This window comes from Paraburkholderia phymatum (assembly GCF_040965635.1).
GTDB lineage: Bacteria > Pseudomonadota > Gammaproteobacteria > Burkholderiales > Burkholderiaceae > Paraburkholderia > Paraburkholderia phymatum_B.
The window spans coordinates 1-57,671 of the sequence record NZ_JBFRCH010000041.1; the positions used below are offsets into that span (position 1 = coordinate 1).

The 57,671-nt window shown below is 60.8% G+C and carries 50 protein-coding genes and 2 pseudogenes (1 of these 52 running past the window's edge); 16 read left to right on the top strand and 36 right to left on the bottom strand.

From position 1 onward, the window contains the following. On the bottom strand, positions 1–196 hold a 196-nt coding region (locus tag AB4Y32_RS35275; protein ID WP_439899880.1), incomplete at its 3' end, for a hypothetical protein. Between the two features lie 1,439 nt (positions 197–1,635). Between AB4Y32_RS35275 and AB4Y32_RS35280 the strand changes: the two genes are divergently transcribed. From AB4Y32_RS35280 to AB4Y32_RS35290, 3 genes are all read left to right on the top strand, one after another. Continuing rightward, a complete protein-coding gene (locus AB4Y32_RS35280; protein WP_368725728.1) occupies positions 1,636–4,734 on the top strand; it encodes an acetoacetate--CoA ligase in 3,099 nt (1,032 codons plus the stop codon). A gap of 772 nt (positions 4,735–5,506) precedes the next feature. Then, positions 5,507–6,703, top strand: a complete 1,197-nt coding sequence (locus tag AB4Y32_RS35285; RefSeq protein ID WP_368725729.1) for a glycosyltransferase family 4 protein — start codon at positions 5,507–5,509, stop codon at positions 6,701–6,703. Between the two features lie 484 nt (positions 6,704–7,187). After that, the gene (locus AB4Y32_RS35290) at positions 7,188–7,454 is read left to right on the top strand and encodes a hypothetical protein (RefSeq protein WP_368725730.1); all 267 of its coding nucleotides are present in this window, start codon (positions 7,188–7,190) and stop codon (positions 7,452–7,454) included. A 616-nt stretch (positions 7,455–8,070) separates the two neighbouring features. Here AB4Y32_RS35290 and AB4Y32_RS35295 read toward each other — a convergent pair. Beyond that, the gene (locus AB4Y32_RS35295) at positions 8,071–8,964 is read right to left on the bottom strand and encodes a hypothetical protein (protein ID WP_368725731.1); all 894 of its coding nucleotides are present in this window, start codon (positions 8,962–8,964) and stop codon (positions 8,071–8,073) included. A gap of 471 nt (positions 8,965–9,435) precedes the next feature. Between AB4Y32_RS35295 and AB4Y32_RS35300 the strand changes: the two genes are divergently transcribed. Together AB4Y32_RS35300 and AB4Y32_RS35305 are read left to right on the top strand one after the other, a co-directional pair. After that, positions 9,436–9,627 carry a hypothetical protein gene (locus tag AB4Y32_RS35300; protein WP_368725732.1) on the top strand — a complete coding sequence of 64 codons (192 nt, stop codon included), beginning with the start codon at positions 9,436–9,438 and terminating at the stop codon, positions 9,625–9,627. A gap of 479 nt (positions 9,628–10,106) precedes the next feature. Then, positions 10,107–10,367 (top strand): DUF1330 domain-containing protein, encoded by a 261-nt coding sequence (locus AB4Y32_RS35305; protein ID WP_368725733.1) that lies wholly within the window; start codon positions 10,107–10,109, stop codon positions 10,365–10,367. A 90-nt stretch (positions 10,368–10,457) separates the two neighbouring features. On the opposite strand, the gene AB4Y32_RS35310 is transcribed toward AB4Y32_RS35305, so the two are convergent. Together AB4Y32_RS35310 and AB4Y32_RS35315 are read right to left on the bottom strand one after the other, a co-directional pair. Then, complete coding sequence (locus AB4Y32_RS35310) at positions 10,458–10,637, bottom strand: hypothetical protein (protein WP_368725734.1); 180 nt, start codon at positions 10,635–10,637, stop codon at positions 10,458–10,460. Between the two features lie 78 nt (positions 10,638–10,715). Next, positions 10,716–11,063, bottom strand: coding sequence for a hypothetical protein (locus AB4Y32_RS35315; protein WP_368725735.1), 348 nt, complete (start codon positions 11,061–11,063; stop codon positions 10,716–10,718). Between the two features lie 146 nt (positions 11,064–11,209). On the opposite strand from AB4Y32_RS35315, the gene AB4Y32_RS35320 reads away from it, so the two are divergent. Together AB4Y32_RS35320 and AB4Y32_RS35325 are read left to right on the top strand one after the other, a co-directional pair. Continuing rightward, the gene (locus AB4Y32_RS35320) at positions 11,210–11,680 is read left to right on the top strand and encodes a MaoC family dehydratase (RefSeq protein WP_368725736.1); all 471 of its coding nucleotides are present in this window, start codon (positions 11,210–11,212) and stop codon (positions 11,678–11,680) included. 13 nt (positions 11,681–11,693) lie between these two features. Next, positions 11,694–13,430 carry a PHA/PHB synthase family protein gene (locus AB4Y32_RS35325; protein WP_368725737.1) on the top strand — a complete coding sequence of 579 codons (1,737 nt, stop codon included), beginning with the start codon at positions 11,694–11,696 and terminating at the stop codon, positions 13,428–13,430. Positions 13,431–13,762: 332 nt separating this feature from the next. Here the strand turns inward: AB4Y32_RS35325 and AB4Y32_RS35330 are convergent, their stop codons facing one another. Beyond that, entirely contained in the window at positions 13,763–14,224 is a 462-nt protein-coding gene (locus AB4Y32_RS35330; protein ID WP_368725738.1) for a hypothetical protein, read from the bottom strand. Positions 14,225–14,577: 353 nt separating this feature from the next. On the opposite strand from AB4Y32_RS35330, the gene AB4Y32_RS35335 reads away from it, so the two are divergent. From AB4Y32_RS35335 to AB4Y32_RS35350, 3 genes and pseudogenes are all read left to right on the top strand, one after another. Beyond that, positions 14,578–14,991, top strand: coding sequence for a hypothetical protein (locus AB4Y32_RS35335; protein WP_368725771.1), 414 nt, complete (start codon positions 14,578–14,580; stop codon positions 14,989–14,991). Positions 14,992–15,005: 14 nt separating this feature from the next. Next, a pseudogene (locus tag AB4Y32_RS35340) lies at positions 15,006–15,083 on the top strand (TerC family protein); the annotation flags it as partial. Positions 15,084–15,249: 166 nt separating this feature from the next. Next, complete coding sequence (locus AB4Y32_RS35350; protein ID WP_368725739.1) at positions 15,250–15,717, top strand: nuclear transport factor 2 family protein; 468 nt, start codon at positions 15,250–15,252, stop codon at positions 15,715–15,717. A 236-nt stretch (positions 15,718–15,953) separates the two neighbouring features. On the opposite strand, the gene AB4Y32_RS35355 is transcribed toward AB4Y32_RS35350, so the two are convergent. The 9 genes from AB4Y32_RS35355 to AB4Y32_RS35395 form a co-directional block, all read right to left on the bottom strand. Further along, positions 15,954–16,343 (bottom strand): BON domain-containing protein, encoded by a 390-nt coding sequence (locus AB4Y32_RS35355; protein WP_087736190.1) that lies wholly within the window; start codon positions 16,341–16,343, stop codon positions 15,954–15,956. Positions 16,344–16,376: 33 nt separating this feature from the next. Continuing rightward, complete coding sequence (locus AB4Y32_RS35360) at positions 16,377–17,522, bottom strand: porin (RefSeq protein WP_368725740.1); 1,146 nt, start codon at positions 17,520–17,522, stop codon at positions 16,377–16,379. 84 nt (positions 17,523–17,606) lie between these two features. Further along, complete coding sequence (locus AB4Y32_RS35365) at positions 17,607–19,235, bottom strand: 3-(methylthio)propionyl-CoA ligase (protein WP_368725741.1); 1,629 nt, start codon at positions 19,233–19,235, stop codon at positions 17,607–17,609. Further along, a complete protein-coding gene (locus AB4Y32_RS35370) occupies positions 19,223–19,576 on the bottom strand; it encodes a Rieske (2Fe-2S) protein (RefSeq protein ID WP_368725742.1) in 354 nt (117 codons plus the stop codon). The genes AB4Y32_RS35365 and AB4Y32_RS35370 overlap by 13 nt, the downstream gene beginning before the upstream one ends. 36 nt (positions 19,577–19,612) lie before the next feature. Beyond that, positions 19,613–20,173 (bottom strand): RBBP9/YdeN family alpha/beta hydrolase, encoded by a 561-nt coding sequence (locus tag AB4Y32_RS35375; RefSeq protein ID WP_368725743.1) that lies wholly within the window; start codon positions 20,171–20,173, stop codon positions 19,613–19,615. Between the two features lie 19 nt (positions 20,174–20,192). Next, the gene (locus AB4Y32_RS35380) at positions 20,193–21,041 is read right to left on the bottom strand and encodes a TauD/TfdA dioxygenase family protein (RefSeq protein ID WP_368725744.1); all 849 of its coding nucleotides are present in this window, start codon (positions 21,039–21,041) and stop codon (positions 20,193–20,195) included. 10 nt (positions 21,042–21,051) lie between these two features. Beyond that, positions 21,052–22,032 (bottom strand): quinone oxidoreductase, encoded by a 981-nt coding sequence (locus tag AB4Y32_RS35385; protein ID WP_368725745.1) that lies wholly within the window; start codon positions 22,030–22,032, stop codon positions 21,052–21,054. Between the two features lie 121 nt (positions 22,033–22,153). Beyond that, positions 22,154–23,476 carry an MFS transporter gene (locus AB4Y32_RS35390; protein ID WP_368725746.1) on the bottom strand — a complete coding sequence of 441 codons (1,323 nt, stop codon included), beginning with the start codon at positions 23,474–23,476 and terminating at the stop codon, positions 22,154–22,156. Positions 23,477–23,643: 167 nt separating this feature from the next. Next, a complete protein-coding gene (locus AB4Y32_RS35395; RefSeq protein WP_368725747.1) occupies positions 23,644–24,699 on the bottom strand; it encodes a 3-keto-5-aminohexanoate cleavage protein in 1,056 nt (351 codons plus the stop codon). Positions 24,700–24,934: 235 nt separating this feature from the next. Between AB4Y32_RS35395 and AB4Y32_RS35400 the strand changes: the two genes are divergently transcribed. Beyond that, positions 24,935–25,936, top strand: a complete 1,002-nt coding sequence (locus tag AB4Y32_RS35400) for an AraC family transcriptional regulator (protein ID WP_368725748.1) — start codon at positions 24,935–24,937, stop codon at positions 25,934–25,936. Positions 25,937–25,985: 49 nt separating this feature from the next. Here AB4Y32_RS35400 and arcC read toward each other — a convergent pair whose 3' ends face one another. The 3 genes from arcC to arcA form a co-directional block, all read right to left on the bottom strand. Next, positions 25,986–26,924, bottom strand: a complete 939-nt coding sequence (arcC, locus tag AB4Y32_RS35405; protein WP_368725749.1) for a carbamate kinase — start codon at positions 26,922–26,924, stop codon at positions 25,986–25,988. A gap of 81 nt (positions 26,925–27,005) precedes the next feature. Beyond that, complete coding sequence (locus AB4Y32_RS35410) at positions 27,006–28,016, bottom strand: ornithine carbamoyltransferase (RefSeq protein ID WP_368725750.1); 1,011 nt, start codon at positions 28,014–28,016, stop codon at positions 27,006–27,008. 54 nt (positions 28,017–28,070) lie between these two features. After that, positions 28,071–29,324, bottom strand: coding sequence for an arginine deiminase (gene arcA / locus AB4Y32_RS35415; RefSeq protein ID WP_368725751.1), 1,254 nt, complete (start codon positions 29,322–29,324; stop codon positions 28,071–28,073). Between the two features lie 893 nt (positions 29,325–30,217). Between arcA and speC the strand changes: the two genes are divergently transcribed. From speC to AB4Y32_RS35430, 3 genes are all read left to right on the top strand, one after another. After that, positions 30,218–32,581, top strand: coding sequence for an ornithine decarboxylase (gene speC / locus AB4Y32_RS35420; protein WP_439899881.1), 2,364 nt, complete (start codon positions 30,218–30,220; stop codon positions 32,579–32,581). Positions 32,582–32,613: 32 nt separating this feature from the next. After that, on the top strand, positions 32,614–34,863 hold the full coding sequence (potE, locus tag AB4Y32_RS35425; RefSeq protein ID WP_368725753.1) for a putrescine-ornithine antiporter: 2,250 nt from the start codon (positions 32,614–32,616) through the stop codon (positions 34,861–34,863). A gap of 80 nt (positions 34,864–34,943) precedes the next feature. Further along, positions 34,944–37,259, top strand: coding sequence for an Orn/Lys/Arg decarboxylase N-terminal domain-containing protein (locus tag AB4Y32_RS35430; RefSeq protein ID WP_368725754.1), 2,316 nt, complete (start codon positions 34,944–34,946; stop codon positions 37,257–37,259). Positions 37,260–37,316: 57 nt separating this feature from the next. On the opposite strand, the pseudogene AB4Y32_RS35435 reads toward AB4Y32_RS35430, so the two are convergent. The 5 genes and pseudogenes from AB4Y32_RS35435 to AB4Y32_RS35455 all read right to left on the bottom strand — a co-directional run bounded on the left by AB4Y32_RS35435 (position 37,317) and on the right by AB4Y32_RS35455 (position 42,129). After that, positions 37,317–37,564: pseudogene (locus AB4Y32_RS35435) on the bottom strand (hypothetical protein). 141 nt (positions 37,565–37,705) lie between these two features. Beyond that, a complete protein-coding gene (locus tag AB4Y32_RS35440) occupies positions 37,706–38,584 on the bottom strand; it encodes a hypothetical protein (protein ID WP_368725755.1) in 879 nt (292 codons plus the stop codon). Positions 38,585–38,651: 67 nt separating this feature from the next. Beyond that, a complete protein-coding gene (locus AB4Y32_RS35445; protein ID WP_368725756.1) occupies positions 38,652–39,569 on the bottom strand; it encodes a DUF2950 domain-containing protein in 918 nt (305 codons plus the stop codon). A 12-nt stretch (positions 39,570–39,581) separates the two neighbouring features. Continuing rightward, positions 39,582–40,985: a DUF3300 domain-containing protein gene (locus tag AB4Y32_RS35450; RefSeq protein WP_368725757.1), complete on the bottom strand. Its 1,404-nt coding sequence runs from the start codon at positions 40,983–40,985 to the stop codon at positions 39,582–39,584. A gap of 229 nt (positions 40,986–41,214) precedes the next feature. Further along, complete coding sequence (locus AB4Y32_RS35455; protein WP_368725772.1) at positions 41,215–42,129, bottom strand: hypothetical protein; 915 nt, start codon at positions 42,127–42,129, stop codon at positions 41,215–41,217. A gap of 626 nt (positions 42,130–42,755) precedes the next feature. Here AB4Y32_RS35455 and AB4Y32_RS35460 point away from each other — a divergent pair. Further along, positions 42,756–45,200: a mechanosensitive ion channel family protein gene (locus tag AB4Y32_RS35460; protein WP_368725773.1), complete on the top strand. Its 2,445-nt coding sequence runs from the start codon at positions 42,756–42,758 to the stop codon at positions 45,198–45,200. Positions 45,201–45,332: 132 nt separating this feature from the next. On the opposite strand, the gene AB4Y32_RS35465 is transcribed toward AB4Y32_RS35460, so the two are convergent. The 6 genes from AB4Y32_RS35465 to AB4Y32_RS35490 all read right to left on the bottom strand — a co-directional run bounded on the left by AB4Y32_RS35465 (position 45,333) and on the right by AB4Y32_RS35490 (position 51,262). Then, a complete protein-coding gene (locus AB4Y32_RS35465) occupies positions 45,333–46,703 on the bottom strand; it encodes an MFS transporter (protein ID WP_368725758.1) in 1,371 nt (456 codons plus the stop codon). 211 nt (positions 46,704–46,914) lie between these two features. Continuing rightward, positions 46,915–48,153 (bottom strand): Zn-dependent hydrolase, encoded by a 1,239-nt coding sequence (locus AB4Y32_RS35470; protein ID WP_368725759.1) that lies wholly within the window; start codon positions 48,151–48,153, stop codon positions 46,915–46,917. Between the two features lie 71 nt (positions 48,154–48,224). After that, positions 48,225–48,974: an amino acid ABC transporter ATP-binding protein gene (locus AB4Y32_RS35475; protein WP_368725760.1), complete on the bottom strand. Its 750-nt coding sequence runs from the start codon at positions 48,972–48,974 to the stop codon at positions 48,225–48,227. 2 nt (positions 48,975–48,976) lie between these two features. Then, positions 48,977–49,669 (bottom strand): amino acid ABC transporter permease, encoded by a 693-nt coding sequence (locus tag AB4Y32_RS35480; RefSeq protein WP_087736169.1) that lies wholly within the window; start codon positions 49,667–49,669, stop codon positions 48,977–48,979. A 2-nt stretch (positions 49,670–49,671) separates the two neighbouring features. Further along, on the bottom strand, positions 49,672–50,367 hold the full coding sequence (locus tag AB4Y32_RS35485; RefSeq protein ID WP_368725761.1) for an amino acid ABC transporter permease: 696 nt from the start codon (positions 50,365–50,367) through the stop codon (positions 49,672–49,674). A 49-nt stretch (positions 50,368–50,416) separates the two neighbouring features. Further along, the gene (locus tag AB4Y32_RS35490; RefSeq protein ID WP_368725762.1) at positions 50,417–51,262 is read right to left on the bottom strand and encodes an ABC transporter substrate-binding protein; all 846 of its coding nucleotides are present in this window, start codon (positions 51,260–51,262) and stop codon (positions 50,417–50,419) included. 767 nt (positions 51,263–52,029) lie between these two features. Between AB4Y32_RS35490 and proP the strand changes: the two genes are divergently transcribed. Continuing rightward, a complete protein-coding gene (gene proP / locus AB4Y32_RS35495) occupies positions 52,030–53,499 on the top strand; it encodes a glycine betaine/L-proline transporter ProP (protein WP_368725763.1) in 1,470 nt (489 codons plus the stop codon). A gap of 41 nt (positions 53,500–53,540) precedes the next feature. Here proP and AB4Y32_RS35500 read toward each other — a convergent pair whose 3' ends face one another. From AB4Y32_RS35500 to AB4Y32_RS35535, 8 genes are all read right to left on the bottom strand, one after another. Continuing rightward, a complete protein-coding gene (locus AB4Y32_RS35500) occupies positions 53,541–54,593 on the bottom strand; it encodes an alpha/beta fold hydrolase (protein ID WP_368725764.1) in 1,053 nt (350 codons plus the stop codon). Between the two features lie 295 nt (positions 54,594–54,888). Then, on the bottom strand, positions 54,889–55,116 hold the full coding sequence (locus AB4Y32_RS35505; RefSeq protein ID WP_087737605.1) for a hypothetical protein: 228 nt from the start codon (positions 55,114–55,116) through the stop codon (positions 54,889–54,891). Between the two features lie 57 nt (positions 55,117–55,173). Beyond that, positions 55,174–55,398, bottom strand: a complete 225-nt coding sequence (locus AB4Y32_RS35510; RefSeq protein WP_368725765.1) for a hypothetical protein — start codon at positions 55,396–55,398, stop codon at positions 55,174–55,176. Between the two features lie 57 nt (positions 55,399–55,455). Beyond that, positions 55,456–55,680, bottom strand: coding sequence for a hypothetical protein (locus AB4Y32_RS35515; protein ID WP_368725766.1), 225 nt, complete (start codon positions 55,678–55,680; stop codon positions 55,456–55,458). Positions 55,681–55,737: 57 nt separating this feature from the next. Beyond that, positions 55,738–55,965, bottom strand: coding sequence for a hypothetical protein (locus AB4Y32_RS35520; protein WP_368725767.1), 228 nt, complete (start codon positions 55,963–55,965; stop codon positions 55,738–55,740). Positions 55,966–56,738: 773 nt separating this feature from the next. Further along, positions 56,739–56,969: a hypothetical protein gene (locus tag AB4Y32_RS35525; protein WP_152768293.1), complete on the bottom strand. Its 231-nt coding sequence runs from the start codon at positions 56,967–56,969 to the stop codon at positions 56,739–56,741. Positions 56,970–57,077: 108 nt separating this feature from the next. Beyond that, a complete protein-coding gene (locus tag AB4Y32_RS35530; protein ID WP_368725768.1) occupies positions 57,078–57,305 on the bottom strand; it encodes a hypothetical protein in 228 nt (75 codons plus the stop codon). 309 nt (positions 57,306–57,614) lie between these two features. Continuing rightward, on the bottom strand, positions 57,615–57,671 hold the 3' portion of the coding sequence (locus AB4Y32_RS35535) for a substrate-binding domain-containing protein (protein ID WP_368725769.1). 741 nt of this gene lie beyond the right edge of the window; the window shows 57 of its 798 coding nt (coding positions 742–798); its start codon lies beyond the right edge, outside the window — the gene reads right to left on this strand; it ends in the stop codon at positions 57,615–57,617.

A 57,671-nucleotide genomic window follows, 5' to 3' on the forward strand; every position in this document is an offset into this window, starting at 1 on the left:
CGTTCGGCGCGTTCGTCGTGATCGCGAGCTTGAACGGCGTGTTGTTCTGGAATACGCGCAGGCCGTCGCTGGTCGGCGTGTCGGCCGTGATCAGGCCGTTCGGCGTGCCGCCCGCCTGTTGCGTTGCATTGCTGCACGAGAGTGTCGAGCTGCCGGCGGCTTGAGCCTGCGCGTGTTCCGCGCCAAGCGATGCCAACACAGTTGCTGATGCAACCCCCACTAGTTTCCAATATCTCATCATTGTCCGTATGTCTCGTTGAAGTAGTTTCGCCGAAGGTCTAGCAAGATCGATTGGATTCGTCTCCCGCCTTGGCGTTATCAAATTGAAGAAGTGAACCGGAGGACGCACCAGCCTGTGTCCATCGCCCGAGCCGCTTCGCTCGGCTGCATCTACCCGCGTTCGCACGAGGGCGCAAAACGCCCAGACCGGCAAACCTCCACCCGTCGTCGCCTCCGCCGACTATTACGCATTCCTTACTGTTAGCCTGAATCAGATGCTTTCGAAGCATCATTCCTCGCAGCGAACAGCACTCGCTTACGCACCGCCTGCGCGAACTACAGCCGACTGTCGGCGCGTGCCATCGATCCGCCCTACGCGCGATGAAACACGCACCGATGAGGTGATGGCAGCTACGACGACCTGGTGTATGACGCGAGTCTGATGACAGTCACGACGGACACCGTCTACTGCGCGCATCGCAGTCGGCAAACGCATAGGGATGACAGACAGATCAGTAACGTCTTTCGCCTTTCCATCGGCAACACGACGCCGTCAGCGAACCGCAACGGTTCGAAGACGCTGCAACGCAATCCTGCAACTGAACAGCCAGGATCCGTGCGTCCGGATTCTGAGGTTAAGAAACCCGGCGCAGGAATTGACAACCAGAAATCTCGAGACCCCGCTCATTCCCGCTTTTGTCGAGGCGAAAAGACTTCTGGCTACACGCAATGCCTCTTCGGTACCTATTACGCTAGGACGACAGCTTTACCGCACATCCGGCATTAGTTACGGAAGATTTCTAAGGCAGAGGAATTATAAGCGCTTCATGCGGGTAGCGTTAACCCGCTCCACTGCAGAAAAGGACTGATCTCGATGATGAGCGGTGAAATCGTTCTTCCATTTTCTACATTCCCTGCCTGTGGGGGCGATCTGCCTCAAGGCCCCTTGGAAAAGACACGTCTCTCATCGGTCTGGATATTTTTTCATGGAATAGCACTCCCTTTTCTATTATTAATATAAATGCAGTTTGATCCCTTTATATCCGTAATAGCCGAATACATCATAAGGACGTCCAATTAGTTAATTCTCCTGGACATGCGAAATAAAATCGAAGATCGCTTCGCGCCTTGACGCGATATAAACGCCGATCCTGTCGCGCAATAACAGACGACTTCATGTGCGACGCGTGTCGCCATGCGATTGATTTGATGTGGCGTTCTAAAGACAACAAGCCATCGCGCGGGCACAACAAATGCGGTGTTCGTAGCACCGGTACACACCGCGCGAAAAAACGGGCAATGCAGCAGGCAATGCAGTCACGACGGCTTCCTCTGCGTGGAATAACGAAACCGGTGCATGTGCGCCCGTTCGACGAAGTCTGTTTGATAAGAAAAAATACATTGATGGAGCTATCAATGGACCGTTTCCATCTGTCCGACGCGCTGCAGTGCTCACGCGTCACCACGGGACGAATTCCAGTTTATAACGACACGTCCGGGCAACTGACAACATCGCAACTGAGCGCATTTACCGCAATCCTACAGACGCACACTGGCAAAGTACTCAATAACTACCAGTCGTTACACAATCTCTCCGTGCGAGACTTTCGCACTTTCTGGCGATGCTTCGTCGAGTGGTCGCAAGGGCTCGAGGTGTCCGGCAGCATCGAGCCGGTTTGCGTCGGCGACGCGTGCGAGCATGCGTGCTTCTTTCCCGGGATCCAGCTCAACTACGCCGCCAATCTGCTTAACCTGTCGGTGGCGCCGGCCACGGCACCCGCGATCACCGCATGTCACGCGGATGGAAAGCGTGTGCGCCTGACTCGCGGCGAACTGCGCGAGCGCGTGGCGCGTCTTGCACACGCGCTTTCGAAACTGGGGCTGCGCGATGGCGACCGCGTGGCCGCCGTCATGCGCAACGATGCTGACGCAGCGGTTGCCGCGCTGGCCGTTGCCGCGCTCGGCGCAACGTTTTCGTCCGCAGCGCCCGAAATGGGCGTCGAGGCCATCCTCGATCGCTTCACGCCGCTCTCGCCCCGGCTACTGTTCGCGCACACCGCGGCGCGCGATTTCGACACGGGCATGCCAGTGGCGGAAAAAGTCGGCATGTTGACGGATGCGCTACCGTCGCTGCAGGGCCTCGTCTGTCTCGATGACGGAAACGACTTGCCGGGCGCCATCAGGCAGCGTGTCTATTCGCTGGGCGAGCTGATCGACGGTGGCGACGCGGCGCGCTTCGAGTGGCCGCGCTTCCCGTTTAATCATCCGCTTTTCATCATGTTCTCATCGGGCACGACGGGCAGGCCGAAGTGCATCGTGCACGGCGCCGGCGGCAGTCTGCTCGAGCATCTGAAGGAGCATCGGCTGCACTGCGATCTGCGGCCTGGCGACCGGATGTACTTCCACACCACGTGCGCATGGATGATGTGGAACTGGCAGTTGTCGGCGCTTGCATCCGGCGTCGAAATCGTGACCTATGACGGCCCGATCTCCACGATCGATGTGTTGTGGCGTCTCGTCGCCGATGAGCGTGTCACCGTGTTCGGCACGAGCCCCGCTTATCTGAGGATGTGCGAGGACGCGGGCCTGGAGCCAGGCCATCAGTTCGATCTCGGGGCACTTCGCGTGATGATGTCGACGGGCGCGGTGCTGTACGACACGCAGTTCGACTGGGTACGCGATCGCGTGAAGCCGTTGCCGCTCCAGTCGATCTCGGGCGGCACCGATATCCTCGGCTGCTTCGTGCTTGGACATCCTGACTTGCCCGTCTATGCAGGGGAAGCGCAGTGCAAGAGTCTGGCGCTCGACGTTCAGGCGTGGGATCAGGGAGCACCCACGACCGGAATCGGCGAACTCGTTTGCACCAACCCGTTTCCGTCACGTCCGCTCGGGTTTTATGGCGACATCGACGGCGCGGCCTTTCATGCGGCCTATTTTTCCCGTAACCCGGGTGTGTGGACGCACGGCGATCTGATCGAATTTTCGCCGGAAGGCACGGCCCGCCTGCATGGACGTTCCGACGGAATCCTGAATGTGCGCGGGATCAAGATCGCGCCAGCCGAGATCTATCGCGTGCTGAACGATATCCGCGAAATTCGCGAAGCGATGGTCGTCGAACAACGGCAAAGCGGCGGCCCCGCGGATCACGCATGCGATCAAACGCCTGACCCGCGCATCGTACTGCTGCTGGTTCTGCAGGATGGCGCTGCGCTGACGGGCACGCTGGTCGCCCGGATACGTCGCGATCTCGCGCAGCGCGCGTCGCCCGCGCACGTTCCAGATCGGATCATCGCAGTCGATTCATTGCCCGTCACACACAACGGCAAGCTATCCGAACGATCCGCGCGTGATGCGATCAACGGCTTGCCGACCACCAATGTCACGGCGCTGCGCAATCCCGAATGCCTCGACGCGATCCGGGAACATCCGGCGCTCAAGCTCGCGACTCAACAGCTTCCGCCAGCCGGCGAAACGCGCGAACAACTCGAACGACATTTGCAGGCACTGTGGGAGAAGCTGTTCGACTTTGCGCCGATCGGTCGCGATGACAATTTCTTCGAACTGGGTGGCAATTCGCTTCTCGGGGCAAGGCTGCTCGCCGAAGTACGTCAGTCGACGGGCTACACGATGCCACTCGCGACGCTGGTGATCGCGCCGACGATCTCGCGCCTTGCCGGGATCATCGAGGATCGCACATCGTTGCCGTCGTCGCCGATTCTGGTGCCCATGCGCGCCGGGACGGGAACGCCGCTGTTCCTCGTGCACGGCCTGAGCGGCTCGGCGATGGAATGCTGGGCGCTGGTCCACGCACTGCGCAGCCCGCGCCCGGTCTTTGCATTGCAGGCACGCGGCCTGGATGGAGAGCAGCCGACACAGCGGCACGTCGAGGAAATGGCTGCCTGCTACATCGACGAGATGCGCGCCGTGCAGCCGAACGGGCCGTATTCGGTGACGGGCTATTCGCTCGGCGGGCTGATCGCGTTCGAGATCGCGCAACAGCTGGAGCGCGCTGGCGAACAGGTCGGCCTGCTGTGCCTGCTCGATCCCTACGTGTACGAGCGCTGGCTGCCGTGGAACGCACGGATGCACCATTGGTATGGCCGGATACATGGCCAGTGGCGCAAGCTGCGTACGGTGCCGGCATCGCGCATGGCCGGTTACGTGGCCGATCGGCTCATCGTTGGCGCCGATCACGTGCAAATGCGCCTCGGCCACATGAGGCTGCGGGCAGACGCGACGACCGCGGCGTTTCCGCCCGCGCTCCGACAGGTGCGCGAAACGCTGGTACTGGCGATGACCCGCTACCGGCCGCCGCCTTACAACGCCGGACCGATTTTGTATGTGCGCGCAACGACCCGGCTGGACGAGCATGGCGATCCGATGTGCTTGTGGCAGCGTGTCGCGCGCGGCGGCCTGACGATTGCAGAGGTATCCGGCAGCCATGACGACATGCTGGTCGAGCCGAACCTGCAGGCCGTCGCGGCGGTGCTGGACCGGGCCCTGGCGAACGCATGACGCGGCGGGGGTTTTCGCATGCAGCACGATGTCGTTACAGCGCGAATCGCAGGAAATGCGGGGGCCTTTTCGCTGCGTGATCCGGGCCCACTCTTTTTGCAGGACAAAGCCGTGCATGTATGGGTACTGGACGAGCCTGTCATCGGACAGGCATGTTCGTCTCTCGGCCACACGCTTTCGCAGGACGAGCGACAGCACGCACGAGCGTACAGGCATGAACGCGACCGCATTAACTTTGTCGCCCGACGGGGCATGCTCCGTTGGCTGATCGGTTTCTCGACGTTGTGAACGTGGGACGCGGATCTTTTCTCCAGTCGGGGAAAGGGTGCTTGCGTTGGGCACGACCCGATTCGGTCGCGGCGTTCCCTTCTTTTCGTGTCCAGGTGCCAAGGACTTCGAGGCCTCGTGCCGGCCACACGTTGCGCAATATACTCGCGAAAAATCATGAAGCTCTCTCGATGTATCAGACAGCAATGCCATCTATGGGCTCGGCGCTGACCAACGCCCGACGTGGCCCCCTTCACCAGCTCGCGCTCGCTCTCCGCATCGGGTTCCGCGCGCATGTCGGCGCCTGAACGCCGCTGGCGTGTCGTTCGCCCATTTCCGATCTTCGATTCCGCCAGCGCACCCGTTCAGAATGCGCGATCAGCCGCGCGCTCGCGCGCATTCGCTACCCTGCCGGCGGCACGCGCCCAGGCAGGATTCCTGCTGCACCGTGTACGTTGCGTCACTTTCGACGCCCCTATCGTTCAATTGAGCTTGACTCGTTCCAATGCGTTTGCTTTTCGTCATCGGCAATCTGAGCGACTACCACGTCCCGCGGTATGAAGCGCTCGCAAAACTTGCTGCCACTCGCGGAGACAAGGTCGCGCTTGTCGAGGTATTCGGAAGATCTGGCGTTTATGGCTTTCCGCAGGAGGGTCGCATCGCATTCTTCCAGGGCTCGCCGTCAGACGTTACAACGTTGGTCGAAGATGCCGGCGAGGCAGATCTTCATTGGTGGCGTATCGGTCGCGGATTGCTCAAGGCGCTGCGTCGATGCAGGCCCGATGTCGTCGTGACGCTTGGCTATAACACTTACTATTCCCTATTCCTGCGGTTACTGAAATTCCTTGGAAAACGCTTTACGCTGATCTATATGTCGGACTCGAAAGCCGATGACGGCACGCGATACACGCTCAAGGAGCGCCTGAAGCGAGTGTTGGTCTCCGGCTTCGATGGAGCGCTGGTCGCCGGTGAAAAACACCGCGCTTACGCCCGATCGCTGGGCATTCCGATGAGTAGATCCAGAATCGGCTTCGACGTAATCGACGTCGAGTATTTTTCGGCGGCTTCACGCGTAGCCCTTACGAGCGCGTCCACGATTCGTTGCAACTTCGGCCTTCGCACGCGCTACGTCATCTGCGTCAGCCGGTTCATCAAGCGCAAGAACGTCGATGTGTTGATCGATGCATTCTGCCGGTCCCAGGTATATGCGGCGGGAGTGTCCCTGCTGCTGGTGGGACAGGGGCCATGCGCCCAGGAAGTGCGCAAAACAATCGATCGACTGGGCATGAGCAGGCACATACAGATTCTCGGTTCCGTCCCGTATTGCGAGATGCCGGCCCTTTATTCACTTGCCGAATTCGCCGTGCTGCCGAGTGCTTACGACCAATGGGGCCTTTGCGTCAGCGAGGCGTTCGCCGCAGCCAAGCCTGCCATCGTCACCAGGACTTGCGGCGTCGCAAACGAGTTGGTGCTTGACGGTATCAACGGCTTCGTCGTCGAGCCGGGGGATGCTGCAGCGCTGGCAGACCGGCTTGTACGACTGGCTACGGACGACGCGTTGCGGGAGCGATTCTCACAGAACGCCGTTTCCACGGTCCGTCGCTGGACGCCCACGCTCTTCGCGACGAATGTTATCGAACTTGCCGATTCGCTCACGGGAACAGCGACATCTCTCGCCCAGAGTCGAGGCGTCGCGGCGTAGCACGCCGTTACGATCACACGCAGTGCACGAAAGCCGGTCACGCCTTGGCCACGAACGTCCGTCTGAGGCTTCCTCTGCTCTCATCTTGCGTTGCACGAGATGCGACTTGGTGAGTCTCTGCACGACATTCACGCGCTTGATTGCATCCTTCGCGATCCGGTGCATCACCGCTCGCACGCGCCATTGCCTCGACCGGACGTCTGCGCCGGAAAACCGATGCAGATGATGAGCGGCGCCGTCGCCGGCCTTCATCGTCGTTAGCGCACGATGCTTGCGCGAGAGCTTCGACGGGACCCCGCGTACCAGGAACGAGCAATGCTCGTTGGAATGAGCCACTTGTGTGCGAGAAAAGCCGTGCGTTCGCGACACGCGATGAGCGACGCCCACTCGTTGAGCACGACGCGCTCGATGGAATCGCGAATGTCGTTCGAATGTCGTTCTCGAGCAGGCTGGTGAGGCGTTCAGGTTTTTACGGAGAGGACGAGTGACCGAGGCGAAGCTCTATGACCGTAGCTTCAGCGAGGGCTACGAAGCAGGCTTTGCTGGCCGGGCACGCGAGTGCCCATACATCGCCAGTGAACGGAAGTCGGACGAGGAACAGTGGCATGCGGGTTATCTGTACGGCCAGCATGTCGCCATCATGCAGCATCTGCGCCCGCATCATAATCACAGTAGTGTGCAGTCATTCGGCCTTCTGACCGTCTGCAAGAACATCATTATTCCGGTTGCAAAAATCGTCGGCATGGCGTAGTCGAGGCTCCCGCGATCGGCGACTGCATTCGCGCGCGTCGTTTTCTGACGGTGGAGGCTTCGCATGCGTTCAACCCGCGGATCATGTGGGACGCTTTGGTGGGGACACGTCTGCATCGCCCGCCCTCCGAGGTAACGACCCGGAAACGGCCGGGCGATCGTGATCCCGTATTCGGACCTTCGACGCGTTCTTCGTGCCGCTTCAGTCGGTAGACGACATCTCTCGCGTAATATCGCGCCATGCACCCGGTAGTTTTTGCTCTTTGCACTCTGCAAACATTCACGGCTTTTTTTACACGACGCGTTGTAAATAAGGATCACCGCAGCGCTTCACATAGATGTTCTGTCCGCCGCAACAACGAGCGGCGAATCCACTTCCCTCAATTTCTGGAATCCGAACGAAAAAAGTCAAACCATATCGTTGTGCGGGTCGACCACCGCCGGGCAGCGTCATCCCGCTGCCCGCCCTTGGATAACCCATGCTTCAGTGCTTTACTGTCACCCGTGCCAACCTTTTCTTTTTGAAGCGGCACCAGGAGGGCGCGGCGTCGACGAACCTTTCCATCTCTCCGAGCCGGCGATAAAGGGTTAACGCCTGCGAAGAACGTATCGGATAGCTAAGGCCCCACTGTAATCAGGAGTGTCATGTCGACGACATAATCCGGCGGCGGCTCTCCTGGCCCGAAGTCGCCCGTTAGATAGTGGAACCTGCCGCCATAGTGAATCGTGTGTGAGCCTGTTGGCAGCGGCTTCAGAAGCAGGTAGTAGCCGTCAGCTGCGGCCGTGCCGGTTCCGTATATATGTCCCGGTGATCCAAAAACCCAGCGAAGCGGTGTCGAAAATGTGAACTGGTCGGTAGCGACGCGATACGCCGTAACGTCGGTGACGGGTACATTGTCGATCGTGACGAACAAGTCCTGAATTCGATCGGCGAAGCGGTTGGCAATGACCCGTTCTCCCGCCGCGGTGGTTGGAGTGTAGGTGCCAGGGGGCAGCAACGTCGACGAAAAAGTATCTAGCGTTGCCAGCAAGAGGGACGTGCCCGCAGGAATAACGTTCGCGGACTGGTCACAAGTCTGCGGCGTATTGGGGACGCTGAGCGCATGAAAGTAGGAACTGGGCGTCGCCCAGTACCAGACCTTACCGCTTTGCCCCGACGAGATAGGGCGGGTACAGTTGATTAGCGGGTTTGGAAAAAAAGGGCCGTTGTCTATCGAGTTCACCCACTGCCAAAAGGAGACCACCCACTGACTGTAGGTTTTCCCGTCAAAGCGTATATGGCGCGGAACGACTTCACGATTAGCCGCCCCAGCCTGCGCGGTGGAGTGTTTGACAGCCGCATCGGCGGAGCTGATAACGGCGTTGTTGGCGACTGCCGGGCTGGCTGCACCATCACTGCCGGCGCCTCCGCATCCAGTGAGTACAACTGCAATCGTTGCGACGATCGTCGATGATCGCAATGTCCTCGTAACTCGTGGAATAAGGACGGAATCCTGATCTGCATCTCTCATCACGCTCTCCCACCGGGTTCACCTGCTTTGCAGCCAGCCGATCGCGTTGTATGACCGTTATAGTCCGCGGTTAAGAACAGCGCCAGACAAAAAGGTGGCGGCATCTGCCAGATCTTCGAGTTGAGATGACCGGCAAGGAAGCGGTATTCGCTGCCGAGCTTTGCACCGGTGGTCCGTCGGCTTCAGGTCAGTTTTTCGCCGGCATGGCGCGGCCTGAAGATACCGCAGCCACGCGAAGAGAACAAGAAGCTGCCCTTCAGGTAACGGTTACCAGATAGACGCCAACGGGCGTGTATTGCTTTCTTGATGATCAACCAGATAGCAATGGCGTGGCGTGTCGGCCACCGATACATTTCGCTGTCCCGTTGCGGGCGAAGAGCGCAACGCAAGCCTCCGACAAGGGACACGCTGATCCCGTCCGGCCGTGAAGACTAAAATTCTTACTATGCAATCGCTGCGCGGAGGGCGATCATGATCAGGCTTTTCGGCATACTGGTTTTAGCGGCCGGCGTCGCTGGATGTGTTGCGGCCCAGCCGTACAACGGCTACCCGGCTTACGGATACGGTCCGGGCTATTACGCGCCAGGTCCCAGCATTGGCGTCGGCGTCGGAGGTGGCAGCTTCGGTGGTGGCGTGGGCGTAGGCGTGGGCGTCGGCTTCTAGATAGGCGTTGGGTCCATATACGCGTAATAGTCCACACCCGCCGCCTTGCTTTAATTCAATAACCTTCGCCTGATAACGCACACTGCCAATGTACAAATTGACCTCGCAGTCCACCCGCTATCGAAAATTCGATCGTGCGTGACATGCACGGTTGTATTCGTGCATTAGTCAAATAGCACTGTTTTATTTGCGCTACTAAATATGCACGGCATAGCTGCTTGCAGGTCCGAGATGTTATTCATTTGCAACATGCGTGAAGCCAACCTATCTTGACCACTGACCGGGTCCTATTGCCGATCGCTTGTCGTATCCGACGAAGCGCCGCTCGCGCGACACGACGGCAACTTCGAACGGGCGCCCATCGACGAGCGCAGGGCGTCCACAACTTGCTATGTGGACGACGCGACAACACCGCAAAAGGGATCGCACCATGATTGCATACCTGATCGGCGATGTCGATGTGACAGACCCCTCACGTTTTGAAGAATACAAACGGAGATGTACCCGCTACTGAGGCCCGCTACGGCGGGAAATACCTCGGCCGTGGAGGAACAACCAAAGTTCTCGAAGGCGATTGGCAGCCGCATCGTCTTGTCATCGTCGAGTTCCCGGATATGGTTTCGTTAATGGCCTGGTATGAATCGCCCGAGTACGCCCGTCTCAAGGCGATCCGTGAACGCTGTGCGACGACGAGGATTATTGCGCTTGAAGGCATTGCGACCGCACGAGAATCCGGTTGACGCGGAACAGGTGTCCGTCGCGGCCGCCCGTCGAAATTTCTTCCTTACTCGGTAAACGGTGTTTCGCGAATCAATCGCGAGGGACGGTTCTCAGTCGAGGGTGGCGAATGGACCGTACGAATCCATCCAGTCATAGTGTTCCGTTGCACCCGTCCACGCCCAGTTCGCACGCGAATGCGTCGGCGCACCATGTCCGCCCTCTTCATCGTCATGCTGTTGTTTGCTGCGCTCCAGATCCGCGTTCTCCGTACTTCCCAGTTCGAGGCTCATCGTTAACTCCCGATAGTGATTTGATGTCCGTTGCTGTCAATTGATGCCAACGGTCATCTGAGCAAGTACCAGGCCACTTCAATGGAAATCCCGTTCGATCTCTGATTTAAAAAGACTTTCGCTGACGCCGCGGATTTCCAGTCGTTTCAGAACTGCACCAGTGGATTTCAGTTTTGACCACGCTGAGTTGCTTTTTAGAAGCTTCATATCCGTGCGCCAAATCATCTGGTTCAGGCGCATTGCACGCGTCCCGAACGCGCTGATCCGTGCGACGCATACCCCCATAACGCACGTGAAATGGCCCTCAACGCCAAGGCGATCCAATGAAGGATGCGCGTATCGCTGAGTGGTCTTGCAACCAACGGCGGCTCGCGGTGCCCGCATATCCTCTGCTGCCGCAAAGACCAGGATGGCATGCTTTGTCACTACATCGGCAGCTTTGGACAGTGTACGAAAGCGTCCTGACAGTACGATTCAGCCTGACGTATAGGCCGAACCTGCGGCCAATACATGTCCATGGCGTAGCACGACTATTGACGCGGCTTTGCGCCAACCCAGCAAACGGAAGAACCATGAACGAGCTTAACGGATACGACTTCGAAGACCTGCAACCGGGCATGAGCGCGAGCTTCGCCAAGACCATCACGGAAGCGGACATTCTGATGTTCGCTGGCGCATCTGGCGACATCAACGCAATGCACATCAACGAGCAGTTCGCGCAAACGACGCCCTTCAAAGGGCGCATTGCGCACGGCATGCTGACGGCGAGCATCATCTCCGCGACGATCGCGGGCCGCCTGCCCGGCCCAGGCACGATCTACCTGGGGCAAAACCTGCGCTTCAAGGCGCCCGTTCGTCCTGGCGATACGGTCCAGGCCGAGGTGACCATCAAGGAACTGCTGCACGAAAAGCGCCGCGTCGTGCTGTCCACGGTTTGCACGGTTGGCCGCAAGGTCGTGATCGAAGGCGACGCGCTCGTCATGCCGACTTCTCGCAGCGATCGCGCCAAAGATAGCGCGGTATCCGCTGCAATCAACGCATGACAGCGGGTCTGATATGAGAATGCCATTCAGCATGCCGGACGAGTTCGCGATGGGCTGGCTCAAGGCCGGATTCAATTTCTGGCAGTCGTTGCCCGTCACGAACGCACATGACATGACCGTGCTCGACGCCAACGGCAAGGACATCTATCCCGTTTCATCGGGTGCGCGCAACATCGTGATGCAGGCGAGCGCCAACTACTGGCAACGGCAGACGGAGTTGTGGAGCGGCGCATTTGCAAGCGTGATCGGCGCGCGGCCGAAGCCAGTGGCCGAGCCCGAGCGCGGCGACCGGCGCTTTCATGCGGAAGACTGGACCAGCAACGTCTGGTATAGCCTCCTGAAACAGAGCTATCTGCTCAATGCGAGGATGCTCGAAGAACTGGTCGAGGCGAGCACGCTCGATGAAAAAGAAAAGCACAAGCTGCGTTTTTTCGCGCGTCAGTTCATCGACCTAGCCAGCCCCGCGAACTTCGCCGCAATGAACCCCGAGGTCGTCCGGCAAGCGGTCGAATCGAAGGGATCGAGTCTGCTTTCAGGCTTCACGCATCTTCTCGAAGATCTGAAGCAAGGCACGATTTCGATCACCGATCAGAGCGCGTTCGAAGTAGGCCGCAGCGTTGCAGTATCGGAAGGGTCGGTGGTCTATGAAAACGATCTGTTCCAGTTGATCCAATACGCGCCGCTCACGCCGACGGTCGCGCGACGTCCGCTCCTGATCGTGCCGCCGTGCATCAACAAGTTCTACATCCTCGATCTTCAGCCGGAGAACTCCTTCGTGCGCTTTGCGTGCGAACAGGGGCTCACGGTTTTTCTCGTGTCCTGGCGCAATCCGCAACAGGACATGGCGCAGACGGAGTGGGACGCGTATCTCGAACAGGGCGTGATGAAGGCGATCGAAGTCTCGCGCACGATCAGCCGCGCCGACAAGGTCAATGCATTGGGATGGTGTGTCGGCGGCACGATGCTGTCGTCAGCACTCGCCGTGATGCGCGCGAACGGCGACGAGTCGGTGGCGAGCGTAACGCTGTTGACGGCGTTGCTCGACTTCAGCGAGCCGGGCGATCTGGGCGTGTTCATCGACGAGATGGGCGTGTCGATGCGCGAGCAGACGATTGGACGCGGCGGCCTCTACCCCGGCCGTGAACTCGGCTTCGTCTTCCAGACGCTGCGCGCCAACGATCTGATCTGGCCGTACGTCGTGAACAACTACCTGAAGGGCAAAACGCCGGCTGCATTCGATCTGCTCTACTGGAACGCGGACACGACCAATCTGCCTGGGCCGATGTATAGCTGGTATCTGCGCAACATGTATCTGGAGAACAATCTGCGCGTGCCTGGCAAGCTCACGATGTGCGGCACGCCTGTCGACCTTGGGCGCATCGACATGCCGAGCTATCTGCTCGCGACGGAAGAAGATCACATCGTTCCGTGGAAATCCGCGTACCGCTCGACGCAATTGCTCGGCGGTGAAACGGAGTTCGTGCTTGGCGCAAGCGGACATATCGCGGGCGTGATCAATCCGGCATCGAAGAACAAGCGAAGCTATTGGACGAACGATGCGGCTGGCAGCAACGCCGACGAGTGGCTCGCATCGGCGGAAAAACAGCCGGGCAGCTGGTGGAATCACTGGATCGAGTGGGTCAAGCGGCATGCCGGTGAGCAAGTGAAAGCGCGTACGACACTCGGCAACGCGAAGCACAAGCCGATCGAGGCCGCACCGGGCAGGTATGTGAAAGTGCGTGCTGATTAGGGCGCTGATGAACTGTTGATTAACGGCACCAAAAAAAGAAGAACGGCAAAGCGGCTGACGGGATTGAGAGACAATGGTCAAACCCACGGGTGCCTGGACCACAGGTGTGAAGGTGCGCGCCACTCGCCAGCGTATGGTCGGAAGATCGCCCGACACAGTGACGCGGACATAGCAGCCGGAGTAACGCCCGGTCGCCCGTGGCATCCATTCACTACACGCATTACGAACACCAGATGGTCGAAGGGCGCACCCGTTTATGGTGTGGCCCGGATATTCATCGCGCGGACTCCGATGCCCTTGATGCTATTGCTATTGATCTTCCATTGCGCCGATCAGTGCGGTGCGCCGAGACACGCGTCGGCGACGTCGACGATGGGCTCGGTGTCCGCATGGGCTTCGGGAAAGCGATCGACACATTTGATCTGTAACAGCGTCCACCAGATGCCGGGCGGATTGTGACCGAGCCACATTACGGTCGCAGCCGCTTTGGTTCGGAGGCTCCATTGTCGCCAGTCGGCGCCCGTTGGAGAAAAATTGCCGTGATTGTCGGTGTATCGGGTCGGGTCCAGGTCGTAGCGTTTCAGGTAGGCCGGATTGAGGCGCTCGTCGAGCGTAAGCTGCCCATGGGCGATGCGCACCTGTTCATGCCTTTCGTCCTGACTGAAATCGCTCACCGCGCGGCTGACGACTGACAACTCGTACAGCAGCGCCGCGCCCACTGCCAGAAATGTCGCGGCAATGCAGAGCACGAGCACCAAAACGATTCGTCGTCCCGCTATTCGTGCGCGGGCCATTTCCGTTCTCCCGGTTCGCCATGTAATGTAAGCGCATGCGATTCTGCGTCGATTTCCAGCCGACGTATCCGGATCGATTCAACGACGTTGGTTCGAGGTGGTGTCCGGAAGGACGGGGCCACTCCAGCCTGCCACAATCTGCGCGATCGCGGTGTAGCATTCGATGGTGTGCGCATTACTTCCTGGAATCCACGAACCGGCAGGCATTGGTCGGATAACCAGATCTTTCGCCTTGGTGCCGAGGACGCGGTAGTCGGGGTGCGGATACTGGACAGACCAAAGGAAAGGCCACGAAACAGCCTTGAGGAACGCGCTGTCGCGTCGGCCTCGGCAAGAGCATGATGGGAAACATGATGTCAATCGAGTGGAAGCGCCGCGTCCGGTTGTTCATCCAGCGTCTGTGGCAGCCGACCAGCGCGTGCATGACCTGCATGCCGGGTAGCTGGGGCAATATCTTAAGTCTTGCCCACTGGACGATTGCATTGCAAACAGGTCTGCTCACGGGAATCCTCGCCGTACTTTTAACTTTCACGCCGTTGGCGAGGCTCTATTCGCTGCGATACGGCAATGCACTGATAGTCGGCTTCCTGACTATGTTAGGCGACGCGTATTCGCACCCGAATCACTATGGTTTTCCTTTTGCCGAGGCGGTCGTAACGGGTGTGATGTCGGGGCTGCTGACGCTGGCTGCTTCATATATTTTCGAAGACCGCGCCCGACGCCTTCGCGCGGCATGTGCTCGGATTTCCCGATTGCTGGCTCACTGACGGTGCACGAGTTATCGCTCTTCGGCCATGCCTTTGCCTGGCGCGATCTGATTCTGATCGGCGGGGGACTGTTTCTCGTCTGGAAGGCGACGGGGGGAATGCGGTCTATGAGCGTGATCCCGGACCGGATGGTGCAGCTAAAGCAGAGGCCACGAAGTCGTTCGATCCAGGGTCGGGCCGGAGCAAGGTGCCCGATCGCGATAGCCAATAACAGGTTCGCGTATGGCGCGAACCTGTTCGATTCCAGCGAGGTGAATCATGAAAATCTGCCTATCGAGGCCGTGCGTACTTGCTGCGGTGCTGGTGGTCGTCGTCCATGGCAGCGCGTTTGCGAAGACTGAAACCTGCCATTCCACATCGAAGAAACAGATCGCTGCACTTTTCGATCGCTGGAACGATTCGCTGAAGACGGGCAATCCGGATAAGGTCGTAGCGAACTACGCGCCACACTCCATCCTGCTGCCGACTGTCTCCAACAAGCCACGTTTGACCGTTGAGGAAAAGGTCGACTATTTCAGGCATTTTCTCGAGAACAAACCCGTCGGCACGATCGATTTCCGCGAGATCATGATCGAATGCAACACGGCGGTCGATGCGGGTCTCTACTCGTTCAAGTTAGGGGACGGCTCAATTGTGAAGGCTCGCTATACGTTCACCTATGAGTGGAATGGGACCAAATGGCTGATCACCAGCCATCATTCGTCCAAGATGCCCGAAGGCGAGTAGGCGACACCGCGCGCGGTTAGCGCTCGCGCTCGCAGCGCGGGTCGCGGATGGCGCGGCGCGTGCCGATGACGAGACCGCCAGGTCAAGGCCCGTTGCGAGCCGCGCGGCATTCGGGCTTCCGAAAACAGAAGATCGCGGGTATAGCCATGAGGCCCGCGCGGATCAGTGCATCCAGCGATCCGCGCGCAAGCGACACGAACACCCGCGACCGTTGCCCACGTTTACATAGAAGCCGCTTACATGCCGCCGAACGGTTTCTTCACCGTCAGCTTGTTGGTTACGGAAGTCACGCCCTGCACGCCCTTCGCGATCTCCGCAACCTTGTCGATCTGCGAAGCGTCCTCGACCGTGCCGTTCAGCGTCACCGCGCCGCCTTTCGCGATCACACTGATGTTTCCTGCGTCGATCTCCTTGTGCGCCCCCATAGCGGCATAAATCTTCCGACGCAGCGCGCGATCCGCTTTCCTTCCGGTTGCGGGCGCCGCGGCACCGGACGCCGTCATTGCAGATGCGCCCGGCGCAGTGGCCGGCGCGCTGGCCGTCTGGCCGGGCTGGGACCATGCACCGATGGACATCGCGACGAGCAATACGGCGACCGCCATTTCGAGTACCTGAATGCTTTTCATCGAACTACTCCGTTTTATATATGTGTGGCGCGATCAGAAGACATGGCGAATGCCGACCATTGCCGCAGTGGTGGACTCGCCCGGCGCAACAGGAGCCCCATAGATGATCGTCTGGTTCATGGTTCCCTTGTTGCTGACATAGCCGACTTGCGCGTAAGCCTTCGTCCTCACCGACAGGTTGTATTCCGCGCCCACGGCGAACTCGCTCGAATGGTTCGATGAATTGTTCTTGTCCTTCAGGTAGTAGTAGCCTGACGTGACCTTGAACCGCGGATTGAACTGGTAGCCGAGGCCACCCGACACCATTTCGAAGTCTGCGGTATTGCTATGGGCCGGGTTCTTGCCGACGCCGTACGAGGCCGAAAACGAAAACCCGCTGATCGTGTACATCGCTCCGAAATAGTAGAAGCGATTGTTGGCGAGTCCCGTCGCGGGCACTGCAGGAGCTGCAGGGTAGGTCAGCGGGAACGGATTGGTATCGTGCCCGTTGTAGTAGACGGCGGACAGATTCAGACCGTAGTTCGAATACTTGAGCACGGCCGACTCGCGCGTGCCGCCCTGGAACTGGCCAGCGACGCCGCCCGGCGCGTACTCCAGCGCAAGCGAGGCGCCATAAAACTTCGGCGAGTTGTAGACCAGCGCATTGCTGTCATACAGCGCGCCGATCGGCGCATTCGTGCTCGTGCCGGGCCAGCCGGCCGCCTGATTGATGCCCAGCCACGCAGTCAGAATACTGCCGAAATACTGTGCGCCGCGCACATCCGTTTCAGCCATCGCGTAGATCATCGGGATGATCTGCCGGCCGGCGTCGAAAGTGCCGAACGGACCGGACACGCCGATCGTCGCGAACTGGTTGAAGATCGCGGTCGTGCCCGGCGTATCGGACAGGCCGAACTTGCCGTTCGTGGAGTTGAATACGCCCTGCAGCTTGAAGTTGACCTTGTAGCCGCCGCCGATGTCTTCGCTTCCCTTCATGCCCCAGAAGCTGGCATAGATGCCGCCGTCCTTGAGCTGATAGACGTGACCCAGGTTCGGCGCATGCGGCTGAAACGTTGCCGCCGAGGTGCTCTGATACAGGAACCCGGTGTCGATCACGCCATAGAGCGTAACGGACGATTGCGCATGAGCGGCCGTAGCGAAAATCGCCAGTGCAGCAGCGCTGCTTAACTTCGTTTTCATTCAGTCTCCTCCAATCCTGGGAGTGCCGGGCGAACCCGGCTGTTTTTTCATCGAATAGAACTGCGTTATCGAAAGTCCGACGGGTCAGGCCGTCAAGTAATAGTCTCCGAACTGGTCACGCAACAGGTTTTTGAGTACCTTGCCGGTTGCACCGAGGGGAACGGTGTCGACGAACACCACCGCATCGGGCTTCCACCATTTCGCGACCCGGCCATCGAAGAAGCCCAGCAGTTCTTCGGCGGCGAGCGCGCTGCCCGGCTTCTTCACGATCAGCAGCAGCGGCCGCTCGTCCCACTTCGGATGCCGCGCGGCGATGCACACAGCCGTCGTGACTTCCGGATGCAGGCATGCGACGTTTTCGATGTCGGTCGAACTGATCCATTCGCCGCCCGACTTGATGACGTCCTTGCTGCGATCCGTGATCTGCATGAAGCCGTCGGCGTCGATCTTCGCGACGTCGCCCGTCGGAAACCAGCCGTCGCGCAGATGCGACGCGTCGCTACTTCCGAAGTACTGCTGCACGACCCACGGTCCGCGCACGAGCAGATCGCCGGCCGCCTGGCCGTCCCACGGCAGTTCTTCGCCGTCCGCGCCGACGATCTTCATGTCGATGCCGAACACCGCGCGCCCCTGCTTCGCCTGAACGGCATAGCGCTCGTCGGTGGGCAGAGACAGGTGGTGAGCCTTGAAGGCGCACACCGTGCCGACGGGGCTCAATTCCGTCATGCCCCATGCGTGCAGCACGTCGACTCGATAGCGCTCCTGGAACGCCGCCGTCATCGCGGTCGGACACGGCGCGCCGCCGATAATCGTGCGCCTCATCGACGAGAACGCACCCTCGATCGCGTCGACATGCGCAAGCAGTCCTTGCCACACAGTCGGCACACCCGCCGACAGTGTGACCTGTTCGGTTTCGATCAATTCGTAGAGCGACTTGCCGTCGAGCGCCGGCCCCGGAAACACCAGCTTCGCGCCGACCATGCAGGAGATGTACGGCAGTCCCCACGCGTTCACATGGAACATCGGCACGACGGGCAGAATCACATCGCGCGCCGAACAGTTCAGCGAATCCGGCAGCGCCGCTGCGTAGGTGTGCAGCACCGTCGAGCGGTGGCTGTACAGCACGCCCTTCGGATTGCCCGTGGTGCCCGACGTGTAGCACAGCGACGACGCGCTGTTCTCGTCGACGAGCGGCCAGTCGAACACATCGTCGTGAAGATCGATGAGATCCTCGTAGCACAGCAGCATCATGGACAGGCCATACTCTCGCGGCATGTGCGCGCGGTCGGTCATCGCCACGAACACCTTCGGGCTCTTGACGCGCGGCGCGACGCTCTCTATCAGCGGCAGAAACGTGAGGTCGAAGAACACGACGCGATCTTCCGCGTGCTCGATGATGTACGCGAGCTGATCGGCGTGCAGACGCGGGTTGAGCGTATGCAGCACGGACCCGGACCCCGACACGGCGAAATACAGCTCCATGTGCCGATAGCCGTTCCATGCCAGCGTCCCTACCCGGTCGCCCGGCCTGACGCCGAGGCTCGTCAGCGCATTTGCCATGCGGCGCGCGCGCTGCGCGAGATCGCGATACGAATAGCGGTGAATGTCCCCTTCGACCCGGCGCGACACGATTTCCTGTTTGCCGTGATGGCGTTCGGCGTGCATGAGCAGCGAAGCGACCAGCAGCGGCTGCTGCATCATCAAACCTTGCATCCTTCCTTCTCCTGATTGGTGGTGGCGTCCGGCTCATCGAGGCTGACGACCAGTTGCCCATCGACTGTCCGCACCGGGAAAGTCGTCAGGCTCAAACCGCCGGTGCCCGGCATGCAGCCCGTGCGCAGATCGAAGCGCAGTCCGTGCGCGGGGCAACGCAGCACGCACCCTTCCAGCTGTCCGCTCGCGAGCGAGGCGCCGTTGTGCGGACACGAGTTGTCGATTGCGTGAATCGCGCCGCCGATGTTGAAGAGGACGATGCTGCGTCCATCGACGAATGCGAGCTTCCGCTGGCCAGGCGCGAGTTCATCGGCAGGGCTCACGGCGATCTGACGTGACATCTCAACTTCCTTTCCTGATCCGCTGCGCACCGCGGATCAAAGCAATTCGCGAATCAGCGTCTGCGCCATCGGCCATTCGCCAAAGCCCGCAGCGGGATTCAGATGGCCGACTTCGCCGAGATCGACGAGGCGGCTGCCCCAGTCTTCCGCCATTGCACGCACACGCTCGAACTGCGCGAGCGGATCGTTGCGGCTCGCGCCGACGATGCTCGGGAACGGCAACGGCTTGCGCGGGATCGGATGCCAGCCGTTCTGCGCGATCGCATCGATGGACGGATAGCCTGCGGGCAGCGGCGTTTCGAGGTCCGCAGGCGCCGCGAGCAGCGCGCCGTGAATCTTGCGGCTGCGCTGCTGCGCCCAGTGCACGGTGATCATCACGCCCGCGCTGTGCGCGACCAGGATCACCGGGCCGTCGATTTTCGCGAGCGCCGCATCGAGCGCCGCGACGCGTGCCGCGCAACTGAGCTTGTCGTGTTCGAGCGGCGGCACCGAGGCGGCCTTCGGCAGCTTTTGCTCCAGCAGGGTCTGCCAGTGTTCCGCGACGTGGTCGCGCAAGCCGGGCACGATCAGGATCGTCGGCGTCGTATCGAGAGTCATGAAGCGTTGTCCTGCGCGATCAGTACGGCTTGTCGCCGATAATGCCGGCGCGTTCCATCTTGCGATGGCACGGCGCGTAATCCATCACCGCATAGTGCTGCGTGCTGCGGTTGTCCCAGATCGCGATGCTGTTGGGCTTCCAGCGCCAGCGCACCTGGTACTCGGGGATGTAGGCCTGGCTGATCAGATAGCGCAGCAGATCGCCTGCGCCCGGATTCGCGTCCTGCCCGAAGCGCACGCGCTCCGGCGTGTGGTAGTTCGTGATATGGGTGGTGAAGGCGCTCACGAACAGCACCTTCTCGCCCGTCTCGGGATGCGTGCGCACGACGGGATGCTCCGCGTCCGGAAACTGCTCTCTCAGCGCGAGGCGCTTTTCGATCGGCATCGCGGCGCCGAAGCTCGCCTCGATGCTGTGGCGGGCGCGAAGTTCAGCGATCTGGCTCTTGACGTGATCCGGCAGCTTCTCGTAGGCGAGGACCATGTTCGCCCACATCGTGTCGCCGCCGACGGGCGGACACTCCACGCAGCGAAGAACCGCGCCGAACTGCGGCGCTTCGCGCCAGGTGGCGTCCGCGTGCCACGCGTTTTCGTAGCGGTCATTCGGCTGATCCGGGTTCTTGTAGATGCGCACGAGACCCGGATGCTCCGGATCGCTGCCTGCGACGGGATGATCTTCCAGTTCGCCGAAGCGGCGCGCAAACGCCACGTGCTCGGCGCGCGTGATGTCCTGGTCGCGCAGGAACAGCACCCGATGTTTCAGCAGCGCTGCGCGGATTTCGGCGAACAGCGCATCGTCGTGGATCGCATCGGCGAGATTCAAGCCGACCAGTTCCGCGCCGATCGCGCACGTCAGTTGTTCGATTCGCATGACTGTTTCCTTAGATGACGAAGACCGACGAGCCCGTCGTCTTGCGCGTCTCCAGGTCCCGATGGGCTTGCGCGGCATCTTCGAGCGCGTAACGCTGGTTCAACTCGATCCTGATGCGGCCCGCGGCGATGTGCCCGAAGATTTCGCCGGCCAGATCGTTCTTCTCGGCCGGGTCGGCGATAAAGTCGGCGAGCGCCGGGCGCGTCAGATAGAGCGAGCCCTTCATCGCCAGCATCTGCGGATTGAACGGCGGGATCGGCCCGGACGCCGTGCCGACGCAGACCATCAGGCCGCGACGCTTGAGCGAATCGAGCGAGGCCTCGAAGGTGTCCTTGCCGACGCTGTCGAACACCACGTTCACGCCGACGCCACCCGTCAGTTCGCGCACGCGCTTCGCGACGTCTTCGCGGCTGTAATAGACGATGTGGTCGCAGCCATGCGCGCGGGCCACTTCGCCCTTGGCTTCCGTCGACACCGTGCCGATCACCGTGAGGCCGAGCAGCTTCGCCCATTGCGACACGATCAGGCCGACACCGCCGGCAGCCGCGTGCAACAGGATGGTGTCGCCCGCCTTGAAGTCGTAAATGCGGCGCATAAGATACGCGGAGGTCAGCCCGCGCATCGTCATGCCGGCGGCCGTTTCGCACGAAATCGCATCGGGCAGCTTGATGAGGGGAGCCGCCGGAATCAGGCGTTCGGTGCTGTAGGCGCCGAGCGTGTTGATAAAGCCGGTATAGGTCACGCGATCGCCCACCGCGACGTTCGTGACATCGGGGCCGATGGCTTCGACCACGCCCGCCGCCTCGACGCCCATCCCCGCAGGCAGCGGGACCGGGTAAAGACCGCTGCGGAAGTAGGTATCGGCGAAATTGAGGCCCACTGCCTCATGGCGCAGGCGGACCTGTCCGGGGCCGGGATCGCCCACTTCGACGTCCTCGTAGCGTAAGACTTCGGGACCACCCGTTTCGTGGAAGCGCACTGCTTTTGCCATGTTGAATCTCCTATCCATTACTCGAACCTCGAACTGCAAGGTCCATTTCGTTTCGTCTGTCGCGCAACTTCAGGCTGCTGCGTTGAGCGCGCGCCGCCGTTGCGCGTATCGAGCGCTATCGTCAGCGCATCGCCTGCTCGCGCAGAGCGTTCAGGCGGTCCAGGTCGCCAGCGTAATTCCGTTTGCCGATAAAGAATGCGATGGCCGCGACAAGAGGCGCGAACGGAACGAGTTGCAACGCACCCAGCAGCCCGATCCGGTCCGCGACCATTCCCGTCAGCACGGCAGCGGGCGCGAGACCCAGCAGGTTGTTCGCGAGCGTGAGGGTCGCAAACGCCGATGCGTGAATCGACGGCGGAGTGAGGTTCGCCACCATCGCGCCCGACGGACCGCTCGCACCCGCGCAGAAGAACATGCCGATGCCGATCACGACGAGTTGCAATGGACCCGCAGGCATGTGGAAGCCGATCGCGAGCAGCGTGAAGCACGCGAGGCAGAACGCGATCGCGGCGAGCCATTTTCTTTCGCGCACATTCTTGCTGAGCCGGTCAGCGAGGTTGCCGCACACCACCATGCCCAAGCCCGTCACGAGCACGAACACTGCCGCGCTCATGGCCGCCTTGCCCGTGGCCATGCCGTAGTAGCGGTTCAGGAAGCTCGGCATCCACGCCCAGATAGCGGCGGGCACGAGCAGATGAATGCCGCTGCCGACATAAGCGCACACGACGGACTTCGTCGAGAACAGCCCCTTCATCAGCGCGCGCAAGCTCAAGCGCACGCCGGGCCCTTCCGACTGCCGGTTCGCGCCTGCGGGCTGCAGCGGCGCAAGACGCTTTTCGGTGACGATGAACCGGTAGCACACGACCAGCACGATCCCCATGACCGCCATCGCGCCGAATGCCGCGCGCCAGCCGAGATGAGCCGCGACCGCGCCGCCAGCGGCCATGCCCAGCACCGAGCCGAATGCGCCGCCCGCCATGAACGTGCCCGTGAGCGTGGAGCGCAACCGCGCCGGAAAGATGCTCAGCACGACGGCGATTCCGACACTGCCGTACGCCGCTTCGCCGATGCCGACGAAGGCGCGCGCAAGCAGCATCTCGCCGTAGTTCGTCGAGATCGCGCAGCCCAGCGTCGCGAGACTCCACATCGCCGCCATCAGGACGATGCTTTTCACGCGGCCCCAGCGGTCGGCGAGCACCGACAGCGGAAACGTGAGCACGCCGACCATCAGCGCGACCACGCTGCTCAGCGAACCCAGCCGCGCGTCAGAAAGACTCCACGTGGCCTTGAGCAGCGGAAACACGGCGTTCAACACCTGCCGCGACATGTAGTCGGAGAGCAGCAACCCGACCGTCAACGCAAATACCACCCACGCATACGCGCGCACATCCGTTTGTGTTGCCGTAACGTCGCCCGTCGTGGGCTCGGCATGCTGCATCAGCATGATTTGTCTCCTTCCCGTCCGCCTCTTTGTCGGCCGTCCGTGCGTCCTTGCCAGCTGGGCAAAGCGGCGGCCGATTATGGATATGTCCTCATGCTCCCCGGCACGCGCCGGAAAGTCCTGCCTTCGAAGCCCGGCGCCCGTCGATGCGCCCGCCGGGCTTCAATCTGTCACGCTGCGCGCAGCGGCAGGTTCCTCACGCCCGACTGGCGATTCGGCGCCATGCCGTTGGCGGCGAGCGTCTCGTCGACAGTCTCGTACTGCACGCCGATGCGGTAAATCTCGCGCGCTTCCTTGCCGCTGGCAATCTCGCGCCCGAGTTCACGCGCGACGCGCACGCACTGCTCGATCTGCTGCACCGACGTAAAGCGCTTGCCGTGCTGGTCGATGATCGTGTCTTCGATGCCGCAACGCGGATGCAGGCCCATCGACATCGCCATCATGTTGAACGGCAGCACGTTCTTGAGCAGCGACTCGGCCGTGAGCGTGCAGCCATCGGGCGCGCGATGCACGAAGTTGAAGAAGTTGAACGGGTTCGGGCCGTCGAAGCCGCCGCCGATGCCGATCCACGTCAGGTTCAGCGGTCCCTTGTAGACGCCCTTGCGCACGAGACGCTCGAGCGTTTCGAGCGCGTGAATGCCCGTGAGCTGGAAGTGCGGCTGGATGCCCGCAGCCTGCAGACGGCGCAGATGCTCCTCGACCCATGCCGGGCCCGCCGGCACCGTCATTTCGCTGTACGCGGCCATGAACGCGGGATTCGACAACGAGGTGCCCTCCAGGTACTCCGGATAGAGCAGCTCCATGATGTTCATCTGCGTGGTGTTGATCGCGACCGTCACCTGGTCCGGCGCCGGGTCGAGATCGGCGAGCATGTGACGCGTGTCGTCGGACAGCCACTTCGCGGCCTGCCCTTCGTCTTCCGGTGCGAACGAAATCGAGCCGCCCACCTGGATGATCATGTCGGGCACGGCTGCACGCACACCCGCGATCAGCTCGTTGAACTTCGACAGGCGCTTCGAACCCTTGCCGTCCAGTTCGCGCACGTGCAGATGAAGCACCGTGGCGCCGGCGTTATAGCAGTCGACGGCCTTCTGGATCTGCTCGTCCATCGTCACGGGGATGTCTTCCGGAAAGTCTTCGGGCATCCACTCCGGGCCGTACGGAGCGGTGGTGATGACTACCTTGTCCTGATTCTCAGGGTGCAGCGAATCGTCGAGAAACTGCATGTCTTTCTCCAGATATGAATGAGGTTCCGATGCCGCGAGGGTCGCGTGAAAACGGAACATGTCGAACCGTCGTGCTCGCACAATACGGCATCCACGCGCTAGACTTTTATGATCAGGCGCCATCCTTTTAGCGATCCGTGCCACTGCGCGTTAACACCAGTATTGGCCCGCAGCGCGCATCGCATCGCCGAAAGGCAAGGCGCAGCATGTATGAAGAGACTGCGGAGAAAGAACAATGGAAACGATGCTCGGGTCGATCGCCATGAACGGCTATTTCGATGTGACGCGGCGGCTCGGACTGAACCCCGTGGAACTCGCGCAGCAGGCCGGAATCGATCCCGCGGCGCTTGCCAATGCGAACGATCGCGTGCCCGCCGCCGCCTGCTGCCGCCTGCTGGAACTCACGGCTGCCAAGGCGTCGTGCCCGACGTTCGCGTTGCAGATGGCCGAAACCCGGCAGAAGTTCGGCACTGGCGTCGTCAACGTTCTGCTCGCGCACAAGCGCACGTTGCGCGAGGTGTTGCTGGCGGCAGCCGAATACCGGCATTTGCTCAACGAAGCCTTGGCCGTCTATGTCGAAACGACAGGCGAAACGGTCACGATTCGCGAGGAACTCGTCGTCGCGCCGGGCACGCCGACGGCGCAGGCGATCGAGTTGGCGCTCGGCGTCCTCGCGCGCCATTCGAGCGCGCTGCTCGGCCAGTTCTGGAAACCTCGCGCTGTCCATTTCACTCACGCCGCACACGCGGACCTCACGTTTCATCGGCGGTTCTTCGGCTGTCCGCTGGAGTTCGGCAGCGACTTCAACGGCTTCGTGTGCGCCGCCGCCGATCTCGACTATCCCAATCCGGCAGCGGACCCTGAACTCGTGCGATACGCCGAGAGCCTGGCCGCTCCCCTCAACGCGACGGGGCCGGATTCCACCGCGCTGGAAGTGCGCAAGGCGATCTATCTGCTGCTGCCCCTCGAACAGGCCACCGTCGAACTGGTCGCCCGTCATTTGGGCGTGAGCGTGCGCACGCTGCAACGTCAGTTGAAATCATCCGGTACGAGCTTCTCGGATCAGGTCGAAGAAGTGCGGCGCGAGCTTGCCGTGCGCTACATGAGCAACCCGCGCTATCCGATCGGACGCGTCGCGTCGCTTCTCGGTTACGCGCAGCAGGGCTCGTTCACGAACTGGTTCGTCGCGAACTTCCAGATGACGCCGCGCGACTGGCGCGCCAGCCAGGCGAAGTGACGGGTCGCCGCGCGGGTCGTACGGGCGCAAGCGAACACCGCCCGCCGCGTTACGCGAGCGGATAGAACTCGATGCCAGGCTTGCGCACGCTGATCCGCGTACCCGCCATGCCTTGCGTGATCGCGACGATATCGCGAAGCGCGCCGATCACGGCATCCTTGCCCGTCTTGCGCGCGAATTCGATGGCGGCCTGGACTTTGGGTCCCATCGACCCCGACGCAAAGCCCAGCTTTTCGAGTTCGTCCGGATGGGCCTGTGCAATGCCCTTTTGCGTCGGCTTGCCCCAGTCGACGTAGGCTGCGTTGACATCGGTCGCGATGATGAGCACGTCCGCCTCGAGTTCCTGTGCGAGCAACGCGGAGCACAGATCCTTGTCGATCACGGCTTCCACGCCGCGCAGCTTGCGGTTTTCGTCATAGCACGTCGGGATGCCGCCGCCGCCCGCGCAGATGACGATGGTGCCCTTCTCCAGCAGCCATTTCACCGGACGGATTTCGAAGATGCGCTGCGGCCGCGGACTCGCGACCACGCGGCGATACTTGTCGCCATCCTCCGCAATGCTCCAGCCTTTTTCTTCCGCCAGCGTCTGCGCCTCTTCCTTCGAATACACGGGACCGATGGGCTTGGTCGGATGATTGAACGCCGGGTCCTCGAGATCCACTTCGACTTGCGTCAGGATCGTCGCAAACGGGACTTCGAACGGCAGAAGATTGCCCAGTTCCTGTTCGATCAGATAGCCGATCATCCCTTCCGTCTGCGCACCGAGCACATCGAGCGGATACGGCGATACGTCCTTGTAGGCCGCGCCTTGCAGCGCAAGCAAGCCGACCTGCGGACCATTGCCATGCGCGATGACGAGTTCATTGCCCGTTGCCACGCTGGCGATCTGCGTGGCGGCAATCTTGACGTTCTCGCGCTGCTGGCTCTCCGTCATGGGCTGGCCGCGCTGCAACAGCGCATTGCCGCCCAGTGCGATGACAAGGCGCATGATGCGATCCTCCTGCGGAATGCGTGGCCGAGCGGCACGAGTGGGCCACACGGCGACGAACGTGGGACGAAACCGATACGGTCAGATATCGGCCAGAGTCGAGACGAGGATGGCCTTGATCGTATGCATCCGGTTCTCTGCCTGCTCGAATGCGATGTTGTAATCCGACTCGAAGACGTCATCCGTCACTTCGATTCCGTTCGCAAGATCTGGGTAGCGCTCCGCGATCTGCTGGCCGACCTTGGTCTCGCAGTTGTGAAAGGCGGGCAGACAGTGCATGAAGCGGGTTCTCGGGTTGCCTGTCGACTCGATCAGCGCGCGGTTCACCTGATACGGCAGCAACGCCTTGATCCTTTCGTCCCAGGCTTCGACCGGCTCGCCCATCGACACCCACACGTCGGTGTGAATGAAATCGACCATTTTCACCGCTTCTTTCGGATCTTCGGTGAGCGTCATGCGCGCACCGCTTTGCTTTGCGAATTGCTGGCATGCAGCAATGTGTTCCTCATGCGGCCATAGAGACTTCGGCGCTGCAACGCGCACGTCCATGCCGAGCTTTGCGCCGATCAGCAATAGCGAGTTGCCCATGTTGTTGCGCGCATCGCCGAGGTACGCATAGCTGATCTCGTGCAGCGGCTTGTCGGAGTACTCGCGCATCGTCAGCACGTCGGCGAGCATCTGCGTCGGATGGTATTCGTCCGTCAGTCCGTTGAACACGGGCACGGATGCGTAGCGCGCCAGTTCCTCGACGATTTCCTGGCTGAATCCACGGTACTCGATCGCGTCGAACATGCGGCCGAGCACGCGCGCCGTATCCTTCATGCTCTCCTTGTGTCCGATTTGTGACGATGTCGGATCGATATAGGTGACGTGTGCGCCCTGATCGTGCGCGGCGACTTCGAATGCACAGCGCGTTCGAGTAGAGGTCTTTTCGAAGATCAATGCAATGTTCTTGCGCTGCAAATGCTGTTGCTCGGTGCCCGCGTATTTGGCGCGCTTGAGATCGCGCGACAGGTCGAGCAGATAGCGCAGCTCGCGGCCGCTGTGATGCATGAGGCTGAGAAGACTGCGGTTTCGCAGATTGAAAGCCATGAGTTGTCTCCATCGATCGGGTGGCTGAGCGTCGGCTCGACGCGGGCAAACGCCTCAGTAATCAACGGGATCGCGCGCAATCGGGCACGTCATGCAATGCCCGCCACCGCGGCCTCGCCCAAGCTCGCTGGCCGCGATCGTGATCACTTCGATGCCCGCCTTGCGCAGCAGCGTGTTCGTGAACGTATTGCGGTCATAGCCGACGACGACGCCGGGCTCGATGCACACCATGTTGTTGCCGTCGTCCCATTGCTCGCGTTCCGCCGCAAACTGATTGCCTCCCGTTTCGACGACGCGCAGTTCCTTCAGCCCCAACGCATCGCCCACGGTCTTGACGAAGGGCTTGTCTTCGCGCTGGATGCTCATGCCATAGGAACTCTTGTCGTCGGGCCTGATTGTGAACGTGATGATCTTCCCGACTACTTCCGGGAATATCGTCACGAGATCGCGGTCGCAGAAACTGAACACCGTGTCGAGGTGCATGGCTGCGCGTGACTTCGGCATGCCCGCGACCAGCACCTGTTCAGCCGCGCCTTTCTCGAACAGCGCCCGCGCGACCTGGCCGATTGCCTGCCGCGATGTGCGTTCGCCCATGCCGATCAACACGGTCCCTTTGCCGACGGGCATCACATCGCCGCCTTCCAGCGTCGATGCGCCGTGGTCCTTGTCGGGATCGCCGTACCAGGTCTCGAAGTTTGCGTTGGCGAACGTCGGGTGAAACCGGTAGATCGCGGCTTCGAGCAGCGTCTCTTGCCGCCTCGCAGGCCAATACATCGGATTGAGCGTCACGCCGCCATAGATCCAGCAAGTCGTGTCGCGCGTAAAGACCATGTTCGGCAACGGCGCAAGCAGGAAACTGGAGTAATCCAGATACTCACGAAAGAGCTTGACGACGGGCGCATCGCTGCCGGGAATGTCGTCGAGCGAGACGCCGCCGATCAGAAATTCGGCAAGCTTGCGCGACTCCAGTTCGTTCATCCACGCGCGCACTTCGTTGCTTAGCCCTACGCCGACGCTGTCTTCGGAGATCCTTCGGTCGAGTATCCATTTACGCGCTTCGGGATTTTCCAGCGTCTGCGTCAGGAGGTTGTGCACGTCGAGAACTTCTACCCCGCGCTCGCGCATCTTCGTGACAAAGTCGAAGTGATCTCGCTTGGCCTGGCTCACCCAGATGACATCGTCGAACAACAGCTCGTCGCAATTGCTTGGCGTCAAGCGTTGATGAGCCAGTCCGGGCGCAGAGACCATCACCATGCGCAGCTTGCCAACCTCGGAGTACGCTCCGAGCCTGGTGACCTCTGTGTTCATCGCTGTCTCCTATATGCGCATCAGGTGTGGCGGCTTGCCGATTGTCGATTTTGCAACGGAAGCCCGCTTATCGACTTACTGCCTTCAGGCGAAAGACTGTTTTCGCGTGTTCATTGACAGAAAGTCATCGCACGCGCGAGAGCGCCATGCGGCTTGATCTGCCGCCCCGCAACACGCGTGAAGTGACGTGCGGCCAGGATTTTATTTATGCGGCTGCACCTCGACACACGCGGACTCTTATCAGGCAATGAACGAAAGCGAAAGCGCGTCCTGGAAATACTCCGTCTGGTTGTTCTTACTGTTCTTTGAAAAAACCGGCACGTCATCTGCAGATCATTCTGGTTGATAAAACTGCATTGTTCAAGATTCCACGCGAACCACATACCAGATATTGCAAGCGTCGAATAGCGCGACAGCAATTGAAAATATACGCGAGATATTTTCTAAAAAATGAATGACCAGACATCGGCACTTGATAAGCAGCGATATTCAACAAACGCGAATACGAACGGGATCTGCTTGATTCGCTATGCCAGGTTCTCGTGTAGACAAAAAAATTTGCAATAAGCGATAAGCTCGCCAACTATATACGTAGCACCTACGACGACTATATCGGCGCACCTCTGGCAGCCCGCTCTCGGGCTCCAGCAACAACCGGGAGAGACCTGCAGCAAGGTATCACCAGGCCGCCTTCTGCCAGATGACCACTGACATCCGGAAACCACGGTAGTCCCCGGTTGTGCGTTCTGCCTTCCTGTTACTTGTCGATCTGAATGAATAGTCGCAATGCCGAAAGTTGACGGTACAAATTCCTGCGCCGGACGTCCGCTGAGGCCTCGCTCATCGGCGACAAATCACGTTGATTCGCGAAGCCGGTTGAAGAAGGAGTGACCATGCTCTCTCGCCCTTTGAAGGCGCCCACCATCCCAATTCCCTTCCACAATTTTCTGAAGGTAGTCGCGATCGTGGACCGAAATGACGCGCAGACGAGCGAGCTATTGGAGCAGATCACGGCAGAGCACTTTCGCGTCGAAGTGACGGATAGCTTCACACGCGACGTCAATGAAGACGCCGACGTCGGCGCCTATATCGTCCTGATCGACGGCGCCTGCCTGGAAGCGGCGCGGAAACTCGCCGCTTCCGTGCGCTCGCTAGGCTTCCGGACGCCGCTCTGGGCACTCGCAAACTCGCACCATCTGTCGGATCTCGCGGTGACAGCGGGACTCGGCGAAGTCGACGGCTATATCTATCTCGGACTGCAAACACCCGCCTTCTACGCGAAGCAGGTCATGGCGAGCCTCGTCAAATACGGCTTGAGCCTGCTGCCGCCGTTCTTCGGCGGACTGGTTGCGTACGATGCGCAAGCCAATATCGCATTCGACTGTCCGGGGCATCAGGGCGGGCAGTTCTATCGGAAGTCGCCGGCTGGGCAGTTGTTCTTTAAGCATTTCGGCGAAAGCATCTTTCGCAATGATCTGTGCAATGCCGATGTCGATCTCGGCGATCTGCTGATACACGAAGGGGCGGCTGCGGAAGCGCAGCGTCACGCCGCCGAAGTGTTCGGCGCAGATCAGACGTACTTCGTCCTCAATGGCACCAGCACATCCAACAAGATCGTGACGGGCGCCGTTCTCAAACGCGGCGATCTCGTTCTGTTCGACCGCAACAATCACAAGTCGCTGCATCAGGGCGCGCTCGTTCAGGCCGGCGCGATTCCCATCTTCCTGCCGACTTCGCGCAACGCATACGGGATGATCGGCGCGGTCGACTGGCAAGCCTGGAACGAAGACTATCTGCGCGAGCAGATCCGTAACAGCCCACTGGTCAAGGACCCGGAACGCAGCCACTCGGAACGCCCGTTCCGGCTCGCATGCATTCAGCTCGCGACTTACGACGGGACGATCTACAACGTCCGCAAAGTACTCGAGAAGATCGGCCATTTATGCGATTACGTGCTGTGGGATGAGGCGTGGATCGGCTACAACGCATTCCATCCGCTGTTCGACGATCACAGCCCGATGCGCCTGAAAGATCTGACACCGGAAATGCCCGGCCTCTTTTCGACCCAGTCCGTCCATAAGCAGGGAGCCGGCTTTTCGCAGGCGTCGCAGATTCACAAGCGAGACGAGCACATCCGGGGACAACAGCGCTACATCGAGCACAAGCGCTTCAACGAGTCGTTCCTTATTCACGCAAGCACGTCGCCTTTCTATCCGCTGTTCGCGTCGCTCGACGTCAACGCAAAAGTGCACGAAGGGAAAGCGGGCGAAGTGCTGTGGGACAGCTGTATCGAGCTTGGCATCGAGGCGCGAAAGAAATTCCGCCAGTTCGCCCGCCACTATCAGGAGACAGGCAAGAGCGCAGAGGAGCAGTGGTTCTTCGATCCTTTCGTTCCCGACGTCGTCGATATCCGCCATTCGAATTTCATCGCGGACACATCGAATGTCGCATGGGAAGACATTTCGACCGACGTCATCAAGCGCGAGCAGCAGTGCTGGGAATTCCGCCCGGAAGCGACCTGGCACGGCTATACCGGCTACGCCGACGGCTACGTGATGGCCGATCCGAACAAGCTGAATCTGCTGACGCCCGGAATCGACGCGAGCACAGGCGAGTATCTGAGTTTCGGCGTGCCCGCGACGGTCGTGGCGAACTACCTGCGTGAAGAAGGAATCGTCCCCGAAAAGTGCGACCTGAACAGCATCCTCTTTCTGATGACGCCGGCAGAAGACGAAAGCAAGCTCAATACGCTGATAGCACGGCTCGTCAAATTCAAGAACCTGTGGGATCGCGATGCCTCGCTGGCTGAAGTACTGCCCACGCTCTGCGCCGCGCACAGCGAACGCTACGAAGGCTACACGCTGCGGCGCGTGTGCAACGAGATGCACGGCTTCTATCGCGAGGCGAACGTCAAGAATCTGCAGCGGCTGTGCTTCCGCGCGTCGAGCTTCCCGGAACTCGCGATGTCGCCGGAAGAAGCGTATGAGGCGCTCGTCGCGAACCGGGTCGAGTATGTGCCGCTCGATCGTGTCAAAGACCGCGTCTCCGCAACTCTGGCGCTCATCTATCCGCCAGGAATCGGTGTCGTGCTCCCCGGCGAGCGTTGGGATGACCGTGCCCAACCGATGCTGGATTATTTCATGGCGTTCCAGGAGTCCTTCAATCGTTTTCCCGGCTTCAATTACGAAGTTCAGGGCGTGTTCCAGGAACGCGAAGACGGTCGCATCCGTTTTTATACCTACGTGGTCAATGAATAACCGACAAGGAAAGCCACTAAGGAGTGTGCGCCATGGCTGCTGAACCGAAGAAGATGAGCGTCGTGCAACTGACGTTCATCGTTACCGTAAACATGATGGGCTCGGGCATCATCATGCTGCCCACGAATATGGCGAAGGTCGGCGCCATTTCGCTGCTGTCGTGGGTAGTGACGGCATTGGGCTCGATGGCGATCGCCTATGGCTTCGCGCAGGCGGGCATTCTCAACCAGCGCGCGGGCGGCATGGCGGCATACGCTGAAGACGCTTACGGAAAGCCCGGCTACTTTCAGGTGTTCTTCCTTTACTTCCTGTCGCTCGCGATTGCGAATGTCGCCGTCGCGAGTTCGGCGCTCGGCTATCTGGCCGCCTTTTTCCCCGTGCTGACATCGTCGCCCGCCGCGACGTGCGTCGGCGTGATCGCGCTGTTGTGGCTCACCACGGTCGCGAACTTCGGCGGTCCGAAGCTGACGGGGCGTATCGGCTCCGTCACGGTGTGGGGCGTGATTCTGCCCGTCGGATTCATGTCGATTGCCGGATGGTTCTGGTTTCACACCAGCACCTTTTCAGCCGCCTGGAACCCGCAAGGAATGCGGCTCATAGAAGGCATGGGCTCCAGCATCTCGCTGACGCTATGGGCATTTCTGGGCATGGAATCGGCGGTGCAGAACTCGTCGGCCGTCGAGAACCCGAAGCGCGATGTGCCGCTCGCCTGCATGTTCGGCACACTGGGCGCCGCAGTCATCTACGTTCTTTCGACGACGGCGATCCAGGGCATCGTCCCCAATGCGGAGCTCGCGAAATCGACGGGGCCGTTCGGTCTGGCCTTCGCGCATATGTTCAGCCCGGCGATCGGCTCGATCGTGATGGCGCTCGCGGCCATGGCGTGCGTCGGCTCGCTGCTCGGCTGGCAGTTCACGCTGGCCCAGACCGCGAAGGACGCCGCCGACAGCAACATGTTCCCGTCGATCTTCAGCAAGGCCAGCCACAACGGCGCGCCGATCGCGGGCATGATCATCATGGGGATCGTGCAGTCGCTGATGGCGCTTTCGACCATGTCGCCGAATCTGTCCGAACAGTTCGCGGCGCTCGTCAATCTGGCCGTCGTGACGAACGTGGTGCCGTATATCGTGTCGCTGTCCGCGCTGTTCGTCATGATGCGCGACGCGGGAACGGAACCTGCCGTCTACCGGCGCAATGCAGTGGTCGCAGTCGTCGCGATGGCGTACTCCGTCTACGCGCTCTACGCGTCGGGTAAGGACGCCGTGCTGGGCGGCATGCTGGTCATGGCGATCGGCTATGTCATCTATGGCTTCATCGCGCCACGGCTTTCGCTGCTGGGTGCGAAGGCGCGCAAGCCGGCGATCGCGGCCGCGAGCATCATCGCGTTCGCCCTGCTGTGCACCCCGGCGCCGCGTCCCGCGCACGCAGCCGGGGCGAGCGCCGTCCTATCGGGCGCGCTCGCGCGGATCAAGCAATCGGGGAAGATCAACATCGGCTATGTCGACGTGGCCAGCCCGTTCGTGTACCGGGATAGCGAAGGCCGCGCCGTGGGCTATCTCGCGGGCTTGTGTCAGGGCGTGGCGGACCAGCTCAAGAGCGGACTGGGCCTTCCCGCACTGACGGTGAACTGGACGCAGGTCTCATCCGACGACCGCTATCGCGCGCTGCAGGAACACCGGATCGACTTGCTGTGCGGCGACGCTGAAACACTGACGGGCCGCAAGTTCATCAGCTATTCGGTGCCCGTCTATCCCGGCGGTATTGGAGCGCTGATGCGCGCCGACGCATCGCCCGGACTCAAGGCCATACTCAGCGGCGACACGCAGGCCCACCGGCCGGTATGGCGCGCATCGCCGGCGGAGATCCTCAATGCGCAGACATTCTCGACCATCAAGGACTCGCCCACGCAGCGATGGCTAAATGACCGGATCAACGAGTTCAAGCTGACCGCGCACGTCGTCAACGTGTCGAGTTATGAAGAGGGTGTGCGGCAGGTGCTCGACCGCAAAACGAATGTCTTCTTCGCGGAGCGGCAGATTCTGCAGGATGCCGTCAAGCGGAGCACCGCGTCGGATAGCCTGTTGATCCTTCAGCGCCGCTTCACCGTTGTGCCCGTTTCGTTGGGCGTCGCGCGCGACGACGAGGACATGCGCCTTTTCGTCGACAGCGCGCTCAGCAAGATGTACGCATCGGGCGACTATCGCGGGCTTTTCGTGAAGTGGTTCGGCGAGCCGGACGAATACACGAAGAACTTCTATCGTCTTGCTGTCTTGCCCGAGTAAGTACCCGAGGTCGGCCTGGCGTTCGCTTGCATCGCACGCCAGGCCGCTTGCCGTCAGTACGCGACCCCAGGGGAATGCACATGTCCGCCTCGTCCGAATCCATCTATCGCCGCCTCGGCATGAAAGCGTTGCTGGTTCATCACGAAGTCGATGCACGCACCGCGAGTGGCCGCGCCGCCCAGTCGCTTGCAGCCGAACTGGAGGAACGGCACGTGCGAGTCGTGATAGCGACCTCGGCCGACGACGCCGTGTCGGTCATCCGGTCCGATCCGCTCATTCAGTGTCTGCTGCTGGACTGGGAGCTCGAAAGCGACGAAAGCCATCGACAGGCTCAGCGCGTGCTGGATGCGCAACGGGTGCGCAGCGCGACCGTGCCGATCTTCCTGCTCGCGAGCCGCACAAGCGCATCGACCGTTCCCGTCGACGCGATGCAAAAGGCCGACGACTTTATCTGGATGCTGGAAGATACCACTGCGTTCATCGCGGGAAGAATCGTCGCGTCGATCGAGCGCTATCGCGAGACCGTGCTGCCGCCGATGTTCGCCGCACTGGCGCGCTTCTCGAAGGTATTCGAATACTCGTGGCACACGCCGGGCCACACGGGCGGTACGGCCTTCATGAAGTCGACGGTCGGACAGGCATTCTTCGAGTTCTTCGGCGAACAACTATTTCGATCGGACCTGTCGATTTCGGTCGGAGAACTCGGCTCGCTGCTCGACCACAGCGGCCCCATCGGCGAAAGCGAACGTTATGCGGCGAGAGTCTTCGGCTCGCATCGCACGTATCACGTCACGAATGGCTCGTCGATGTCGAATCGCGTGATCCTGATGGCGAGCGTGACACGCAATCAGATCGCGCTATGCGATCGCAACTGTCACAAGTCGTCCGAGCACGCGATGACGATGTCGGGCGCGATACCGACTTATCTCGTGCCCTCGCGCAATCACTACGGCATCATCGGTCCGATCATGCCCGAGCGGCTCACGGCCGCGGCTATTCGCCTTCTGATCGAACAGAACCCGCTCGTCAGGAATCGCGATGGCGTCGATCCCACACCCGTTCATGCGCTCGTGACGAATTCGACGTACGACGGACTCTGCTACAACGTGACACGACTGGAAGAACTGCTGGGCGAAAGCGTCGACCGGCTGCATTTCGACGAAGCGTGGTACGGGTATGCGCGCTTCAACCCGCTCTACAAGGACCGCTTTGCGATGCACGGCGACCCCGCCGACCATGACGCTTCGAAGCCGACGGTATTCGCGACGCACTCGACGCACAAACTGCTCGCGGCGTTGTCTCAGGCTTCTTTCATCCACATTCGCGACGGGCGCAATCCGATCGAGCACGCGCGCTTCAACGAAGCGTACATGATGCACGCATCGACCTCGCCGCAATACGCGATCATTGCATCGAAAGATGTGAGCGCCGCGATGATGGACGGCCCCGGCGGCGAAGCGCTGACGGGAGACGCGATCCGCGAGGCAATCGCGTTTCGCCAGATGCTCGGCAGGCTTCATGCGCAATTCGACGAGCAAAGCGACTGGTTCTTCAATGGCTGGCAACCCGAAGTCGTCGTCAATCGCCACACCGGCCGGCGCACGCCTTTCCATGAAGCCGACGAAGAACTGCTCGCGACCGATCCGTCGTGCTGGGTCATGCATCCCAACGATGCGTGGCACGGCTTCGGGACCATCGAAGACGGCTACTGCATGCTCGATCCGATCAAGGTATCGATCCTGACGCCCGGCGTCGCGCCGCAAGGCGGGCTGTTACCCGTCGGCATTCCCGCATGTGTCGTGACGGCTTATCTGGATCGCCACGGCATCGTCGTCGAGAAAACGACTGACTTCACGATTCTGCTGCTGTTCTCGATCGGCATCACGAAGGGCAAATGGGGCACGCTCGTCAACACGCTGCTCGACTTCAAGAAAGACTATGACGCCAATCTCGCGCTCGATCAGGCATTGCCGGACCTGGTCGCACGCTATCCGGAACGCTATGGCCGCCTCGGATTGCGCGATCTCTGCGATCTCATGTTCCGCGCGATGGGCGATATGAAGACGACGGAGATGATGTCGCGCGGCTTCTCGACGCTTCCCGATCCGGAATACAGTCCGCAGGAGGCATTCGAGCTACTCGTGCACAACCAGGTGGAAACGCTGGAGCTGTCGCAAATGGCCGGCCGCACGGTCGCGAACGCGGTCGTGCCCTATCCGCCGGGAATTCCGCTGCTGATGCCCGGCGAAAATGCAGGCCCCGACGATGGCCCGTTGCTCGGCTACCTGAAGGCGCTCGAAAAGTTCGACCTGCGCTTTCCGGGCTTCACGCACGATACGCACGGCGTCGAAGTCGAGGATGGAGTCTATCGAATCGCCTGCATACGGAAACCGTAGCGATTCGCCGCGCGCGCGGCGACTGATCGGCCTTGGTCACAAGTTCTTGCGAACCAGCTAGAACATGCCGCGCCGATTCGGATCGCGCATTGGGTCAGGCGACTTCTGCGTTTGCCGCACAACATCCTGATCGTCGAAATAAAAGTTGAAGATCATGTCGTGCGCATCGGCTGGGTCGACCACATCAGTCGCTTGCCGCCATTGGGAAGACTGTAGGTGTCCTTTGGCGGTCCCAGACGCGCAATCACCGTCGACTGGTCCGCGCCTGACTGCAATTGCTGATAAGGCTGCGCGCATCCGACGATGCGTCGAAGTCAATGCGAAAAAGAGTACGAGTGCGGCCCGGTTATTCATCACCTTTCTCCCGCAGTGACAGTGCATCGCGGCCGGAGCGACTGCGAATTCCTTGTGAGCGACTCAACTCTTCGGCCTACGGTTGGCATGTGCTACGGCGCATCGGCGCTGCCTGGCTGTGACGCCGCGCGCAAAGGCGTGGCGGTGCCCGGTGCGTCCCGTTGTCCACGGGATGAAGCATCGCGCCCGCTGTTCGGCATGATGGTCCGAAGCAGAACGAGATCCCGTTCGGGGTCGGGCATCGCGATGATCGCGTGCAATGTCACTCTCGTCGCCCAGCATGCGTCCGACGGCGTCGCCATCGATGGATTCGACGTGTATGACGCGAACCGCGCGAGGTTCGTCTGATCGCCGTGAAGTTCTGCGACGAGCGTGCGCGTCAGTTGCCGCTCGGCAGCGGCGTACTGTTGCGGCGTCGGACTGGGGACAGGCGCATTCGACGCATCGCTGAGCAGAACCTTGAAGAGAAGATTGAAGTACTGGTCGACGTCGGAGTCCGTCATCTCGCGCAGTGAGATCTGGTTCATCACCGCGCGCATGTTGGAAAGACCAAAGCAGTTGACGGGCACGAGTTCGTCGAGGAACTTCGTCACGAGCTGCACGTACTTCAGGCGGTCCTGTGGTGCGAGACGGACGAGTCCTTGCGACATCAGGTCCTCGCGCGCCGCAGGATCGAGAAAGATCTGTCCGACGCTTTGCGCTCCACCCGCGATGCCCGTCGCGATGACGGGGTCATCGCGAATCTTCTCCACCCACGCGACGATGATGCGGGCCTTGTTCGAAGCCGGGTCGATGCCATGCCTGAAAAACAGGGCCTCCAGATCGGCCTGTCCCGAATCGGCGCTTGCCGCCTCTGCGGGATCGATGGGCGGCGGACGGACGTCCGGAAAGCTGCGCATCGCGGCACTGGCCAATGCCGTTGCCGCCAGTGCGAAGATCAGCGTAGCGGCGTGAGAGGCGAAACGTCTCATGTTGCCTCGCGGTACTGAAGCGCTATACGCGTCTGTTCGCCCGTGAACCCGCACCCAGCCTGGGACGTCAGGGCTGCACCTTCGTCCAGCCGGGTCCGGGATCGAACGACGACATGGCCTTCGCCCTCGCCGCGCTATCCGGGCCGAGGTCGCTTTCGTAGACCTGCCCGACGTGACTGACCATGAAGCTCTTGATCCCCGTCTCTCCGTAGCGGGCTGGCCATGCAATGACGGCAAAGCCGCCGAACAGCTTGCCATGCGCGACGTAGTCGTATGCGCCGCCCGGCGCATGCGGGCCTTGCGACGTCAACAGCTTGTAGTGGTAGCCGTGATAGCCGGCGTCCTCGGTGTTACGCGCGCTCGCCTGAACGAAGGCCGGTCCGAGCGGGCTGGGTGGCGCGTCAGGTGGCGTCGGCCAGTACAGACCATCGTGCTTGCCCGGTGAGCTCGACATCTTCGACGCATACGTCAGCAGGCCCACGCCGTCGTGATCGGTGAGCGCGTATTCGCGCTGCGCGTCATAGATTGCGAGCATTGTCTGGATGACAGCGAGCTCGTCTCGGCCGATACGGCGCAAACGCATTTCCTCCGCGCCTGCTCGCATGTCGAAGTGCCATCCGTTGTCGCTCTTCACGAGAGGAATCGGGAAAGTCCAGCCGTCGCTGCCCACTGCAATATGCGCATGGCCGTTATCGGTCTGCTCGATCTGATGCGACTTGCCCCATTCGTCGAGGAAGCGGCTGCGTATTTCGGCGCCGACAGGCGGAATCAGATCGCGAAAGTTGCGTCCAAAAATGGCTTGCAGCGTGGCCTCCTCGTTATTGCTGATGGCTTCGCCGAACGCGTTCATCGCGGCATCGGGAGTGCTGAAGTCTTTCTCCGCATGCGCGAACGGCACGACCCCAAAACACAGTGCCAGCGCAACAGCGAAAGCGCGCGGCGCCTGCTCCGGCAAGCCCAGCCGAAATCGTGACGATGCTTTCATGCTCGCGTCTCCCTAGCGTCTTCCGCCACGTCCGCCGCCGCCCGCGCGCATGCCGCCGCCACTCGGTCGATTGAAGCCCGAGCCCTGCATGCTGGAGCGTCCCCGGTCATAACTGCGCTGCGTCGCGCCGCCTGCGCCCACGCCCTGAAATGCGTTGTCGCGGCCGCCACCGCCGCCACCTACGCGATCGCTCGCACGCGAGACGTCGCCCGTGCCCGCGCGGTTCGAGCCGCCGCCGAAATCGCCGCCGGCCGATCTGTCCGCAACGCCCGCCCCGCCGCCGCCCGCGCGATCGCCGGCATTCGATCTGTCCGCCACCGATGCGCGATTGCCCGCGTTGGACCTGTCCGCGGTCGCGGCACGGTTGCCTGCGTTGGCTCTGTCCGCCGTTCCCGCGCGATTGCCTGCGCCCGCCCGGTCGGCTGTATTGACGCGCCCGCCCGCGCCCGTATCGCGGCCGCGGAAATCGTTGCGTCCCTCGGCGCCGCCGACGTTGCGCGCGTACTTGTCGCGGGTCGCATTGTCACGATAGGCCACGCCCTGGCGATGGCTTCCATCGTGCTGCCAGCGCCCGCCCTCGACCTTGGTGCGGTCGAAATTGCGGTTGATGTTCGCGGCTTTGTTGACGTTGATATTGACGTCGCCGCCGCCCCAGTTGCAGTTGCTGAAAATCGCGCCGGCGGCAGCGAGCCCGATCCCCCATGCGAACCCTGTCGCCAGCGCCGCGCCCGGATAGTACGCCGGGTACGGCGGCCAGTAGGTCGGCGGATAGGCGGGGTAACTCCACGATCCATACACGACGGTCGGGTTATAGGCCGGCACATAGATGACCTGCGGGTTCGCCGGCTCGATCTTCACGATCGTTTGCCCGCCGCCTGCGGGAGGCTGTTCGACGACCACGTTCTGCTGCTCGTTCGACTTCAGGTTGCCCGAGTCCTTCGCGCGGGCGCGCAAGCGCTGAACAGCGGCGAACACGTCTTTTTGCTGCGCGAGAAACGCGTCGCCGAGCTTCTGGGTCCAGTCGAGCTTGTCGTTCATCGGCTCGAGAATTTGCGGGAACGCGACCAGCGATTTCACACTGGTATCCCACGGCTGGCTTTCGACGGCCTTGACGGCGGCGTCTCCTTTGACGTTCGGATTAGCCTTCACCCAGCGCGCCGCATGCACGATTTCCAGCGGATACGTCGATGCCATCAGTACCTGCGCGAGCACGGAATCTGGATAGAGTGCAATCGGCGCGACGAGCGCTTCGAGTTCTTCAGGCTTGAACGACGCGGGCTGCGCCGATTCCGGTTGCGATTGCGTTTGCGATTGATTTTGCGTTTGGGCGCGCGCAATGCCCGCTCCCAACGTCAGCGCGACAAGCAGAAGCCACAGGCACGAGACTTTGGCTCGTCGCTGGTTCCATAGGGACATGGCCGCTCCTTCAGACGGTATGACAGGGGTCCCGACTAATCGGCCCTGTCTGGACTGATGGCAATTGCAAATGGGTTTGCAGCGGATTGCGGCGTCGACTCAATATGATGTTAGAACATTCGTCGCGTTATGGATGCAAATACTCAGCGTACCCAAGCAACGAATAATGGTTGTGATTGTTGCGTTTGATAAAGCAGTACTTGCCGTCTAATGAACGGCGAATATCGGCCTAAAAACTCACGGCGAACCCAAACGACACACCATGTACATTGTGGCCAAAGACATAGCGGACCAGCGCACGCGTGCGCGTGATGACGATCGGGTACTTGCTGCTGTCAAGCTCCAGCCCGACGCCAAGCGACGTGAGATCGTTAAAGCCGAGGACGCCGGCGCTGTCGCCGAAATAATGCGAGTACGCCGCTTCGAGTACGTAGCGAACCGGCCGATCGAGTGCGTGCCAGCCTGTCGGCGCGCGCCAGCGTGTCCATAGACTCAGTTGCTGCGCCATCGCCGAGCCCTGCACGGCGCTCGAAGAACCGCCGAAGCTTCGCAGATAGATGTCCGTAGCGCGCAGTTCGACGTCGATCTCGTGCTCCTCGCGATAGTGTTCGTAATCGAGTACCAGCGAGCCGCCATAGCCGTATGCGTCGAGCGATCCGCTATTCAGAAATTGAAGGTTGCTGTCCGTCACGTGATTGACGATCGACTGTCCTACCTTCAGGTCGCTCGCAACGCGCCCAATCGTCCCGTTGACGATCGGGCGAAATACGAGTTCATCGGTGATCCGGAAATCCCAGCCGATGCCGACCGTGGTGCTGAATGTGTTCCATCGGGTCGGCACTGCGCGCTGCTCGGCGCCATCCGTGGCGACGAATGTCGGGTCGTATCGGCTGTACGCGAGCGTGCCCTCGAGATACAGAGGGAAGGACTTGCTGATCGTGAATCCTCCCCCGAGCTGGGACTGGCCGAAGCCGGGGTTGCCGCTGGAACCGCTATTGATCGACAGGGAACTGGTCGTGACATCGGGGACCGTCGTGTAAGTCATAATCGCAAGCACTGCATCGGCGTGCTGCTTGACGTTGCCTCCGATCACCGTGCGATTGGAAAGTGGCGGCTCTGATGTCGCCTGCGCGTGTGACAGCATCGGCAAAAGGAACGCGATCAAACCAGCGCATGCAGCGGACGATGCACGCCTGGAGAATTTCCACCGACTAAAACAATCCGGGAGCCGTCGCCAATGACGCGGCAGACTGCGAGCTGACTCGTCGTATCGACCACGCATCACGAACTCCTGTTGTTTGCGGCCTTTAGGGCACTCTTCACTTCCTGTCGGAGCCATCCACAACTCTATATTCGATTCAAGAGTAACTACGTGACGACTTTGCGTCGAGTATCGAGCCTGTGTTTATGCGAAATCTGTTAAACGGAGTACTTGATTACTTGCTAACGTGTGCGTCATTCGATCGAGAACCTTACTCCTCTCTCGCCGCCATTTCATCGCGGCGTCGATGAAGAATGGCACGGCCGCATCTAATGAGCTAATCTTTGCGCGGGACTTTGAGGGGCATCATTTCCGGCGATCGAATCGCACCATCGCCGGTCTGACCACCCGGCACTCGACCAGGGGACCTTTTGAAGGGATCTCCATGAACGCGTTCACGCGGCGCGAAGCCAGCCATGCTCTCGTCGCCGCCGACTAATCTCGCGCTTCTCGCTGCTGGCTCGCGCGCCCCGACGGCGCCGACGGTGCGCGTTGTCGCACAACGCGCGATGCGCTGCGCTCGCGCATGGCTGGTCGCAACAGGCATCGTCGTGCTCTTGACGACATCGATCGTCCCCGCTGCCGCCGGACCTCTGCCCGCCGGGTTGCAAAGCATCCTCAACACCGCGACGGGAGCATCGGCACAAACCGCGTCGGCGGCACAGGCCGCATCCGCCCCAGCGCCCGCCAGTCAGGCGGAAATGACACGCTCGCTAAACAGCCTGATCGGCACGCTCGACAACGATGCCCAACGCAAAGCGCTCGTCGAGCAGTTGAAGGGACTTCGGGACGCCACGCAAGGTGTCGCGCCCGTGCCGCGCGCGCAGAGCAATAGCGATCTGCTCGGCGCGATTGCGTCGGGCATCGCATCGGTGGAAACGAATCTGAACGGCGGCGGGACACCACTTCATTTCTGGGCGGCCCGGTTCAGCGGGGCAGCCAGTGATCTGCGGATGATCCTCATAGGGTCGAGGGGCGAAACGTTCGGCGAGGTTCTGGTTGGAATGGCCTCGACGCTCGCGGGATGGGGCGCATGTGCCGCCTTGCTGATCTATCTGCAGCGGCGCGTCCTCGCGCGCTATGGTCAGGACCTCGCGCTGGAGCCGAACCCGACGTCGGTAGGCCTTCTGATCTTTGCATTGCGGCAGTCAGGGCCGTGGATCGTCGCGTTCGTTGCGGTACTGGTGTTCGTGCGGGGAATGCCTGAAGCGCTTGGCCGCACGCTCGGGCTCGTGATTGCGTATGCGATCGTCGCGGGTTCGATTTTTTCGGTGATATGCCTGATCGTATTCTCCGTGTTCAACACGGCGCACCGGCGTGTCGCTGTACACCGACTACTGGCTCGCAGCCTCTGGCCGCTCTTTGCAATTGGCGCGTGTGCTGCGTTCGGCGACGCGGCAGCCAATACTGACGTCGCGCATCTTCTCGGCGCGAACCTTGCGGGGCTCATATCGAGCCTCGCAAATCTGGGCGCGGCCATTTTGTGCGGATTCTTCGCGGTTGCCTATCGGCGTCCCGTCACGCATCTGATCCGGAACCGCCCTTATTCGCGACGGCGTGACCACAAGCTCGCCACTGAATCGCTCGATATCCTCGCATCCCTGTGGCACATCCCGATCCTGCTGATGGCAATAGCTGCCGTCGTCGCGATCATCGACGGGCGCGGCGAAGAAGGGAACGTGTTGAGGCCGTCGCTGCTCAGTGCGCTGTTGCTCGTCCTCACGCTGTTCGTGTCGGCGCTGCTGCTGCATCTGACGCGTCGACGGGAGACCCGCGCACAGCGCCGCGCGCCTCATCTGATGCGGCTCTTGCGCTTTGCGAGCACGCTGCTCGTCCTCTTGATGTGGCTCGCGTACATTCGATTCGAAATGGAACTATGGAGCGGACCGATTGCACGGCTGATCAAGCACAGCGCGATGACGCCCGGTTTCAGACATGCGCTCATTGCAGTTGTCGCGACGGTCTTCGGCGCCTGGTTCATGTGGATTCTGATCGACACTGTGATTCTCGAAGCACTGGGCCCGAGCAGTTCGCGTAACAAGACGCTCGATCCCGGCGTGCGCGCACGCACGATGTTGCCGCTCGTGCGCAACGCGATCTTCGTCACTGTTGCAAGCCTTGCTGCCATCATCGCCGCCGCCAGCCTGGGGATCAATCTGACACCGTTGCTCGCGGGTGCAGGCGTGATCGGGCTTGCGGTCGGCTTCGGCGCGAAATCGCTCGTCACCGATCTGATCACGGGGCTCTTCATCATCATCGAGGAGACGATTTCAGTGGGCGACTGGATCGATGTCGACGGCGGCCACGCGGGTACTGTGATGGATCTGACGATCCGCACGGTCCGGTTGCGCGACGGACAAGGCGCGGTTCATACCATCCCGTTTTCGCAGATCAAGATCGTGAAGAACCTGTCGCGCGACTTCGCCAATGCGATATTCGAAGTGCGGGTTCCCTTCTCCGCCGACATGGATGAAGTGACACGCTTGATCGCGGAAGTCGGCGCCGATCTGATCGACGATTTTCGCTTTCGCAACGAAATACTCGGACCGGTCGAAGTGTGGGGGCTCGACCGCTTCGACACCAACTGCATCGTCGTGAAAGGACAGATCAAGACGCGGCCTCTTCAGCAGTGGAGCGTGGCGCGTGCTTTCAACGCGAGGCTCAAGCTCAAGATGGACGAGGCCGGCATCGAGATCCCTCTGCCGCAAATGCAGCTTCACACATCACCGAACGAGCGCAACGTGCGGCCACAGACTGACGATCTCACTCATCGCGAGAACCGACAGGCAATCGACACGGGAAATGTTGCCCGACGCAGTCCGGACATCGCTGTGCCACAGGAACTTAGCGTGCTGAAGGAGGCGACGCACGCCGAGTCGCCTGTCGGCCAGACGGCTTCTACGTCGTCGGCAGGCTCCGCCGGCGACGATAGCGTCCATAAGCGAGGCAAATGAAGGCTCACGAACCGATCTGGAAAGCGGCCTGTAGTCGAGCCTCGATAGCCGGATACGCGGTTGCCTGAGCCTCCCGTTCACGCCGGTCGGCGCGCGTCGTGACAACGCAACGCGCGCCCATCGATGCGCCGGTCAATGCGCCGGCCTCGCGTGTCCGTGGTCGTCCATCATGCGCCCTTCGTCATATTCGAGCGAGATGTCCTTGTTCGTGTAATCGCCCATTCGCCAGGAGGCGACGAGGCTGAACAGCGCGCACACCAGGATATAACCCGCGATTGCATAGCCCGAGTGGTAGTACGCGAAAAGCGCGGTTGCAATCAGCGGCGCGGGACCGCCCGCAATGACGGAAGCCAGCTGATAACCAAGCGACGCCCCGCTATAGCGCAGACGCCCCGTGAAGGACTCCGCGATCAATGCCGCCTGCGGACCGTACATCATCGAATGCGGCACCAGCGAGAGCACGATGGCCACGAAGATCCACACCGGGTCCTTCGTGTCGACCATGGCGAAATAGACGAAGCCGAATATGCCGGCCGCGGCGGCGCCGATCATATACATCCGCCGCCGCCCGATGAGATCCGACACGTGGCCAAAGAACGGAATGGTGAAGAACTCCAGAACAGAAGCCGCTAGAACTGCCATGAGCAGCAGATCGCGCGTCGCGCCCAGCGTCCTGACGCCATAGGTGAAGACGAAGGCCGTGAAGATATAGAAAGGCGCCTGCTCGGCCATCCGTGCAAAAGCGGAAAGAAAAATATCTTTCGGCTGTTTGCGCAGTACTTCGAGCATCGGCGCTTTCTCGATCTTGTGCTCGGAGAGGAGCTTCGCGAAGATCGGCGTTTCGAGAATATTCAAGCGGATGTACAGGCCGATCGCGACCAGCACGATGCTGAGGAAGAACGGCACTCGCCAGCCCCAGGTGAGGAATGCATTGCCCGACATCTGGCTCAATGCCAGCACGGCGAGGTTGGCGATGAACAGTCCCGCCGGCACGCCGAATTGCGGCCACGAAGCGACGAAGCCGCGATGCGAGTTGGTACGCGCCCACTCCATCGACATCAGGACCGAGCCGCCCCATTCGCCGCCGACGCCCACACCCTGGATGAAGCGCAGCACCGTCAGAATGACGGCACCCCAGATGCCGATCGTCGCGTAGGTAGGGACGAATGCAACGGCGAATGTGGCGAGCCCCATCAGCAAGAGCGTGACGATCAGCGTGGCCTTGCGTCCGATGCGATCGCCATAGTGGCCGAAAATGGCTGCGCCGACCGGCCTCGCGATAAAGCCGACGGCATAGATGAGAAACGCCTGTAGCGTACCGACAAGCGGGTCGGACTCCGGAAAATACAGCTTCGCGAAAACCAGGCCGGTGACGATGCTATAGAGGAAGAAGTCGTACCATTCGATCGTGGTGCCGATCGTGCTGGCAATCACGGCGCGGCGTAGCTGACGCCGGTAGTCTTCAGCGGTAAGGGGCATGGCCCCTGGTTGCGTGGCAGCCATTTCGATCCCCTAAAAAGGGCAACATCTTTTATTGACACTGGGCCAATTGAGAGGTTCCGAAATGGATCACGACATGAGTGATTCCGATCTGCTCGGAATGCCTTAATGGTTACTACCAGGCAACGTAATTCCACCTCAAATCAGGCGTTTTTCGACGAATTAGATAGGTGAACCTGGAAGATGAATAATCGGATGAACCGGCAACCATTCTTCAGCTTTGCCGGTCCCACAGGTCCTGAAGAATAGCGATGGCCGCATTCGCTGCAACCTGGCAGCCGAGCACGATATGTTCCTCGGCCGTATCTTCGATGAAATCGTGGCTGACTCCGCCGATGCTGGGCACGAATAGCATGCACGCCGGCAGATGATGCGTGAGCACCTGCGCATCGTGAGAAGCGCCGCTCGGCATGCGCTCCCATTGCCCCGGCGCGAGTGCCTCCGCAGCACTCGCGAGATGCTGCTGGAGCCCGCTATCCATGACAACAGGTTCTTCCGGCTGATCGCATGCGATGATTTCAACCATCACCATGTGTACTGCGTTGAATTCGCTAACGAGCGTCGCGAGCGCAGACTCCATCGCATTGAGCCGCTGCGCGTTTGCATCGCGGAACTGCAGGTACAGTTCGGCCTGGCCCGGCACTACGCTGAATGAGCCGGGGTCGAGATCGATACGCCCTACCGTCCAGACCGTGTCGGCATCGGCGAGCGTGCCGAACGCTTCGTCCATCCGTGCGATGAACGAGACGAGAGCCGCGCCGGCATCGCGGCGAATCGACATCGGCGTCGTACCCGCGTGATTGCGCTGCCCTTTGAAGCGCAGCCTCAACTCACGTATGCCGACGATGGTGGTCACGACGCCGATCGACTTGCCTGCGGCTTCCAGCCGTCCGCCCTGTTCGATGTGCGGCTCCAGGTAGGCTTTGTGCCGGCTCTTGTCGACGCGCACACGCGGCGTCCCGTCGAGTCCGGCGTTCGCCAGTGCGTCGCGCAACAGCAGCCCTTCCCGATTCCTCGCGTTGCGTATCGATTCGTCGACCGGCTCCCCGACAAAGCTGCGGCTGCCCAGAAAGAACGAGAACGTGCCTTCTTCATCCATCCACGACGCGACATCTACGGCCAGATGACAGGTCGCATCGCTTTCAGCGAGCGCGCGAGCGATCTCGATGCCGTAGATCACGCCCAACGCGCCGTCGAGCCAGCCGCCCGTCGGCTGCGTGTCGGTGTGCGAGCCGATCAGCAGCGCAGGGCCGCTCTTTGAAGAACGGCCGAATACTGTCCCCACGCCATCAATGACTGCATTCAGGCCCGCGTCCGTCATCCGGTCGGCGAGCCAGCGACGCGACTGCATATCGACGGCCGACAGCGCGAGACGCACGACCCCAGGCCCTGTCGCGCCGAAACTGCGAAGCTGCTTGAGGTCGTTCAACAAACGGTCTGCGTTGATCTTCAACTCTGCGATTCCTCTTTTCTGCATGCGATGAAGCTACATCGTAACCCGCGCGTGCACCGTCTCTCTAAACGCTAGGCAGTGACTGCGCTCACCCAGGGCGAGCGGATATCCGACAGGAAACGCTGTGCGCGCGGATGCTCGGGCCGCTGGAAGAAGCGATCGGGCTCCGCGCGTTCGAGTACTTTGCCCTGGTCCATGAAGAGCACACGATCCGCGACCTCGCGCGCGAAACCCATTTCGTGCGTGACGCACACCATCGTCATGCCGTCGCGAGCGAGGTCTTTCATCACCAGCAGCACCTCGTTCACCATTTCGGGGTCGAGCGCCGAAGTCGGTTCATCGAACAGCATCACGGGCGGTTTCATCGCGAGCGCGCGAGCAATCGCGACGCGTTGCTGCTGTCCACCCGAGAGCTGGCCCGGATACGTGTTCGCCTTGTGCGGCAAACCCACACGCTCCAGCAAGCTCATTGCGAACTCGCGAGCATCCTTCTGCGACATGCGCTTCAGACGCACAGGCGCGAGCATGCAGTTCTGCAATACCGTCAGATGCGGGAAGAGGTTGAATTGCTGGAACACGAAGCCGATTCCCGAGCGCAGCGCATTCACGTCAATTCCGCGCGCATGCACGTCCTGGCCGTTCACGACGATGCGGCCATTCTGGATCGGTTCGAGCCGGTTCAGCGTGCGAATCAGCGTGGACTTGCCGGAGCCCGACGGCCCACACACCACCACGACCTCGCCTTTCGCAACAGTCTCGCTGACGTCCACGAGTGCCTGATATTCGCCATACCACTTGTTGGCGTTTTCGATCTCGATCATGTTCACACCTTTGCCGGCAAGCGCGACGCAAGCCGCCTTTCGAGCAGATACGCGCAACGGGTCAGCCCGAAGCACATCACGAAGTAGCTGAATGCGAGCAGCAGATAGATCTGTGCCGATTGCGTCAGCGCCTGAGTACTGATCTGCCCGGCCACGAAAGACACTTCCGGCAGACTGATGATGTAGCCGAGCGATGTCTCCTTGATGGTCGAGACCAGCTGGTTCACGAGCGACGGCAGCATGTTGCGCAACGCCTGCGGCAGGATGACGAACGCCATCGCCTGCATATACGACAGGCCAAGCGAGCGTGAGCTTTCCATCTGCCCCTTGGGCAATGCCTGAATACCTGCCCGCACGATTTCGGCGAGATACGCGCCGTCGAAAACGACCAGTGCCGTGAGCATCGTGCTGAACTGATTCGTGCGATGACCGGTGAGCGTCGGCAGCAGAAAATACGCCCAGAAAATGACCATCAGCAGAGGCGTGCCGCGCACGCCATAGACGAGCGCGGTGGCTGGCCAGCGCAGCACGCGAAACGGGCTGATGCGGCACAGTCCGAAGACGATGCCCACGGGCAGCGCCAGCACAAGGCCTGCGGACGCGAGCATCAGCGTGAGTACGAGTCCCCCGAGCGGCCCATTCGGATACTGACCCACCAGGTAGTACATGCCGTAAGTCTGGAGTATGTCGATCATCGCTACATGCTCCGTACGGGATACCGTTGCTGATACCACGCGGAGAACAGCGTGATGGCGATCGATACCGTCAGATACGCGGCCGTCGCCACGCCAAACGACTCGAAGCCCCGGAAGGTCGCGCTTTCGACCTGCTGCGCCTGGTACATCAATTCAGCTACACCGATCACCATCGCGATGCTCGAGTTCTTCCACAGATTGAGCGTCTGGTTGACGAGTGGCGGAACCGTGACCCGCAACGATTGCGGCAATACCACGAGCCGCATCGCCCGCAGGAAGCCGAAACCGAGCGCGCGGCTCGCCTCGAGTTGCTCCTTCGGAATCGAGCGAATTCCGCTGCGAATGTCTTCGGCCATATACGCCGACGTATAGAGAACCAGTGCGATCAATGCACTAGCCGCCTCATAATTCTTGTTGTAGAGCCATGTCTTGATGACGAGCGGCAGCAGCTCGGGCGCCCCGAAGTACCAGAACAGCATGTGCGCAAGCAACGGAACGTTTCTGATCGCTTCGACGTACGCCTGACCGAGCCCGCGAATGAACGCGATGGGAGCGAGGCGCGTCAACGCGACGACGATGCCGAGCGGGAGCGAGATTGCAAAGGCAAGCACGGACAGCTTGATCGACATCAGGAAGCCGCTGACGAGCCATTCGCCATATTGCCCCGAAAGCAGCGCCGACAGATTGAATGTAGGCATGAAGTATCTGGCCGCCCGTCGTCGGAGCGGGCGGCGGCCATAGTTGGAGTTAGTCGATCTTGTCAGTTGCGATCTTGAACGTGCGCGGCGGGAAGTTCATCTTCGTGCCGGGACCGAACCACTTGTTGAACTCCTGCTGCGCCTGGCCATCCGATTCCATGCCTAGCAGCACCTTGTTCACCTGCTCGCGGAATGCGGCCTCGTTCTTGCGGATACCCAGTGCGATGTGTTCCGTCGAGATGTTCTGCGTCACCAGCGCGTAGTCTTTCCCGGCGGGGCCGAGCTTCGCGAGGTTGCCGACCAGCGTCGTCTCGTCATTCACATAGGCCACGCCCTTGCCCTGCTGGAGCGCGAGCAACGCCTGAGGGCTGGTGTCAAACGACACGACATCCGCGTTCTTGATCGTCTTCGCGATGTTGGTCTCCATCGTCGAGCCTTTGACCGTCAACACCTTCTTGCCATCGAGTTGAGCGAGGGTCGTAATGCCGCTCTCCTTCCTGACCATCGCCTTTTGGCCCGTGATGAAGGTCGATACCGAGAAGTCGATTTGCGCTTCGCGCTCCTTGTTGTGCGTGAGCGAAGCGGCGAGCAGATCGACGCGGCCCTGTTGCAGTTCAGGAATACGCGCGGCGACGGCCAACTGCTTGAGAACCGGCTTGACGCCGATGCTCTTTGCCACGGCATTGCACATGTCCACGTCATAGCCGACGATTTCGCGGCTCATCGGGTCTTTCATGAAGCTGAAAGGCTCATCCGTGCCCAGCACGCCGCATACGAGCTCGCCGCGCTGCTTGATGTCCGCAAGCTGATCGGCCTTCGCAGCGAGCGTCGTGATCGACAGCACCGACAATGCGGCAACCTGTGCAACGACGCGAAGTGTGTTGATGCGTTTCATCGAATCTCCTCTTTTTGGTTGTACAACTAATCAGTTTTTGTTGACGTCGCGAGCCGAAGCATACGACATTCGCATCCCGCAGCCCGAGCGGCTGCCGGTTCGAATGGCGTGAGGGGGTACTGCTTACGTGCGAACCTTCGCGACAGCGGAATAGCCGCCGCAGCTAGCCGGACGCATGAAAAAAGAAAAGATCGGAAAGGGCACTGGCCTTTGAAAAGAACAGCCCCTCTGTTGGCGTACTGAGTGCTTCGAAAACGCGGGCCAATGTATTCATCTCGGGCAATCTTGACTCTGCTTGTAGTGTTGCTTACCGCGCCTGTGTCGTACCGCTTGTGCGTCCCGCTTTCTTGTTCCCATCCACAACTATGTTACGGAGCCGATATGGAAATTTGTTTCTAAAGAACCCGCCGATTCTTTGGAAAAAGAGACTGTGGTTTTTGATTCTAGCCGATTCGAAAATATTTATTTCAAGCTCAGGGTAATCCCTGACTGTCTCGACATCCCGTTCACAGGTGTCGTTTTCCGCCGTTTTCTGGACGCGTGAGCGAAGGCCTTGCTGCAGGCTCAACAGCACACTCTCCTTGACAGATGAATTTGCCGGATGTCGCGCAGGCTTACATGATTGTCCGCAGCTTTCGACACGGCTGCATGCCAACGCCCGCTCGCGCCATCGACATCCCACCAGGCCTCGCGCCCAATCAGCATCCGTCCGATCGGACACTTCTTCCGTCCGGCGGGTTTGCAGCGCCAATCCAGGAGTGCGTCAATTGAGACCTTCGCAAGAAAGCATCGCGAGAACCCATTCGGCAGCCTTGCCCCTCACCCTCGACGACATCACGGTCGTCGACAACACCCTTCTCAAGCGTGCCGTCGGCGCGATGGCACTCGGCAACGCGATGGAATGGTTCGACTTCGGCGTGTACAGCTACATCGCCGTCACGTTGGGCAAGGTGTTCTTCCCGTCGAGCAGCCCGTCCGCACAATTGATCGCGACCTTCGGCACGTTTGCGGCCGCGTTTCTCGTGCGCCCGATCGGCGGCATGGTGTTCGGCCCGCTCGGCGACCGCATCGGCCGCCAGCGCGTGCTCGCGATGACGATGATCATGATGGCACTCGGCACCTTCGCGATCGGGCTGATTCCGAGCTACGGCGCGATCGGCATTCTCGCGCCCGTGCTGCTGCTCGTCGCGCGCCTCGTGCAAGGGTTCTCGACGGGCGGCGAGTATGGCGGCGCGGCCACCTTCATCGCCGAGTTCTCGACGGACCGCCGACGCGGCTTCGCCGGCAGCTTCCTCGAGTTCGGCACGCTGGTCGGCTATATCCTCGGCGCGGGCACGGTCGCGGTGCTGACGTCCTCGCTGTCTCAGGACGCGCTGCTGTCGTGGGGCTGGCGCGTGCCGTTCTTCATCGCCGGGCCGCTGGGTCTCGTGGGCCTGTACATCCGGATGAAGCTCGAAGAAACGCCCGCCTTCAAGAAGGAAGCCGAAGCGCGTGAAGTCGAGGAGAAGTCGCGTCCGAAGCAGAAGTTCATGGAGCTGCTCGCGCAGCAGTGGAAGCCGCTTCTGAAATGCGTCGGGCTCGTGCTGATCTTCAACGTGACCGACTATATGGCGCTGTCGTATCTGCCGAGCTATCTGTCGGCGACGCTGCACTTCAACGAATCGCACGGCCTGTTCCTCGTGCTGGCCGTGATGGTGCTGATGATGCCGATGACGCTCTACGCAGGCCACCTGTCGGACAGGATCGGCCGCAAGCCGGTGATGCTGCTCGGCTGTGTGGGTCTCTTTCTGCTGTCGATTCCGGCACTGCTGCTGATCCGCACGGACGCGGTGCTGCCCGTGTTCGGCGGGCTGCTGATTCTCGGCGCGCTGCTGTCGACGTTCACGGGTGTCATGCCCTCGTCGCTGCCCGCGCTCTTTCCGACGAAGATCCGCTATGGCGCGCTTGCGATCGGCTTCAATGTGTCGGTGTCGCTGTTCGGCGGCACGACACCGCTCGTTGCAGCGTGGCTGGTCGATAGCACTGGCAATCTGATGATGCCCGCGTACTATCTGATGGGCGCGTCGCTGATTGGTGTCGTATCCGTGATCGCGCTGCGCGAGACAGCGGGCAAGCCGCTGCTCGGTTCCGGTCCGTGCGTCGGCACTCACGCGGAAGCACTTGCTGTTCTCCGTCAAGCGAGCAAACGCGTCAACGTCAAGAAGGCCTATCTGGCAGTCGTCAAGGAACGCGCGTAACTGTGGGCCGCCCATTGCGCGGCCTCGCATTGGTCTCGCGTTTAGAACCGGTCGACGTCGACCACAGCCTGCGCGAACGCTCGTGGTGCCTCTTGCGGGAGGTTGTGGCCGACGCCACCTGTGATCGTCCGGTGTTCGTACTTGCCGGTGAACTTGCCTCTATAAGCGCTCGACGGCAGATGGGGCGCGCCGTTGTCGTCGCCCTCCAGCGTGATAGTGGGCACGCCGATCGTGGGCGCCGCGGCAAGCCGCTGCTCGAATTCGTCGTAGCGCGCCTCGCCCGCTGCAAGCCCTTGTCGCCAGCGATAGTTGTGGACGGTGATCTCCACATGGTCCGGGTTGTCGAAGGCGGCCGCGCTGCGGTTGTACGTGGCGTCGTCGAAGTTCCATTTCGGCGAGGCCTGCCGCCAGATCAGCTTTGCGAATTCGTGCGTGTACTTTTCGTAGCCTGCGCGTCCACGATCCGTTGCGAAATAGAACTGATACCACCACTGAAATTCCGCCTCGGGCTGCAACGGCATCGCGCCGGCCTTCTGACTGCCGATCAGATAGCCGCTTACCGACACCAGTGCCTTGCAGCGCTCCGGCCACAGCGCCGCGATGATGTCGACCGTGCGCGCGCCCCAGTCGAAGCCGGCGAGTACCGCTTGCTGGATGTTGAGCGCGTCCATCAGTGCGATGATGTCGCTTGCCACAGCCGCCGGTTGTCCGTTGCGCATCGTGTCGCGCGAAAGGAAGCGCGTCGAGCCGTAGCCGCGCAGATACGGGACGATCACGCGATAACCGCGCGATGCCAGCAGCGGCGCAACGTCGACGAAGCTATGAATGTCATAAGGCCAGCCATGCAGAAGGATGACGGCAGGTCCGCTCGCCGGTCCCGCCTCCGCGTAGCCCACGTTCAGCAGGCCAGCGTCGATCTGCTTGAGCGACGCGAAAGACGTATGGCTGCCCGCCTTCACGGGAGGCAAAGTCGCAGGCTTCGATACGTTGGTCTGGGCACGAGCGGAACCCAGCATGCCGAACTGGGCGGCCGCAAAAGCAAGGGCCGTTGTGCCAAGGAAGCTCCGACGACGTGAATCGATTCTCTCTGACATTTGCCTCTCCTTGTTGTTGAACGCGCTTGTGCTTCAAAGGTACTCGAACGGAGCGGCCACAGGAAGCGCCGTCACGGAAGCATTAAAGCGCGCCAAGGTATCTGCAATGTGTCGAGAGCCCGGCTTATTGTGATGTTATGTATCTGATCCACGGCCAGATACATTCGGGTACAAATCGCGGTTCGCACCGGCTAAGCAATCAGATGCCCCCCGGCTGATCTGGCCGAGGGGGAGCCCCGCTTCCTCTGCACCTTCGGGCGCAAACGAATCGTGCTCCCCCGACAAGGCAGTGAACTTACGCCTTGACGAACTGCAGGCCGCCGAAGTTCTGGATCGTCGGAATGTCGACCTTCGTGTCCGTCTGCGTGACAGGTGCGACCACGATAGCCGGGCTGGCAAAGCCGCCGCCGAATGCCGCGTTCGTGTTGAAGGCGTTGACGTTGCTTCCGCCGCGTACTTCCGAAAGTTCCTTGGCGGACAATTCTTCGTTATGCGAAATATCCTTGATGGTCAGCGAAGTCATGATGAATCTCCTTGGATGGAACAATTGCGAGTTGAAAGAGAGTGAATCGTTTGCTGCTTACAGCACGGCCTGCAGGCCGCCGAAGGTCTGGATCGTGGGGATCTGAACCTTCGTGTCGTTCTGCGTCACGGGGGCCACCACCACGCCCGGGCTGGCGAAGCCGCCGCCAAGCGCCGCATTGATGTTCGCGACGTTGTAGTTGCTGCCGCCGCGCACTTCGGAAAGCGCCTTGACGGAGAGTTCTGCGTTGTGCGAGAGGTCTTTGATGGTCAGCGATGCCATGATGATTCTCCTTGAATGGATTGGTTGCGAACTGAAAGAGAGCGAATCGTTTGCGATTTACAGCACGGCCTGCAGGCCGCCGAAGTTCTGGATCGTGGGGATCTGAACCTTCGTGTCGGTCTGCGTGACGGGGGCCACCACCACGCCCGGGCTGGCGAAGCCGCCGCCGAAAGCCGCGTTGATGTTGCCGACGTTGTAGTTGCTGCCGCCGCGCACTTCGGAAAGCGCCTTGACGGAAAGTTCTGCGTTGTGCGAGAGGTCTTTGATGGTCAGCGATGCCATGATGATTCTCCTGAATCGAATGGGTTGTGAAGTAATAGAGAGCGAGTCGTTTGCGAATTACACCAGCACGCCTTGCAGGCCGCCGAAGTTCTGGATCGTGGGAATCTGAACCTTCGTGTCGGTCTGCGTGACGGGGGCCACCACGACGCCCGGGCTGGCGAAGCCGCCGCCGAAAGCCGCGTTGATGTTGCCGACGTTGTAGTTGCTGCCGCCGCGCACTGCGGAGAGTGCCTTGACGGAAAGTTCTTCGTTATGCGAAAGGTCGTTGATGGTCAGCGATGCCATGATGAATCTCCTGATGGTCTGTGTTTCGGTTTAGGTAGAGCACGATTTGTTTGCGCTCGCGGCTATATACGCACAGGATGTGCCAAGCGCGGCCTGCAACGCGCTGATCATCTGCAAAGCACTGAAAATAAAGGCACTTCCTTGAAGCCACCGTCATTGACGCTGCGCTCCGTATCGACTGGCAGCCAACGACCGCCTGCGCTTCGCCAACAGGTTCGCGGATAGCTGTCTGTTTTGATCGAACAGTGCCGAATTCCGTGGCTACGACGGACCACATCGCGGTGTTGAGTACCTTCAAACGATGTGCCGGAGATGAGGGCGGGCCTCAGTGCGAAGTTCGGAAGCAGGAGGCTACGCGATCGTCAATATCGCGCGAGCGCGGATAGACGAGAATCTGCACGTCGATGGACGCGACGCGATTTCATGGCCGGGGGCGCGGGCATCAGCTGCGATTGAACTGCAACTGATATGGAGCGACAGGGTTTGCGCGCAACGGCACGCGTCGCCCATTGCGTGATGTGTGGGCTCTTTGGCGCTGTATTCGTAGGGTTTTCTGGCGCAAACAAAGAAGCCCGCCAGACGGAGAACGGCCTGGCGGGCTGAAGCCGTCAGGGACAAGACCTGACGGTGTCTCTCGGACGAACGCTTGTGATAGTGACTCTGTCTCCTCTTTCGTGCTTACCCCATTTCGTCGCTCTGTCGCGAGCTATCGAATCTGATCTGGCGAAGCGAAACTGACTTCGCAAGGCAAGACGGCTGCCGAATGCTGAGGCTCAAAGCCCCTTCAGCCACTGCAGACCGCCGAAATTCTGGAGCGTGGGAATCACCACTTTCGTATCCGTCTGAATAACGGGCGCCACCACGATGGCCGGGCTCGCAAATCCGCCGCCGAACGCGGCGTTCACGTTGCCGAAATTGAAGTTGCTGCCACCACGCACCGCGCCGCGCGCTCCGGCGGACAGTTCTGCGTGATGCGAGAGGTCCCTGATCGTCAGCGAGGCCATGGTAGAACTCCTTGGATTGACGGGTGTTTTCGAATTGGGAGAGCACGATTCGTTGCGCCGTGAGGAGCGGAGAATCGCAGCTCTCCCGGATCAGCACTTACGTGCCCTTCACGCCTTCACGAGCTGCAGGCCGCCGAAGTTCTGGATCGTCGGAATGTCGACCTTCGTGTCCGTCTGCGTGACAGGGGCCACGACGATGGCCGGGCTGGCAAAGCCGCCGCCGAATGCCGCGTTCGTGTTGAAGGCGTTGTAGTTGCTGCCGCCGCGCACTGCCGAGAGAGCCTCGACGGAAAGTTCTTCGTTGTGCGAAAGGTCTTTGATGGTCAGCGAAGTCATGATGAATCTCCTGATTGGGCGTGTTTCAGTGGGAAGAGCACGTTTCGTTGCGCTCGCTCCCACATATGCAGAGGTTGTGCCAGTCGTCGTATCGCGCCCGGAGAAGCAAGCCTAAGGTATTGAAATAAAAGAGTATTTTTCCATGTAGCAACTCGCTAGAGGGCCTTCGGCTCTCCCGCCCCAATGGTTGGGGTTCGGTGTCTGGCCAACAGGTCCTCTGAAATCTGTCTGTTTTTACCGAACACCTGGGTGACATAGATTGCGTCGGTTCTGGCGAGATGTGCGATCAGCCGGGCTGCCTGCTTTCGCTCAATTCGCTGGCGCTGGAGGGAGAGGTTCAAGTCCGCTCCCGATAATCGCGGGCGC

Bases quoted from the DNA above. Each gene is read 5' to 3' on its own strand.
- AB4Y32_RS35280 (WP_368725728.1), top strand. From the start codon at position 1,636: ATGGACCGTTTCCATCTGTCCGACGCGCTGCAGTGCTCACGCGTCACC.
- AB4Y32_RS35285 (WP_368725729.1), top strand. From the start codon at position 5,507: ATGCGTTTGCTTTTCGTCATCGGCAATCTGAGCGACTACCACGTCCCG.
- AB4Y32_RS35295 (WP_368725731.1), bottom strand. From the start codon at position 8,964: ATGAGAGATGCAGATCAGGATTCCGTCCTTATTCCACGAGTTACGAGG.
- AB4Y32_RS35300 (WP_368725732.1), top strand. From the start codon at position 9,436: ATGATCAGGCTTTTCGGCATACTGGTTTTAGCGGCCGGCGTCGCTGGA.
- AB4Y32_RS35310 (WP_368725734.1), bottom strand. From the start codon at position 10,637: ATGAGCCTCGAACTGGGAAGTACGGAGAACGCGGATCTGGAGCGCAGC.
- AB4Y32_RS35320 (WP_368725736.1), top strand. From the start codon at position 11,210: ATGAACGAGCTTAACGGATACGACTTCGAAGACCTGCAACCGGGCATG.
- AB4Y32_RS35325 (WP_368725737.1), top strand. From the start codon at position 11,694: ATGAGAATGCCATTCAGCATGCCGGACGAGTTCGCGATGGGCTGGCTC.
- AB4Y32_RS35330 (WP_368725738.1), bottom strand. From the start codon at position 14,224: ATGGCCCGCGCACGAATAGCGGGACGACGAATCGTTTTGGTGCTCGTG.
- AB4Y32_RS35335 (WP_368725771.1), top strand. From the start codon at position 14,578: ATGTCAATCGAGTGGAAGCGCCGCGTCCGGTTGTTCATCCAGCGTCTG.
- AB4Y32_RS35350 (WP_368725739.1), top strand. From the start codon at position 15,250: ATGAAAATCTGCCTATCGAGGCCGTGCGTACTTGCTGCGGTGCTGGTG.
- AB4Y32_RS35355 (WP_087736190.1), bottom strand. From the start codon at position 16,343: ATGAAAAGCATTCAGGTACTCGAAATGGCGGTCGCCGTATTGCTCGTC.
- AB4Y32_RS35360 (WP_368725740.1), bottom strand. From the start codon at position 17,522: ATGAAAACGAAGTTAAGCAGCGCTGCTGCACTGGCGATTTTCGCTACG.
- AB4Y32_RS35365 (WP_368725741.1), bottom strand. From the start codon at position 19,235: ATGCAAGGTTTGATGATGCAGCAGCCGCTGCTGGTCGCTTCGCTGCTC.
- AB4Y32_RS35370 (WP_368725742.1), bottom strand. From the start codon at position 19,576: ATGTCACGTCAGATCGCCGTGAGCCCTGCCGATGAACTCGCGCCTGGC.
- AB4Y32_RS35375 (WP_368725743.1), bottom strand. From the start codon at position 20,173: ATGACTCTCGATACGACGCCGACGATCCTGATCGTGCCCGGCTTGCGC.
- AB4Y32_RS35380 (WP_368725744.1), bottom strand. From the start codon at position 21,041: ATGCGAATCGAACAACTGACGTGCGCGATCGGCGCGGAACTGGTCGGC.
- AB4Y32_RS35385 (WP_368725745.1), bottom strand. From the start codon at position 22,032: ATGGCAAAAGCAGTGCGCTTCCACGAAACGGGTGGTCCCGAAGTCTTA.
- AB4Y32_RS35390 (WP_368725746.1), bottom strand. From the start codon at position 23,476: ATGCTGATGCAGCATGCCGAGCCCACGACGGGCGACGTTACGGCAACA.
- AB4Y32_RS35395 (WP_368725747.1), bottom strand. From the start codon at position 24,699: ATGCAGTTTCTCGACGATTCGCTGCACCCTGAGAATCAGGACAAGGTA.
- AB4Y32_RS35400 (WP_368725748.1), top strand. From the start codon at position 24,935: ATGGAAACGATGCTCGGGTCGATCGCCATGAACGGCTATTTCGATGTG.
- arcC (WP_368725749.1), bottom strand. From the start codon at position 26,924: ATGCGCCTTGTCATCGCACTGGGCGGCAATGCGCTGTTGCAGCGCGGC.
- AB4Y32_RS35410 (WP_368725750.1), bottom strand. From the start codon at position 28,016: ATGGCTTTCAATCTGCGAAACCGCAGTCTTCTCAGCCTCATGCATCAC.
- arcA (WP_368725751.1), bottom strand. From the start codon at position 29,324: ATGAACACAGAGGTCACCAGGCTCGGAGCGTACTCCGAGGTTGGCAAG.
- speC (WP_439899881.1), top strand. From the start codon at position 30,218: ATGCTCTCTCGCCCTTTGAAGGCGCCCACCATCCCAATTCCCTTCCAC.
- potE (WP_368725753.1), top strand. From the start codon at position 32,614: ATGGCTGCTGAACCGAAGAAGATGAGCGTCGTGCAACTGACGTTCATC.
- AB4Y32_RS35430 (WP_368725754.1), top strand. From the start codon at position 34,944: ATGTCCGCCTCGTCCGAATCCATCTATCGCCGCCTCGGCATGAAAGCG.
- AB4Y32_RS35440 (WP_368725755.1), bottom strand. From the start codon at position 38,584: ATGAGACGTTTCGCCTCTCACGCCGCTACGCTGATCTTCGCACTGGCG.
- AB4Y32_RS35445 (WP_368725756.1), bottom strand. From the start codon at position 39,569: ATGAAAGCATCGTCACGATTTCGGCTGGGCTTGCCGGAGCAGGCGCCG.
- AB4Y32_RS35450 (WP_368725757.1), bottom strand. From the start codon at position 40,985: ATGTCCCTATGGAACCAGCGACGAGCCAAAGTCTCGTGCCTGTGGCTT.
- AB4Y32_RS35455 (WP_368725772.1), bottom strand. From the start codon at position 42,129: ATGCTGTCACACGCGCAGGCGACATCAGAGCCGCCACTTTCCAATCGC.
- AB4Y32_RS35460 (WP_368725773.1), top strand. From the start codon at position 42,756: ATGCGCTGCGCTCGCGCATGGCTGGTCGCAACAGGCATCGTCGTGCTC.
- AB4Y32_RS35465 (WP_368725758.1), bottom strand. From the start codon at position 46,703: ATGGCTGCCACGCAACCAGGGGCCATGCCCCTTACCGCTGAAGACTAC.
- AB4Y32_RS35475 (WP_368725760.1), bottom strand. From the start codon at position 48,974: ATGATCGAGATCGAAAACGCCAACAAGTGGTATGGCGAATATCAGGCA.
- AB4Y32_RS35480 (WP_087736169.1), bottom strand. From the start codon at position 49,669: ATGATCGACATACTCCAGACTTACGGCATGTACTACCTGGTGGGTCAG.
- AB4Y32_RS35485 (WP_368725761.1), bottom strand. From the start codon at position 50,367: ATGCCTACATTCAATCTGTCGGCGCTGCTTTCGGGGCAATATGGCGAA.
- AB4Y32_RS35490 (WP_368725762.1), bottom strand. From the start codon at position 51,262: ATGAAACGCATCAACACACTTCGCGTCGTTGCACAGGTTGCCGCATTG.
- AB4Y32_RS35500 (WP_368725764.1), bottom strand. From the start codon at position 54,593: ATGTCAGAGAGAATCGATTCACGTCGTCGGAGCTTCCTTGGCACAACG.
- AB4Y32_RS35505 (WP_087737605.1), bottom strand. From the start codon at position 55,116: ATGACTTCGCTGACCATCAAGGATATTTCGCATAACGAAGAATTGTCC.
- AB4Y32_RS35510 (WP_368725765.1), bottom strand. From the start codon at position 55,398: ATGGCATCGCTGACCATCAAAGACCTCTCGCACAACGCAGAACTCTCC.
- AB4Y32_RS35515 (WP_368725766.1), bottom strand. From the start codon at position 55,680: ATGGCATCGCTGACCATCAAAGACCTCTCGCACAACGCAGAACTTTCC.
- AB4Y32_RS35520 (WP_368725767.1), bottom strand. From the start codon at position 55,965: ATGGCATCGCTGACCATCAACGACCTTTCGCATAACGAAGAACTTTCC.
- AB4Y32_RS35525 (WP_152768293.1), bottom strand. From the start codon at position 56,969: ATGGCCTCGCTGACGATCAGGGACCTCTCGCATCACGCAGAACTGTCC.
- AB4Y32_RS35530 (WP_368725768.1), bottom strand. From the start codon at position 57,305: ATGACTTCGCTGACCATCAAAGACCTTTCGCACAACGAAGAACTTTCC.